The following is a 57,671-nucleotide window of genomic DNA, read 5'->3' as shown; positions in this document are numbered from 1 at the left end:
ACGAGGCGGCTCGGCTGCTGCTGCCCGGTGGCGCCGACGGAGGGGATGACGGAGGGCACGACCGCGCGGGCGCGGGGGCGGGTACAGGCGCGCGCGTGGGCGTGGGTACGGGCGTCGGCGCGGGTGCTGGGGAGGGGCTCCTCGCAGCGGACGCCTCCGCTTCGGGCGCCGCCGTGGACGCTGTCGTCCTGGCCACGGCCACGCCCGACCATCCCTGTCCGGGCACGGCGCCCGCGCTGGCGGCGCGGCTGGGGCTGGGCCCGGTACCGGCGTTCGACATCGGGGCCGTGTGCAGCGGCTTCGTCTACGGTCTCGCGGTCTGCCGGGGGCTGGTGGGCTCGGGGCTGTACGACCGGGTGCTGCTGGTGGGCGCGGACGTGTACTCGACCTTGCTGGACCCCCGCGACCGCGCGTCGGGCGTGGTGTTCGGGGACGGGGCCGGCGCGGCGCTGATCGGAGTGGGCGTCCCCGGCGACCCCGGGGAACTGCTCGCCTTCGACCTCGGCAGCGACGGTGCGGGGTACGACCTGATCACCGTGGCCGGCGGCGGGGCGCGGGACCGGGCCCGGCCCCGGGCGGCGGACGGGGCGGCCGCCCGGGAGGACACGTACTTCCGGATGCGGGGCCGCGCGGTCTACCAGCACGCTGTCGAGCGGATGACGGCTTCCTGCCGCTCCCTGCTGACCACGGTGGGCTGGGACCCGGCCGAGGTGGACCACTTCGTTCCCCACCAGGCCAACGCCCGGATCCTGCGGGCCGTCGCCCAGCGGGTGGGCATCGGGGAGCGGCGCTGTGTGACGCATCTGGACCGGGTGGGCAACACGGGTGCCGCCTCCATCCCCCTGGCCCTGGCGGACGCCGCGGTGCGGGGACGTTTCCGCACGGGCGACCGCGTGCTGCTCACCGCCTTCGGCGGCGGGCTCACCTGGGGCACGGCGGCGCTCCGCTGGCCGGCGGTGGACATGCGCGCGGCGGTAACCCTTGGAGCGGACGGCGTGCCTCCCGGAGCGGACGGCGTGCCGCCCGAGGCCGGTGGCATGCGGCCCGGGGCCGGTGATGTGCCGCCCGAGGTAGGTGGCGGGCCGCCCCCTCAACTCTCCAACCACAGAATCCCCGAGGGAAGGAAAAGAGCATGACGCAGAGAGCCGACCGGGCCGGCGGGAGCGGGCCGTACGGCGGACCGGTCGCGGTGACCGGGCTCGGGGTGGTGACCCCCGCGGGCAGTGATGAACGCGCGTTCTGGGCCGGCCTGTGCGAGGGGCGGTCCGTCGCGCGCCGCCGCCCCGAACTGGCGGGCGCGCCCGTCGACTTCACGTGCGCGGTCGACGACCTGGACGTGGACGCGCTGGTCGGCGGGCGGTCGGTGTGGCGGATGGCGCGCTTCGTGAAACTGGCGCTGATCGCCGCCCGGCAGGCCGTATCGGACGCCGGGCACGACCCGCTGGCCTGGGACGGCGGCCGGGTGGCCGTGGTGCTCGGCGTGGGCGTCGGCGGGGTCTCGGTCCTGGTCGACAACGCGCTGAAGATGCGGGCGGACGGCCCCCAGTCCGTCTCTCCCGCGCTGGTGCCGATGATGATCCCGAACGCGGCGGCGGGCGAGGTCGCCATCGCGCTCAGGGCCAAGGGCCCGAGCCTCGCCCCGGCGACGGCCTGCGCGTCCGGGGCGACCGCCATCGCCGTGGCGCGCGACCTGCTGGTGACCGGGCAGTGCGACGTGGCGGTCGCCGGGGGTGCCGAGTCCGTGCTGACGCCGCTGGTGGTGACGGCTTTCGCGCGGATGGGCGCGCTGTCGACGCGCAAGGGCGACCCGGCGGTGGCCTCCCGGCCGTTCGCCTCTGACCGGGACGGCTTCGTGATCGGCGAGGGCGCCGCGATGGTGGTCCTGGAGCGGGAGGCGGACGCGCGGGCCCGGGGACGAGCGCCGCGGGCGCTGCTGGCCGGCGCCGGTTCCAGCACGGACGCCCACCACCCCACCGCGCCGTCGCCGGACGGCAGGGGCGCGCAGGCCGCGGTGGAGGCGGCGCTGCGGGACGCGGACTGGAGTCCGTACGACGTCGCTCACGTGAACGCGCACGGCACCTCCACCCCGCTCAACGACGCCATGGAGGCCACGCTCATCGGCCGGGTCTTCCCGCACCGCCCGCCGGTCACGGCCCCGAAGGGCGTGGTCGGACACACCCTGGCGGCGGCCGGGGCGATCGACGCGGTGGCGACGGTCCTGACGCTGGAGCATGGCCTGATTCCGCCGATCGCCAACCTTGACGCGCCCGCCGTGGAGTTCGACCTGGACTGCGTGGTGAAGGAGGGGCGGCGGCAGCGGGTGGAGACCGCGATCAGTCACTCTTTCGGGTTCGGTGGGCACAATGTGGCGCTGGCGTTCCGACGCGTGTGAACGAGGTACGGCCCGGGGCCTGGGCAGAGTTTGTACCGCGCGTGAACAAGGCGCGGCACCAGGGAGTTTGTGCACGTGCGCGACCTGCTGCACATCGGAGCGCAAGGGTGCTCACCGAACGAATGTCTTGGTTGGTTGACTGCTGAATAGTCGTTTCTTCGCCATGCCTTGGTCGTTCACTCTCGTGTGACCGCGATGCTCAACAACACCGTCGAGGAACCCCTGTCCGCCCCGTCCGTGCCGTCGGTGCCGTCCGGCTCCCCCGTCCTGCCGTCCCCTCTGGTGGAGAGACTGACGCGCGTCCTGTTCGGCACCCGCGCCGACTTCACCCGCGCCTGCTTCGACCGGGAGCACGGACCGTGGCGTCGGCTCGCGGCGGCGGAGATGTTCCGGAGCAGACCCGGAGCCTCGGCGGAGGAGCGGCTGTCCCTGGCGTACGGGCGGTTGCGGTCCGTCAACGCCTCGCTGAGCGACGGGCCGGCGGGTCTCGTCGCCGACGTGCGCGCGCTCGCCGCGCTGCACGAGTGGCTGGGGCCGGTCGATCCCGCGTTCACGACGGTCGCGGGCATCCACTACAACCTCTTCCTGGGCAGCCTGCTCGACCAGGACCGGGCCGGCGGGCACGGCCCGGACGGGGGCGGCCGGGACCTGTCCGACTTCCTGGCGCTGCGCCGGACCGGCACGTTCCTGTGCACGGAGGTGGCCCACGGCAACGACGCCGCCGCCGTGGAGACGACGGCGACGTACGACCGCGAGCGGGACGGCTTCGTACTGCGGACCCCGCATGCCGGGGCGCAGAAGTTCATGCCGAACACCAGCCCGGCCGGGGGGCCCAAGTCCGGGGTGGTGGCCGCCCGGCTGATCATGGACGACGGTACGGACCAGGGCGTCTTCCTGTTCCTGACCCCGCTGACCGACGCGGCCGGGGCGCTGCCGGGGGTACGGGTGCGACGGCTGCCGAACCGCGTCGGCAGCCCGGTGGACCACTGCCTGACCTCGTTCGACGACGTCTTCGTGGCCCGGGACGCCCTGCTGGGCGGTGCGCAGGGGCGCCTCGGCGAGGACGGCACGTTCATCGGCGGACAGACCGGCCGGCGGCGGCGCTTCCTGGCCTCGATCGGCCGGGTCACTCCGGGGAAGCTCTCGATGAGCGCCTGCGCGGTCGGCTCGGCGCGTTCCGCGCTGGCCCTGGCCGTGCGGTACGGCGGGCACCGGCTGATCTCCGGAGTCAGGTCCGGCCAGACGGTGCCGGTGTTCGCGCACCGCAGCCACCACGGGCCGCTGGTGGAGGCGCTGGCCACGGTGTACGCGATGACGTTCCTGCACCGTACGGCGGTGGACGCGTGGGAGGCGCGCACGGAGCGGACACGGGAGGAGGCCGAGCGGCTGGTCGCGGTCGCCAAGGGCTGGATCAGCTGGCAGGCGCGGACGGTGATCCTCCAGGCGCGGGAGCGCTGCGGGGCGCAGGGGCTGCTGGAGAACAACGGGATGACCGAGCTGATGACGGGGATCGAGGGGGTCATCACGGCGGAGGGCGACAACCTGGCGATCTTCGCGAAGGCGGCGGCGGAGATGCTGGTCCCCGCCAGGCCGGGGCCCGGACCGGGGGCGAGGCCGGGGCCCGCGGCGAGGCCGGAACCTGCCGCGATGCCGGGGCCGGCCCCGGCGTCCGCGCCCGGTCCGGCGTCCGCGCCCGGTCCGGCCACCACGGCCACCACGGCCACCACGGCCACCACGGCCACCGGGGCCACCACGGCCACCACGGCCACCGGGGCCGCCCCGGCCACCGGGGCCGCCCCGGAGCATCAGTCGCTGACCGATCCCCGATTCCTGAACCAACTCCTCTGGTACATCGAGGAGTTGTGGCTCTCCCGGGCCCGGGAGCGGATGCGGCGGGCACCGCACGGCGACCCGCTGGCGCGCTGGAACGCCGCCTCGGGCGCGGCGCTCCGGGCCGTCGAGGCGTACGCGTACCGACGCGCGGCCGAGGCGTTCGGGGCGGCGGTGCGGGCGGTGCGGGCGGTCGACGCGGTGGAGGCGGCGGGTGTGACGGAGGGTGCGTCGAAAGCCCCGCAGGTGCTGTGCGCCCTGCGACGGCTGTTCGCGCTCCGGTGGATCGACCGCAACAGCGGCGACCTGCTGGCCCGGGGCCGGCTGACCGCCCGTCACCTCGACGAACTGCCCGAGGCGGTGGAACGGCTCGTCGCCGAACTCGCCGGTCACGCCCCCGCCCTGGTCGCCGCCTTCGCCCTGCCCGAGGAGTGGCTCGCCGACCGGCCGATCGCCGGGTCCGGCTACGTCGCCGCCTACGACGACGCGGGCGCCGCCTGGCACGCGGCGCGGCCGGCCGTCACCCCGGGGGCGGAGCCCCCCGTATCCGTACTGCCGATGCGGTGAAGCCCGGAGGGGCCGCGCCGTCGTCCTCCGTACGCGAGGCGGCGCCGTCCGGCGTCGTACCGGAGCATGGCGTACCCCCTGGTCCGGTGGCGGCCGTGACGGGAGCGCGGTGCCACCGCCGGGCCGGCTCACCCCACGAACCCATCCATCCGCTCGAAAGGACATGTCATGAGCGAGATCCACCCGAAGATCGCCGAGGTGCTGAGCGAGACGTTCAAGGTACCGGTCGTGGAGATCATCCCCGAGGCCACGATGGACAGTCTGGAGATGGACTCCCTCGCCGTCGCCGAGCTCGCCGTGATCATCAAGGAGACACTGGGCATCGACGCCGACGCGGAGTCGTTCCTCAAGGGAGCCACGCTGACGGAGATCACGGCGTTCCTCGACGAGGCGAAGTTCCTCAGCGACGCGAACGAGGCGTACGAGGCCGAGGCGTACACGCCGGGGACGCGCCAGGGCGAGACGTTCGGGCCGGCGGCGAGCGGCGACAGGACGAGCGGCGTCGACACGCGTACGGCCGCGGTGAGCGGCGCCGACGCGCGTGGCGGGGCCCGTCACACCGAGGCGCGGGACACCGAGGCGCGGGACGCCGGTTCGCGTGGCAGCGGTTCGCTTGGCGCCGGTACGTGGGGGGCCGGTGCGCACCGGGCCGAGGCCATGAGCGTCGGCCGATGACCCGGCAGCAGACCCGGCCCGCCGTCGCCATCACCGGCCTGGGAATGATCACTCCGGCCGGTCATGACACCGAGTCCACCTGGGACGGACTGTGCGCCGGGGCCTCGACCGCCCGGAGGGTCCCCGAACTGCGCGGCTGCGAGGTCGACTTCGCCTGTACGGTCGACGGCATCGACCTGGACGCGGCGATCGGCGGACGCACGGCGTTCCGGATGGGCCGTTACGTCAAGTTCGCGCTGCTCGCCGCGCGCGAGGCGGTCGCCGACGCCGGGCTCGACCCGCGGTCCTGGGACGGCACCCGGGTCGCCGTCGTGGTCGGGACCAGCAGCGGGGGCTCGGCGAGCCTGGCGGAACAGGCCGTCGCGCTCGACCGGCGCGGCCCCGGCGCGACATCGCCCGCGGGCGTCCTGCTCACGATCCCGAACATGCCGGCCGCCGAGATCGCGATCAACATGCGCGCGACGGGCCCCAGCATGGCGCCCTGCACGGCGTGCTCGTCCGGCGTCACGGCACTGGCCGTGGCGCGCGACCTGCTGACCACCGGACAGTGCGACATCGCGGTGGCGGGCGCGACGGAGTCGATCGTCTTCCCCGTCGCGATGACCGGCTTCGCCCGTTCGCGGTCGGCGGCGGTGGCCCGGCCCGGGGACGATCCGGCGCGGTTGTGCCGGCCGTTCGCGGCGGACCGGCTGGGACTGGTCATGGGGGAGGGCGCGGCCGTCATGGTGCTGGAGCGCGAGGCGGACGCGCGGGCGCGCGGCGCGGGGCCGCGCGCGCTGCTGGCGGGCGCCGGGGCGACCACGGACGCGCACCACCCGACGAGCCCGCACCCCTCGGGCGCGGTCGCGCAGCGGGCGGTGGAAGCGGCGCTGCGGGACGCGGGCTGGCAGGCGGGCGATGTCGAGCACGTCAACGCGCACGGGACGTCGACGCCGCTGAACGACGCGACGGAGGCGGCGGTGATCAGCCGGGTCTTTCCGCACCGACCCCCGGTCACGGCGCCGAAGGGCGTGCTGGGGCACTGCATGGGAGCGGCGGGCGCGATCGAGGCGGGGCTGACCGTGCTGAGCCTCCAGCACGGGGTCGTACCACCGGTGGCGAACCTGGACGCCCCGGCAGACGAGTTCGACATCGCGTGCGTGACCAAGACACCGTTGTACCGGCCGATCGAGCGTGCGGTCAGCCACTCGTTCGGTTTCGGCGGGCACAACGCGGTGGTGGCGTTGCGGCGGGCCTGACGACTGCGGGCGGTCGGCCGTTGTACGTCGCTGTCGCTGCTCCCCCTCGCTGCCCGCCCGCGGGAGGTGTCCGTACGACGTCTTCGTATGACGTCTCCGTGCGGCATTTCCGTGCGACGTGCCCGTGCGACACGCCCGACGAGCGCGGGCGCGCTGATCGCGCGCCGTACCCGGCCGTGCCCCGCTTCTCCGTGCGCCGCGACCCGGCCACCTGCGGGCCTGCCGGCTCCGGGATCCGATGCCGTCATCACGGCACCTCCCACTCGCCGTCCGGTGTCGGGTGAGTCCCCCGCCTGCCGTCCCGGCGAATCCGCCGCCTCGGCCGCGCCGTTGCCGCCGGGCCACGCGCCACCCGGCCGTGCGCCACCCGGCCGTGCGGCACCCGGCCACGCGCCCCCTGCCCGGCCACGGCCACCGGCCACGGCCACCAGTCACCCGCCACCTGCCACTGGAAGGGGGCCCGACTCCTGTCCGGCCCGTCGTCGTTTCCCTTGGTGTCCCTTTCCGTACGGTCGTCGCCGCCGTCCCCGCGCAGCGCCGCGCGGGGACGGCGAACCGGCCCCGTCCCCTCACTGTGGAGGTCCGTTCATGAGCAGCCATCTGCCGCTCCGTGGGCGTACCGCCGTTGTCACCGGCGCCGCCCGTGGCATCGGCGCGCAGCTCGCCCGTACCCTCTCCGCGCGCGGCGCCCGACTGGCGCTCGTCGGCTCGGAGGAAGCCGCGCTGGAGCGGGTCGCCGCCTCGTTGCCGGGCGAGGCGGACCACTGGCACGCCGATGTGACGGACGCGGACGCCATGGCCCGTACGGCCCGGCGCGTGGCCGAGCGGTTCGGGCGGGTCGACGCGGTCGTCGCCAACGCCGGGGTCGCGGCCGGCGGGCTGTTCCTGGACTCCGATCCCGGGGCGTGGCGGCGGGTGATCGAGGTCAACCTCGTCGGCAGCGCCGTCACCGCCCGCGCGTTCCTGCCGGCGCTGCTCGTCTCGCGCGGTTACTACCTGCAGATCGCCTCGCTCGCCGCCCTCGCGCCCGCGCCGATGATGTCCGCCTACTGCGCGTCGAAGGCGGGGGTGGAGGCCTTTGCCCACACCCTGCGGACCGAGGTCGCGCACCACGGTGTACGCGTCGGGGTCGCGTACCTGAGCTGGACCGACACGGACATGGCACGGAGCGCGGAACAGGACTCGACGCTGCGCGAGTTGCGCGCCCGGCTGCCCTGGCCGGCCGACCGCACGTACCCGGTGGCCCCGGCCGTGGACCGGCTGGCCTCCGGCATCGAGCGCCGGGCCCACCACATCTACGCCCAGCCCTGGCTGCGCGCGGCCCGCCTCGTACGGGCGGCCCTCCCGACCGCCGGAGCACGCCACGCCCGCCGCCACCTGCCGGCCCTGGAACCCTGGGCGTCCGGCACCCCGACCACCCTGCTCGGTGCGTCGGCGGCGAGCGGCGCGGGCGCGGGCGCGGGCACCGGCGCGGGTGCCGGCTGAGCCGTTCGCCGGTGCGCGGGCAGGCACGCCACTGTCGTGTCGGCCGTTGCGTCATGGGCGTCGGCCGGCTCGACAGGGTCCGCGGTTCGCGGGTGCCCGGGGTTCGCGGTGCCCGGGGTTCGCCGCGGTCGGCGGTGGCACCTGCGTCGGGCGGTCGCCACGGTTGGCGGAGAGAAATATGATGAATCTGCGACTGTCGGACCGTCTCGGATCCTCATCGAGTGCCGCGCGCACGCACATCCCCCGGAGCGGTGCATGACCCGGCGTACCCCCTTTTCGTCGGCCTCTCCGTCGGCGAGCGCCGATGACCTGCTGACCACGCTCGGGCGGCTCACCGCCCAGGCGCGGCAGGGGGCCGAGCTGCACCGGGCCCGGGTGGAGCTGGCGGAGGCGTTGCAGCGCGGGATGCTGCCGGCCGAGCTGCCCGCCGCGCCGGGGCTGCGGACCCTGGCGCTGTACGCCCCCGCCCGGGACGGGCTGGACATCGGTGGCGACTGGTACGACGGGTTCGTGCTGCCCGACGGCACGCTCGGGTTCTGCGTGGGGGACGTGCAGGGACACGACGTCGAGGCCGCCGCCTTCATGGGACAGGTCCGGATCGGCCTGCGGGCGACGGCGGCGGTGGCCAGGGATCCGGGCGAGGCCCTGAGCCGGGCCAACGACCTGCTGCTGTCCGTGGGCTGTGGCCTCTTCGCGACCTGTACGTTCCTCCGCTTCGACCCCGTCACCCGGGAGCTGGAGAGCGCCCGGGCCGGCCACACGCCGGCCGTATGGGCCACCGCCGACGGCGGGGCCGGGGTCGCCGAGGACGCCGGCGGGCTGCCGCTCGGCATCGCGCCGGGCGAGAGGTACCCGGTGACGCGCCGCCGACTGGCGGGCCGGTGGGTTCTCGTCCTGCTCACGGACGGGGTGGTCGAGGGGCCGTCCGTGCCGATCGAGGAGGGGCTGGCCCGCGTGGTACGGCTGGTCCGCGCGCGGGCGGGCGCCGGCTGCGACCTGGCCGAGCTGGCGGAGCGGGTCATGGCGGTGGCCGAGTCGACCGGGCACACGGACGACGCGGCCGTCCTGATCCTGTGCCACGACGGGGCGCCTGCCGTGCCGACCCCTCCGGCGGTATCGGGACGACCGGAGGTGCCGCCGGTGCCGCTCGCGCCGACAGGCCCGTACGGACACCTCCGTCCCGCCCGCCCCGGGTGACGCCCGTGCCCCGCCAGTGCGTGTCTAGGCGTACCCGGGCGGTGACCGATGTCTGATGGCCTGTGTGGTGCGTACCGAGGAGAGCCGACGAGCGGGGCGCCTGTCCGTGGCGCTGCTCCGGATCCTCGGTGTCACCGCCGTCTACTGGGGGGCCGGCCGGCTCGGCCTGCTGAAACAGGTGACCTTCGGCGAGGCGGTCGTCACGCCGCTGTGGCCGCCCACCGGGATCGCCCTGGCCGCGCTGCTCCGGCTGGGGCCCGGCGTCTGGCCGGGTGTCACGCTCGGCGCGCTCGCCTTTGTCCGGACGCTCGGTCCGCTCAACACCGCCGACATCGGGATCGTCGCGGGCAACACCCTCGCCCCGCTCTGTGCGCTGCTGATGCTCCGGAAGGTGGCGTTCCGTACCCAGCTGGACCGGCTGCGCGACGGGGTGGCGCTGGTGTTCCTCGGAGCGCTGGGCGGGATGCTCGTCAGCGCGACGGTGGGTACGGCGTCGTTGCTGCTCGGCGGCAGGATGCCGGCGGACGACTGGTGGCCGACCTGGTCGGCGTGGTGGGCCGGGGACGCGATGGGGGTGCTGGTCGTGACCCCGCTGCTGCTCATCCTGCCCAGGTTCCGGCCGCCCTGGAACACACGGCGATGGCCCGAGGCCGTGGCCTTGGTGGTGGTCGCCGCCGTGGTCACCCCGGTCGCCGTGATGAGCCCGCTGAGCATGCTCTACCTGATCTTCCCGGTCCTCATCTGGGCCGCCCTGCGCTTCGAACTCGCGGGCAGCGCCCCGTACGTGCTCTTCGCGTCCGTCCTCGCGATCTCGGAGGCGACCGACAGCGTCGGCGCGTTCGAGGGCCACACGCTGGTGGAGCGGATGATCAGCCTCCAGGTCCTCAACGGCTCGGCCGCGCTGACCTCGCTGCTGCTGGCGGCGATCGTGACCGAGCAGGCGAACGTACGGCTGAGGATCCAGGAGGCGTGTGACGAACTCGCCGCCGTCGTATGGCGGCTCGCACCGAAGGAACCCGGCACGGGCCCCGTCGCCGGCCGCGCCCCCGGCCCCGCCTCCGGCCGGGCGCCAGGCCGGGCGCCCGAAAAGCCCCGCCCAGGAACGACTTCAGGACGAAGCGGCCCAGAAGGAAGACGAAGCGGCGCAGAAGGAAACGGAGAGGAAGACGGCCCATGCCCCTGACCGGAGCGATGTTCCTCGGTGCCGAGCGGCGCACCGGCACCGGCCCCGCGCTCGCCGCCGCCGACCCGCGCACCGACACCCCCCTGGAACCGGCCTACGGCTCCGCCACCCCCGACGACATCGCCCACGCGTGCGTGCTCGCGCGGCGGGCGGCCCCCACGTACGGCGCCACCTCCCCCGAGCGGCGCGCGACCTTCCTGGAGCGGATCGCCGACCGGGTCGAGGCGCTCGGCGGTGAGCTGATCAACCGCGCGGTCGCCGAGACCGGCCTCGCCACCGGCCGGATGACCGCCGAACGCGACCGGGCGGCGGCCCAGCTGCGGATCTTCGCCGCCGAGGTGCGGGACGGCGGCTGGGCGGAGGTACGGATCGACCGGGCGCTGCGCCACCGTTCCCCCGAGCCCCGGCCCGACCTGCGCGAACGCCATCTGGCCCTCGGCCCCGTCGCCGTGTTCGGCGCGGCCGAGTCCCCGATCGCCCGTTCCGTGGCGGGCGAGGCGACCACCGCCGCGCTCGCCGCCGGCTGTCCGGTCGTGGTCCGGCCGCCGAGTTCGCACCTGGGCACGGCCGAACTCCTCGGCTCCGCCGTCGCCGCCGCCGTGCGCCACAGCGAGCTCCCGGAGGGCGTGTTCTCGCTGGTCTTCGGCTCCGGCGCCGAGACCGGGCGGGCCCTCGTCACCGATCCCCGGATCAGGGCCGTCAGTTTCACCGGCTCGCGCGCCGGTGGAGCGGCGCTGCTGCGCACGGCCGCCGCCCGCCCCGAACCGATCCCGGTGTACGCGGAGATGACCAGCCTCAATCCGGTGTTCCTGCTGCCCGGCGCCCTGCGCGAACGGTCCGCCGAGCTGGCGGAGGCGTTCACCCGGGAACTCACGCGCGACGCGGGACAGTTCCGTACGGCTCCCGGACTGCTGGTGGCCGCCGACGGCTTGGAGCTGGCCGAGTTCCTGGTGGCCGCCCGTACCGCGCTGGCCGCGTACACCGGGGCCACCATGCTGACCCGGGAGGTCCACGCCGCGTACGAGCGCGCCACGGCGGCGCTCGCGGCGGTCGAGGACGTACGGGAAGTGGCGGCCGGCCGGCCGGGCGAGGGTGCCAACACTTGTGTGGCCAGGCTGTTCACCGTCCCTGCCGGGCGTTTCCTGGCCGAACCGGCGCTCCAGGACGGCGTGTTCGGCGCCGCCGCGACCGTGGTGACCTGCCGGGACACGGAGCAGCTGGTCGAGGTCGCGCACGCCCTCCAGGGGCAGTTGACCGCGACCGTGCACCACGGCACCGGCGACCGGGACACCGCGCGCGCCCTGCTGCCGCTGCTGGAGGGCAAGGCGGGCCGGGTCGTGTACGACGGCTGGCCGACCGGGGTCGAGGTCGGTTACGCGACGGTCCACAGCGGCCCGTTCCCGGCCGCCTCCGACGCCCGTACCACCGCGATCGGCACCCTCGCCGTACGCCGTTACCTGCGCCCGGTCTGTTACCAGGACGTCCCGGCCGAGCTGCTCCCGGCCGCGCTGCACGACGACAACCCGTACGGGCTGCGCCGCCGCCTGGACGGCGCCCGCGAGCAGCGCTGACCGGGCTCCCGGTGCGGTGCGCGCGGGCCGGGGCGTGGCGAGGGCCCCCTCGCGCCGCGAAGGGGCCCTCCCGCCGTGCCGCCCTCCGGCGATCCGGTCGCGATCAGTGGAGTCAGTGGTGCACGGCGGTGGGGAACGCCGTCGTGGTGGGGCTGTAGTACGCCTGATAGGGGTCTTCCGGGTGCCGGCGGTGCCGCCCGGGGTGACCCGGGTGACCCGGGTGACCCGGGTGACCCGGGTGGCCAGGGTGACCGGAGTGCCTGCTGTCGGAGAACGAGGAGCCGGCGCTGAGCCGTCCGTCGTCGGCGAGGGCCTGGACGCGCAGGAGCAGTGCGCGGAGGTCCAGGCCCAGTTCGGCGGCCACGGTCTGGAGGTCGAGCCCGGACTTCCAGCTCCACACCAGGACGGAGTCCATGCTGGGAGACCAGGCGACACCGTCCTCTGTGGCCGCCATGGGGGCCATCGACGCCATGGGGGTCATCGACGGCATGTGCGCCATGGGTGTGACGGGGGCCGTCGGGGCCCCGAAGACCCCGGAGGGCGCCGTGCCGCCCGAGGTCTCCGGCGCCGTGCCGGTGCCCGCCGTGGGAGGCATGGACGGCACCGGGGGCGTCACCGGCGCCTGCCCCGGCTGACCCGTGGGTGCGGTGGGGATCGTCAGATGCGCGGTCGGCGGCAGCAGCGCGTCCTGCGCGGGCGGCTCCGGTCCCGGCTGAACCGTTTCGTTGCGCTGGTGCGGCAGTTGGACCTCCATCGTCAGTGCCTCGGCGAAGGGGTCATGAGCCATCTGCGGCATGTGGGGCAACTGCCCGGCTTGAGCCGCCGCCTGCGTCGCCTGCGCCACGTGCGGGGCGCGCAGCAACTCCTCGGCGACGCACCGGGCTTCCTCGCGCCCCACCGTCCGGCGCGCCACGCGCACCTCGCGCTCGCCCAGGCCCAGCAGGTTCGCGACCGTACCGTCGCTGCCGACGGTGACGGCGAACGCGGCGAGCGTCCTGCTCCGTCCCACCTGAGCCTCGTCCAGCACCGCCTGCGCCTCGCGCACACGCTCGTCACTGGCGCAGAAAGCCTCGGCCAACACGGTGTTCCGTTCCCAGAATTCTCGTGGATCCACGACCGTAACAACGTTCAACTGACCAATGGGAACGGACCGTCGGCCGCAATACACCCAAAAAGAGCAAGGGTGTAAAAATGGACAATAGGGTCGGCATTGGAGTGAAGCGTCGGGCATGCGGCCTTCCGTCCACGGCCTTTTCGTGGCCGTGGACGGTGGGGCGGCGGCGGTCAGGCGGTCGGCTCGCTCATCAGCGGGCGCGGCCCCGGGGCGGTGGCGCCCGCCGTCCCCGCCCCCTCCGCCGGCCCCGGTGTCGGGAACGAGGACGGGGACGGAGACGGGGATGGGGACCGGGACGGCTCCGGCGCTGTGCGGGACCAGCGGTTCGCGAGCACGGCGCAGACCATCAACTGCACCTGGTGGTAGAGCATCAGCGGCAGGATCACCGGTCCCGCCGTGGCCCCGAACAGCACGGCTGCCATGGGCAGTCCCGTCGCGAGGCTCTTGTTCGAGCCGCAGAACACGATGGCGATCCGGTCCTCCCGGCCGAAGCCGAGGCGCCGCGCGGCGTACGACGTGATCAGGAGCGCCAGCGTGAGCAGGATCGCGGCCAGCGTCACCAGGGTGAGCAGCCGCAGTGCCGTGAGCTGCCGCCAGACGCCCTCCTCCATGCCACGGCTGAACGCCGTGTAGACGACGAGGAGGATGGAGAACCGGTCCAGCAGGCTCAGCGCCTTCTTGTGCCGCCCCACGAACGTCCCGATCCAGCGCCGCAGCCCCTGCCCGGCCACGAACGGAAGCAGCAACTGGCCGACGATGGCCAGCAGCCCGTCGGTCGAGAAGCTGACCGTGGACCCGATCAGCCAGGCCGCGAGCAGCGGTGTGACGACCATGCCGGCGAGGCTGGAGTACGTCCCGGCGCAGATGGCCGCCGGAACGTTGCCCCGGGCCGTGGAGGTGAGGGCGATGGACGACTGGATGGTCGAGGGGACGACGCAGAGGAAGAGCAGTCCGAGATACAGCTCCTCGGTGAGCAGGAACGGTACGAGCCCGCCCGCCGCCATCCCCAGCAGGGGGAACAGCGCGAACGTACTGGCCCCGATGACGAGATGGAGCCGCCACCGCCGCAGGCCGTCCACCGCCTCGCGGGTGGAGAGCCGGGCCCCGTAGAGGAAGAAGAGCAGCGCGATGGCGAGGTCGGCGGCGCCGCCGACGGCCACGCCCGCGCGGCCGGTGGCGGGCAGCAGCGCGGCGAACAGGACCGTACCGAGAAGGGCGGCGACATACGGGTCGACCGCCCTGAGCACCCGGCCGGGCCAGGACATCGGCCGGAGCGGGGACGCCGGCCGGAGCGGGGACGTCATGTCTCACTCACCCTCTTCCCGTATGTGTCTCGTCTGTCTCGCGGTGTGTCTCGCGGTCTGTCTCGCGTGCGGCCCTGCCGTGTGTGCCGCCCTGTCGTGTGGTCGCTCGCGCGCTATTCGCTGCCTTCGCCCTGCCAGGGCGGATGGCCGAGCTGAGTGATCCAGCCCAGCGGGGAGGACCGGGGTGCCGGGGACGGGGTCGTCGGGTCCGGGCACGGGCACGAACCCCCGGACGCGACGGGTCCGCCGGAGTCACGGACGTCTCCGGCGTGTACGTCGATCGCGCCGCCGCCCCCGTCGTGGTCGCTGCCCGCCGTGCCCCTGCTGCCGATCAGCGTGTTGAGCGTCCGGTCGACCTCGAGCCAGGAGTCGGCCGACGAGTTGTCGATGACGATGAGGCCCCTGTGCTGGTTGCCGGGCGGTGGCGGATCGTCGGGCTCGTCCGGCTCTTCCTCGGGCGCCGACGACACGGGGGCCGACGAGACGGGTGCCGACGGCGCGGACGTGGACGAGACGGGCGCCGACGGCGCGGGCGCGGTCGGCGCCGCCTCCGCCGGTTGCGCCGCGTCCGCCGCACCGCCGCCGTACAGCACACCCGCGGCCGCCGCGACGCACACACGCGTCGCGGACGTCCGCGCGAGACGGGTTCCTTTGCCCGGCAGCCGGTGCCGACCGGCGCCGGGGCGGAAAGGATTCGATGTCACGGAAGGGAAATTCTCACGGTCAGACGGAAACCGGCCGACGGACTTCACGGGCCTCGGGGACTTCGCGAACCTCACGGTTCTCGCGCATCCCACCGGCCTCGGATACTTCGTGGTGCCTGCTGATGTTCTTCTCCAGCAGTTCCGTCGAACCCCGCACCCCGATCGACCCGGTTTCCCGGGTGTCCGGCAGCCGGCCGTCCGCCATTTTCAGGTCGACCAGCGCGCCGTCGATCGCGCCGTGCGCGGCGAACAGGCACGGGGTGCTGTAAATGGCGACGTCGACGCCGAGTTCGGAGAGTTCGGTGAGGGAGAGCCGCGGTGACTTCCCGCCCGCGATCTGGTTGAACAGCAGCGGCTTGTCGCCGACGACCTTGCGGATCTTGCGGATCCAGTCCACGCTGCGGACCCCGTCGACGAGGACGACGTCCGCGTCCGTCTCCGCCAGCGCCGCCGCCCGGCGCACGATCTCGGACTCCTCCGTCGCGTCCGTACGGGCCACCACGAGCATGTCCCGCCGGCTGCTCAGCACCAGTTCGAGCTTCTCCAGGTACTCCTCCAGCGGCAGCACCAGCTTGCCGTCCGCGTGTCCGCACCGGCGCGGCCGCTTCTGGTCCTCCAGGATCACCCCGGACGCCCCGGCGCGCTCCAGCCGCTGCACCACGTGGCAGGCGACCTCCGGGTCCACGTACCCGTCGTCGATGTCCACCAGCATGTGGTGGCCGGGGAAGGCCAGCCGCAGCCGCTCGGCGAAGGCGACCATGTCCGGCCAGGCGATGAAGCCGATGTCGGGAAGCCCGTAGTGCGAGGCGGCGAACCCGAATCCGGACACGAAGAAGCCGTTGTAGTGCTGAGCCGCGATCGAGGCCGAGTACATGTCGTAGATGCCGATGAGAGGGGTCGTACGGGGGGATGCGACCGCTTCTCGCAGGGCGGGGCCGTAGCGCATTGGTCTCTCCTCGTTCCGGAACCCGTGCGGGCGCACGGGTTCGGACAATGTGCTGACGGAGAAAACCTTTACAGAAAACCAAGGCCGCGTAAAACGACACACCGTCACTCGAATTAATCTGGCAAAGTTTCGGCAGTGTTTCTTTATGTTCGCATTACGTGCGAAGAAAGGTTCGAATTACGTGCGAAGGCCCGGACCGCGGCGGCGCGCTGCCTCGTCGAGCAGTCGGCGCATCGACGCGGCGGCGCGGACGGAGGCGTCGGCACAGCAGTTGTTGAACATGACATGGACGACGTCCGCCTCGTCGGCCATGGCCCGCAGGCGCGGCACCCACTCGGCCAGTTCCTCCGGGGCGTAGGTGTGGCGGAACCGTTCCTCCTTGGTCCCCGTACCCCATGCGCCGCTCCGGCCGTGGAAGCGCGTCATCGCCAGCCGGCGCGAGGTGACGGGGGAGACCGGCGGTACGGACGTGGCGAGCGACTGCGCCATGTCCACGGCCACGGCGGTCATGTCCCGGTCAGCGAGGAACGCCGAGGTGGCGGCGAGCCGTTCCGCACGCCACCACCCGGGGTGCCGGAACTCGACGGCGACGGGCCAGCCGGCGGTACGCTCCCGGCACCGGTCGAGGAACGCCTCCGCCCGTGGCCCGGGTGCGAGCCACGGCGGGAACTGGAAGAGGAGCGTGCCGAGCCGGCCCGTTCGGCGCAGCGGCTCCAGCGCGCCGCTGAAACGCCGCCAGATCTCGTCGAGCAGCCCGCCGTCGGTGCCGCTGTCGGCACCACCGCCGGTGCCGGTGCCGGTGCCAGTGCCAGTGCCCGTGCCGGTGCCGGCGCCCGTGGCGGCGTTCGCGTCACGGTCCGCGCCGTCCCGTCGCCCGGGCCCCGGCCGCTGTTGTCGCCGAAACGCCTCGCGCAGATCGGCGGGCAGCGCTTCGGGCCGTGTCGGATGCCCGGTGAGCAGTGAGAACGCCTTGACGTCGAAGCGGAAGCCGGGCGGTGTCCGTTCCGCCCACAGCCTGCTGTTGCGGACACTGGGCAGCGCGTAGTACGTGGCGTCGACCTCCACCACGGGGAACCGCTCGGCGTAATGACGCAGTCTCCCGGCCGCGTCGCGGCGCCCCGGCGGGTACCAGCCGGAGGCGAGCAGCGCGCGGTCCGTCCAGGAACACGTACCGACCAGGATCTCGCCCATGACCGCCCGGCTACCCGCACGGCTCCGGTGAAGTCCTTCCATCCGGACCCGTCCGCCGCCGCGTTCACGCCCATCGGCCCTGTCCGCCGGTCCGTCACGCCCCGGGTCGGTTCGCCGGTCCGGTTGGCCGGTCCGTTCACACGCCGCCGACCAGGGGCGTCTCCTCCACCGCCGCCAGCACGGCGCCCGCGCCGTCCTCGGTTTCCATGTGACGGGCCGCCGCTTCGGCGCGGGCGCGCAGGGAGGCGTCCCGTACGGCACGGCCGACCGCGGCGGCGAGGCGTTCCTCGGCGCCGTTCGCGGCCAGGGCGGCGAAGGGCAGCGGTGCCGTGCCCGCGCCGGCCGCGACCAGCCGGGCGGCCCAGAACGGCTGGTCCGCCGTCACCGGCACCGGCACCGACGGCAACCCGGCGCGCAGGGCGGCGGCCGTCGTCCCCGCGCCGGCGTGGTGGACGACCGCCGCGAGGTGCGGGAGGAGGAGCGCGTGCGGCACGTTCCCGATCGTCAGCATGTCGTCACCGGGCGGTTCGTCGTCGGCGGACAGCCCGGCCCAGCCGGCTTGCAGGACTCCCCTGACCCCGGCCCGGCGCAGGGCCCGTACGGCTGTGCGCCCCAGCCGCTCCCCGTGGCCCGCGCCCATGCTGCCGAAGCCGATGAGGACGGGCGGCGGCCCCGAGGCGAGGAAGTCCGCCAGGCGGTCCGGCAGCCGGGCGCCGGAGGGCACGAACGGCCACCAGTTGCCGACGACCTTCAGCTCAGCGGGCCAGTCGGCGGGGCACGGTACCAGCGCCGTGCTGAATCCGTGCAGGACGGGCATGACCGTGGCCGCCCGCGCGCGCCGGATCGCCGTCGCGGACGTGTGCGGCAGGCCCAGTTCCGTACGCAGCGCCCGGACGGCGTCCGCGTACAGCCGGTCCACCACGCGCTGCGCGGCCCGGCCCGCGAGGTGGTTGCCCCGTTTTCCCAGTGAACGCGCGCCGCTCACGGGCGGCGGGAAGTCCCCGGTGGGGTGGGCGGGCTGGAGGGCCACACCGAGGGCGGGGATGCCGAGTGCCTCGGAGAGCTGCCGGCCGAGCGGGGCCGTGGTGGTGGACAGGAGCAGCATTTCGGGGTCGGCCTCGGCGACCGCGCGGGCGAGGCTGGTCCCCAGCGTCCGGACGAAGCCGGCGGCGGCGCGCATGAGGGCGCGGTTGCCGCTCCCGGAGACGTCCCCGCCGCCCCGGCCCGCGGCGGACCCGCCCGCCGAGGCCCGGCCGACGGCGGCCCCGCCGGCGGACCGCGGATCGGCGGGCAGCGGTATCGGACACAGGTCGGCGGAGCGCAGGAGCGAGTCGTAGGACGGGTCGGCGGCGAGCGCGACCACGTGTCCGGCCGCGCGGAGGCGGGCGGCGAGTCCGGTGTACGGGGCGATGTCCCCGTACGAACCGGCCGCCGCGATGAGGATCTTCATGACTGTCTCCCCGCGGCCGTCGTACCGTGCGCGGTCGTATGGTCCAAGGGTGTCCGCACCGTCACCCCGGCGAGTCCGGACATCTGCTCGACCGAATAACCCACGTCGTCTCCCCGCCCCTGCTTCCGCCGTCCCGTTCCGTCCCCCCATTGAGCCACCCGGCCCCGGGCCCCGGACTCTCGCCCCCCGGCTGTCGGCCCTGCGGTGCATTCTCACGGCGCGTGAAAGGCAACCTCTGGAGCGGCGGTCGGGGCGTACTCGGGCGGCGGCTCGCGGCGGGCACGCGCCCCGCGCGGGACGGAGTGCGCGCCGCGAGCCTCGTCGCCCCGGGTACGGTCGGCCCGGTCTACCCGGTCGGTCCGGTCGGCCCGGGTACGGCGGCCCTACGCGGGCCGCAGCCGGTAGCCGTACGTGTAGCTGCGGCCGGCGTGCAGCAGGTACGCCTCCAACGGGGCGGCGCCCCAGGAGTTGATGCCGCCCACGCCCATCTGCCGGTGGTTGACACCGAGGACGGTCTCGGCACGCCGCGTCAGGTCGTGCGGGTGGCGGGGGCCTTCCAGGTCGAACGGCGAGTGGTGCAGGGCACTGAACTCCAGCGGCGACGCGTCGGCCGCCGCCGAGGCATCGCCGCCGCCGGCATCAGCGGCGTCGTCGGCGGCGGGACCGGGATCCGCGGTCACGGTCAGGCCCTCCCCCGACCGGTTGACGACGGACAGCCACCGCACGTCCGTCATGTTGCCCGTCTGCTGGGGCCGGACGTACGGCGCCATCTGGTCGTCGACCGTGGAGCGGTAACGCCCCACGAAGGCCGCGCTCTTGCGGTCCGCGTAGTTCTCGTGCGGACCGCGCCCGTACCACTCCAGCCGCTCGAACCCCGCCGGTACGGTCAGCAGCGCGCCCACCATGGGCAGGTCGGGCAGGCCCGCGGCCGCGTCGAGCGTGTGCCGTACCCGTATCTCGCCGGTGCCCAGCACCCGGAAGACGGTGTGCCAGGCGGAGGCCGCGGGCGCGGTGGGGAGCGTGGCGGCGACCTCGATCAGCACCTCGCCGGGGGAGGGCTGCGAGACCTCGACGGAGGTCACGGTCCGGCCGGCGCCCGCGTCCCGCCAGGTGCGGGCCGTGGTGTGGAACTTCCGGCCGATGTCGTTGTCGGTGGGTCCGCGCCAGAAGTTGGGCACGGGCCCGCCCGCGAGCAGGAGCCGGCCGCGGTGGCGGTACGAGGCGAGGGTGCCGGTCGTCTTGTCGAGGACCACGTCGAGGCCGCGCCCGGTGACCCGTACCCGGGTGTCCGACTCGCTGACGGTGAGGCCGGGGGCGGCGGGTGTCGCGGAGGGCGTGGGCTTGGGCGCGGTCCCGGCCGCGGTGGAGCGCCGCCCGAGGGCGAGCTGTTCGGCGGCGACCGTGTGCCCGGCGTCGGCCCAGCGGGTCTTCCGGCGCAGGACGAAGGCGATGTCGAGCCAGTATTCGCCGCCTTCCCCGGCCGTGTCCTTGCCGGTGCCGGTGCCGGCGCCGGCGCCAGTGCCGGCTGCCGCGTCGGGGCGCCCCACGGGCACGCGTACGGTGGCAGTGCCGCCCGGCGCGACCTTCGGCGCGGGCAGCGTGCCCTGCCGTACGCGCTCGCCGTCCCGGGTCAGGGTCCACCGCAACTCGTAGGCGTCCAGGCCGCTGAAGAGGTGCTTGTTGCGGATCGCCACCGCGACCTGGGAGTCCCCGGCGGACGGTTCGGCGGCGGCCGAGATCCCCACCGGCTGGTACATCTTCTTTATCTCCAGCAGGCCGGGGTGGACCCGCCGGTCCGCGTCGACCAGGCCGTTGCAGCTGAAGTTCCCGTCCGTCGGGTAGCCGGGTTTCCAGTCACCGCCGTAACTCAGGTACGTCCGCTTGGGATCGCCCGGCACCGGGAGCCGGATCGCCTGGTCGACCCAGTCCCAGACGAAGGCGCCGTGCAGGTTCGGGTAGCGCTCGAAGACGTCCCAGTACTCCTGGAGATTGCCGCCGCTGTTGCCCATGGAGTGGTTGTACTCGCACAGCATGTACGGCTTCGGATCGCCGGACCGGCCGTACGCCTCCACGCCGGCGGGGCTGGTGTACATCTCGCTGTGGACGTCGGCGACGGCGTTCATGCCCTCGTAGTGCACCGGCCGTGAGGCGTCGCGCGCGCGTGTCCAGTCGGCCATGGCCCGGAAGTTCTCGCCCTGGCCCGCCTCGTTGCCGAGCGACCAGGCGACGACGCACGGGTGGTTCTTGTCGCGCTCGACGAGCGAGCGCATCCGGTCCACGCAGGCGTCCGTCCACTCGGGCAGCGACGCCGGCACGCGGTCGCGGACCCCGTGCGTCTCCAGGTTCGCCTCGTCGATGACGTACAGGCCGTACTCGTCGCAGAGTTCCGCCCAGCGGGGGTGGTTCGGGTAGTGGGAGGTCCGCACGGCGTTGATGTTGTGCCGCTTCATCAGCAGGATGTCCTCGACCATCCGCTCCTCGCGGACCGCCTGGCCGTGGTCGGGGTCGGACTCGTGGCGGTTGGTGCCGTGGAACATCAGCGGCTTGCCGTTGATGGTGTACCTGCCGGGTCCGTACTCGATCCGGCGGAAGCCCACACGGGTCCGCTGGACGTCCACCGGCCTGCCGGAGCGGTCGGTGAGGGTGACCACGAGGGTGTAGAGGTTCGGGTCCTCGGCGGACCAGAGGGCGGGCGCGGGGACGTCGGCGGTCAGGGTGACGACGGCGTCGCCCCCCGCCTCGCCGGCGGCCGGGAACGCGACCCGCCCGGTGAGGGGACGCCCCAGGACCGGCTTCCCCCCGGCGTCGTACAGCACCGCCTCGACCTGGTGCCCGTCCGGGCGCGCGCCGCCGCGGTCGCGTACGGTCGTCGTGACGGTCAGCACCGCGTCCCGGTAGGCGGAGTCCAGGTCGGTGCGGACGAACAGGTCCCGCACGTGCGTCGGCGGGATCGCGTAGAGGTACACGTCACGGAAGATCCCGGACAGGTCGATCATGTCCTGGTCCTCCAGCCAGCTGCCGTCGGACCAGCGGAAGACCTCGACGGCCAGCGTGTTGCGGCCGGGCCGGACGTACGCGGTGATGTCGAACTCGGCGGGCGTGTAGCTGTCCTCGCTGTAGCCGACGCGCGTCCCGTTCACCCACACGAAGAACGCGGACTTCACGCCCTGGAAGGAGAGCAGCGTGCGGCGCCCGCTCCAGTCGGCGGGCAGGGCGAAGGTACGGCGGTAGGAGCCGACGGGGTTGAACTCGCGGGGAATGTCGGGCGGTTCGGGCGTCTCGTACCCGACCCACGGGTACTTGATGTTGAGGTAGATCGGCTCGGGGTACCCCTCGATCTCCCAGTTGGAGGGGACGGGGATCCGGTCCCAGCCGCTGTCGTCGTAGTCCGGGGCGTGGAAGCCGACGGGCCGCAGGTCCGGGTTCTTCGACCAGCGGAACCGCCAATCCCCGTTGAGGGAGCGGTAGTAGGGCGACTCCTCGACCCGCCGCCCGCGCACCGCGTCGGCCACACTCCCGTACGGCACGAGCCGGGTCCGCGCCTCCTCCCGGTTGATCTGGAAGACCCGCGGCCGGGCGTCCCACTCGTCCCCGGGGGCCGCGCTGCCGCCGCCGGCTCTGCCCGCGCCGACGCCGTCGGCGGCGAAGGCGCTCTTCTGCGCGGCGAAGGCCGCCCAGCCGGCGAGGGCGGTCGCGGAGACGAGGAGGGACCGCCGACGCGGTCGTGGGGCGGCGGTGTGCTGGTCGTTGCTCGGGCTCTCGGCACTCATGGGGGCTGACTCCGAACGGAAGGCAACAAGAAACCACAGCATCAGACGTGTTCGCGCGTCCCACAAGGCTCCGGTACGGGACACGTCTGGCCGGCGGAAGTTCTTTTGCCGGCACGGAGCGGCCCGCTGGCGGTCCAGCGCACAGTTCGGCAGTGGCCCGGTGGACTGGTATCGGTGCCGGTCAGCGCTGCGGCGCGTCGGCGGCATCGTCATGCGCCCTGTTGTGCGCCTGGCGCAGCGACTCACCATGTGCCGTATCGGCCGCACAGCGCTCTCGTCTTCTGAGCCGGAGGAAGTGCTCGGGTCAGGCACGGCTGAGAGTCGCATCGGAACTAGATGGGGGCTTTCTTGCCAACAGAGTCCGAATCCCAGAGACAGCACGAGTGGCCCGCCCGAAGCTTTCTCGGCGGGCTGTCGGACGCCGTACGCACCGAACTGCTGCGGCTTGGAACACGCTGTCGGTACCTGCCGGGCGAGACCCTGATCCGTGAAGGCGACCATTCGAACCATGTGGTGCTGTTGCGCTCCGGGTTCGTCAAGGTGACCGCCCGTTTGGACAACGGTCACGAGGCGCTGCTGGCCATCCGGGTCGGCGGGGACATCGTCGGCGAGATGGCTGCCATGGACGACGGAGCGCGACGATCGGCCACGGTCACCGCCTGTGGGGAGATCGCCGCCAGCATCGTCCGCGAGACCGATCTGCGGCTCTTCCTCGACTCCCGGCCCGAGGCGGCTCGAGCTGTCAACCGGATTGTCGTCCGTCGACTGCGCTGGGCGAACCAGAGACGGATCGAGTTCGGAGGCTATCCGGTCAAGGTGCGGCTGGCCCGCGTGCTCACGGCATTGGCCGTCTCGTACGGGCATCACGTGCCCCGCGGCATCGTCATCGGGGTCGACCTCACGCAGCCGGAGCTGGCCGCGCTCACCGGCTCGGCGGAGGTCACGATCCACAAGGCGCTCGCCGAACTGCGCAGGGACGGTCTCATCACGACGGGATACCGCCGCACCACCGTCCTCGACCTGAAGCGCTTACGGGAAAACGCCAGGCTGGAGCCGCCCCTCCCGTAACACGGGTATCGCGCGCGTCTCCTGTGGAAAACCGTATTTCTACGACCTGCTCGGTGTTCTCCGTATCCGGCCGCAACAGTGGACGCCCGACACCACCAACGGCAGGCAGGAGAACCGTGCCCATGACTTCCCCATCCAAATCGCAGGAGATCATCACGCGCCATCTGTGCATGGCCGCCGACGTGGAGCAGTACAGCCACCTCGACACCCCGAGCCAGGAGGCATTCCAGGCGGACCTGGTCCGGGTGCTGGAGGAGGCGGCGGTGCTCTCCGGCCTGGACAGGACGACCTGGCAGCGCCAGCCGCAGGGTGACCAGGAGTTCGCCGTGCTGCCGCTCGAGACACCGGAGCCGCTGGTCCTCGGCTGCTTCGTGCGGAACCTGGCGATCCGTCTCGGCGAGCGCAACGCCAACCGGGCCGAGCAAGAACGGATGCGGCTCAAGCTGGCCATCGACTTCGGCGTGGCCCGGACGGCCGCCCTCGGCCACAGCGGGCCCGCCCCGGTGTCAGTGGCCCGCTACCTCAGCGCGAACCAGCTCAAGCAGGTGCTCAAGGCCATCAGCTCGACCGATCTCGTGGTCATCATCTCCGATCAGCTCTACCAGGACGTCGTCAGGCTCCGAGGTGAGGGAGAGGGCCTGGACCCCGCCCGGTACGTCAGGGTGCACGTCGAGCGGAAGGAATTCAGCGGCTACGGCTGGGTCCACGTGCCTGAGCACGGTCCCGAAGAGCTGAAGCCGCTCGTCTCCCACCCGGACCCGCAGCCGGTGCCCGAACCGAAGCCGGAGGGGGACGCCGCTCCCCCGCCCACCAATGTGGTGAAGCGGAACAAGGGCGGTGTTTTCCACTTCGGCAGTGGCGACGCGGCGAAGACCATGCACAAGAAGTACACGCGGTGACGGGACCACAGGGATGGACGACATGGCCGGCGGCCTTATGAACGAGTCGCTTGAGGGGCCGTCGTCGGAACCTACCGCCGACGAGGAGACCGCATTCGCGCCTGTCGGCGTGGACGCGGCGGAAGAACAGGCCGACCACATCCGTTGGCTGCGTCAGCGGGGCCTGCCCCGGGCCCTTGTCGAAGGGGGGATCAAGGGGGGAGCCGTTGGCTTCGGCACCGGGGACACGGCCAGGACGATGTACAAGACCATACTCAATGCACCGGTGGTGGATCCGATCGACGGCCGCTTCCCGGAAGACGAGTTGGACGGGCTGCGCGAACGGTACGTACGGCCCGCCGCCTACGGCGTCCTGGTGAAGCACCTGGAGAGACACGGGGTCGCAGTGCTGCGCGGAGCTCCTGGTTCCGGGCGTTTCACCATGGCACTGCTCGCCGCGCGGCAGGTGATGGACACCGGCGTCGTCGTCCTCGATTCGGAAACAGGCGTGCGTCGGCTGGTCAAAGAGGACGGCGGACTCCAGCCGAGCCGTGGCCATGTCATCGAGGGTGACGGGAGGCGGTGGGCGAGTGAACTGCGCGCACAACTTCTCAACCGGTTACGGGAGGTGACCTATCGCCGCCAACCGCTGGTGATCATCGTTGATGACCGTGTGCCGGTCGCCGGCCTTGACGGACATGTCGTCGAGCACGAGGTCGCGGACGAACTGCGGTTCCGGGTACTGGCCCGGCACGTGACGGTGCACCTCGCCGACCTGCCGGAAGGCGGTCGCAAGCTGCTGGAGCACGAGCGTCTCCGGGAGGATCTGAATGGGCGCAGATCCATGGCGGAGATCGCCGTACTGGCTGGTGAACTGGCACGGCGCGTGCGCGAGGGTGACGACGCCGACCAGATCGTGCAGGGGCTCGGGGCCGAGCTGCGGGCGAAGGCGGCCAGGCTTCTCGGGCCGCCGAAGGCCGGGGCAGGTGACGCCAGGCAGCCGGATGTCTCCTTGTGGTCCCGAGCGTTCCTGCTGGCCTGCGTGGTGCTTGACGGAACGACGCTGTCCCGGGTCAGCCGAGAGTCCCACCGGCTCGCCGAACTGTTGCACGGGGTTCGCTCGCCGTCGTCCGTCCCCGAGATGCCGCTGTTCGTGGAGAGCGTGCAGGACTGGCTGGGGGCCGCCGATGTCGAATTCATCGATCGCAACGGGAACCGAGTCGAGGCCAGGCATCCGGAATGCCTGGTGAGGGTCCGCCAGCCTGGGCTTGGCCAGGCAGTCATGGAGGTGCTGTGGCACGACCATAGCGGGGCGCGAGTCCCGCTGCTGGAGTGGCTGGACAGCCTTGTCATCCGGGGTGAGGAGGACATCCGAGTCTCGGCTGCCCAGACGGTCGGTCTGCTGGCGACCTTCGACTGGGAGTACGTGCACGAAGAACTGCTTGTGACCTGGGCATCCGAAAAAGGTGAGCACAGCGATCGGAAGCATTTCGCTGCGGCATGGGCGCTGGAGCGTGCGGTGGCCGATCCTCTGCTCGCTCTACGAGTGCAGCGCCTGCTCTGGCGCTGGTCCCAGCGGCGGGAGTTCCAAAGCTGTGCCCGGGCCGCGTACGGAACCTCGATCGGCGCGATGTTCCCAGCCCATGCTCTGGGCGGTCTGGAGAAGATTGCCCAGTCGGGAATGAAGAGTGTGTGGGCCGCAGTACGGGAAATCTACGCGGCCGGCTCGCGGGAGCAAGTCCTGGAAAGGCTTGCCGACTGGTCGTCGTCATCACGGCATTGGCTTCGTGACGATGCGGCGAACTGCCTCCAGCGTCTCAGCCGATTTCGCGGCCGACGAGCGGTCACGGGCTTCCTGAAGGAACCCGGCCCGCGTGAACACCTGCTGCGGCTGACCCGGCAGGTTCTGCTCAGCTCCACCCGATCCCATCGCCGGTATGGCTGGAACGCCATGCGGCTCTGGGTGGAGCGGGCGGGCGAAGAGCCGGGCATCGAAGAGCTCGTGGCCGAATTCGTCGCCGAGCTGCCCGAACCAGGGGCAGGGGGCGACGGATTGCGCGAACAGTTTCTGTTCTACCTGCGGCTATGGGCACATCAATTACCGGATCCCAATGGGGCCACAGGGGTCCATTCCATTGTGACGGAAAGGTGGTCTATATGACTGGCATGCCGCCCCGTGGCGCATGGGGCTGGTTGCGCGCTCTGTTCGGCGGCAGGCGGCAGTCCGTCCTGTCCTTCGAATCGATGACCATGGACGTGCCGGAGACAGCGGTGGTGCACCGTGACTCCGTCGTCTCGTTCGAAACTCCGGCCCGGGGAGACGGATTCGACTTCCAGGTCGAGATCCGCTGCGAGTGGTGCGCCGAAGGAAGGCTGGACCAGGAGGTGCTGGGCCGTGCCATCGATGGCTACCAGGCGGACATGCCGCAGCGGCTCACCGAGCGGGTACGTGACATCACCCGCCTCTACGAGCCGTTCCGTGCGGAGGAGGCGGAGCTCGCCGTCAACGATGCCTTGCGGGAGGGCGAATGCTTCGAGAACGGGCTCGTCCGCTGCCGTACCGTCGCCTTCCTACGGCCCGCGCCGGAGGTGCTTGAGCAGCAGCGCAAAGCGGCCTTGGAACTCCAGGACATCGAGCACCGGTACGCGAAGTCCGCTCTCCAGGTGGAATTGCTGACCCAGGTCTCTGAGCGGTGGCGGACGTTCCTCGCCGAAGGGCTCGTCGGCACGCGCCAGAACGATGACAGCCTGTCCTGGCTGACGCCGTGGGCCGTTCTCCTGGCTGAGCAGCCGGACAGAGCGGCCACCGAGGTCGGGGACATGTTCCAGCAGAGGCGAGGGCAACTCGAAGATTTCCTCAAGTTCCTCGAGCAGCAGGTGAAGGCACATCAGGCGCACGACGTGTTCGATTTCGTTGTCACCAATGAGCATCAACTCGGACGGGCCATGAGAATGTTCGGTCTTCCCTTGCCGGGCGACCTGGCGTCCGGCAGCGGCGAAGCGGAGCCGCTGCCACAGCCCAGCAGGAACTGACATACCCCGGCGTGGCCCTCAGGGCAGAAGCGGCCCGGTGAGCAGGGAGAGTCCGGCAGCCACCGCCATCAGCCCCGTCCAGGCCACGCCCCGGGTGATGTACCGGTGCTTGGTCACCGCCACCTTGGCCAGTACGGGAATCAGCTGCCATATCTCCTGCCGTTCGAGGTCCTGGCCGGGCGGTGGAGGAGTGCCGTCGGCGATGGCCAGCAGCGGCAGGCTGAAGCGGTTGGGGGCGGGTGGCGGCCCCAACCGGGGGCGCAGCGCTTGCACCACGCAGTAGACCGCAGGAAGGAAGGCAGTCACGCGCAGGACCAGCACACAGACGGCGACCCAGGCGCCGGGCCCGCCGCGCTCCCATGCCTCGCGTACGGCTTCGCCTTGGGGCAGGGCGGTGGCCATCAGCCCGGCCTGTACGGCACCGAGGACGGCCACCTTTGTGTCCGCGAACTGGGTCGCGGCCTGGAGCGAGGTGTAGATGGCCAGTCCCGACTCCAGGCCGGGGGTCTCCCGTGCATCGGTGGCTGTTGATCCGGCGGAGTTTCCGGTGGGGCGTGAGGAGCTGGACACGGGAGACCTCCTGTTGCCGAGTGGCCGAGAGATCCAGTAACCCCCGAAGCGTCGTCCCATAAAAGTCAAAAATATGCATTTAACTCAGCTTGGAGAGTTCAGTGACCCGATTGATTCGAACGCCCTCTCAGCGGTTTCTCGCCGTCGCCTGCGCGTTGACCGCTCTGGTGGCGGGCAGCGGATGCGGCGCCTTCGAGACGCCCGTCGTACGGCCGTGCGCTTGGCTTGATCGTGTGGGCGGGAGCGAGCCGGGCCACGACAACTCCTCTCAGACCACTCGTGGAAGGTCGCAGGACACGAAGGAACTCGCCCGGTCGCGTACCGCCGTGCTCCTCGACCGCAGTTCCTCGACCCGGGCGGACCCGACCGCCGAGCCGGGAACACGCCGACCGGACTGGGCAGCCACGCTGGTGGCCGCCGAGCAGCTCGCGCCAACGGTTTTGGAGAGCGGGGCGCTTTCGGTCGCCGGCTTCGACGGATCCCGGTCCACGGTCGACTGGGACGTGGACCGTGCGACCGTTCCGGCGGAGCAAGGCAATGAAACCCGGCGGAAGGACCGTCGGCGGGTACAAAGCGGCTGTCTGGAGAAGCGGCTGCGGCAGTTGTCCGACGAGACGCCGGGTACTGACCGCACGGACGTGCTGGGCGCACTCGCCGCGGCTGCCGATCAGCTCGGCCCGGCCGGACCGGTCGGTGGGAGCGGCTCCGACGGTGCCCGAAGGATCGTGGTGGCGACCGACGGGCTGACCAATACGGGTTGCGCGGACCTACGCTCCGCCGGATTCGACGGCGGCGAGGAGATCAGGATGACGGTGGACCGCTGCAGAGATGCGGGCGAACTGCCGGACCTGACGGGCACCGAGGTAGGCATCTTCGGCATCGGCCGGTCAGCTCGGGGCGAGGCACCGTCGTCCCCGCAGACCGCCTGGCTGACGACGCTGTGGGAGCACTTGTGTCAGGCGACTGGCGCGTCCTCCTGCCAGGTGGCGGCCACCGCACGTTCCCGCGAGGCCGGGGTGGGAATGCAGACCGTTGTCGGTAGGGCCGAACCGCAGGTGACCTTCCCCGCCCTCGCCGAGCGTCCGATGGGCCGGGTCACCACGATCGTCCTTCCCGGGTCCGTACTGTTCGCCACCGACCGCTCGGAACTGTCGCCGACGGCGCGAAGCACCCTGGACGACGCCGCAAGCCGGATCATGGAGCTCGATCCTCTGTCGGTCGCCGTTTCCGGGCATACCGACTCTCGTGGCAGCGAACGGCGTGGCAGGCAACTCTCCCTCGCGAGGGCGCGGTCCGTCCGGTCCGCGCTCGCCGAGCGCGGGATCGCTGTCGACTCCGTCCGTGGTCACTCCGACGACCGGCCGGCCTGCACCCCCGAGTACCGCGACGGAGTGCCGGACCACGCGGCCATGGCCTGCAACCGTCGGGTGGAGATCGCTGTCACGGTGCGCCGCTGATCTCATCCCGTACGCCGTGTACCAGTGCCTCATTTTCCTCATGGGGTCCCTTACTGGTGAAAACCGTTGAGATCACACCATGCACATCTCGCAGAGAAGGACGTGTAGATGCCCGCGAAACATCGAGGCAGCCCCTGCCACCACGGCTGTGGCTGCGACCTCCGGCACTTGGTGAAGAGTGCGGAGGAGGGACCGGAGCGTGAGCCGGAGCACCTGGACAACGGTGAGATGCGGGTGCTGCTGCGGGCGACTCGCGAGGTCGCCGAACTCGTCAGCCACAACCGTGAGCAGCTCGCCACGGCCCGGGCCCGTACGATCGGCGCGCACGCTCGGACAGAGGTAGCCGTTCAGGCTCTGGCACGGTTCGAGGCGGTGGCCTCGCTCCGTACGGCCCGGGCGGCCCAAGAGGCGGTCGAAGCTCGCCACGCGGACGACGGTGCCCGCGACCGACGCCGCCGGGAGCCGTGGATACGGATGCTGCGCTGGCCGGTGATCGCTGCCATGGCCGTGTTTGACGCGTGGTACTTCATGCGGGTCTTCCAGTACCTCACTTCGAGCGAGGAAGCCGTCTCGCCGGTCGAGCAAACGGTTTCCTTCCTGCCAGGAGTCGTTCTCGCACTCGCGCTTATGCTGTCCGGCCACACGATCGCGGCGCCGTTGCACCGCTTGCGGGAGTGGCTGCACACCTTCCGAGAGAGTCGGCCCGTGCTTGTGACGCTCGGTTCCCTTGCGCCGCCTGTCCTCTACCTCGCCGCCGTGCTGACCACCGTCACCGTGTGGGCTCTGCTTCGGGCGCGAGACACAGGGGCGGGAGCCGAGGACATCGAGGGGGCGAGGTACGCGCCCGGCTGGGTCGCCCTGCTGATGCTGGTCCTCGCGATCACGGCGGTGGCAATGAAGATCGTGGCGTACAACCCCTACGCGGACAGCGCCGCCGAGGCCCGCCGTGGCCTTCTGCGGGCCCGGATTGCGTACGCTTTGTTGGTACGAAGGGCGGGCGCCGCCCTACAGGCGCACGAGAAGGTATGGAGTGACCTGTGCGCGCTACGCGATGAACTGGCGTCCCACGTACGACTGGAAAGCATGCGTGTCTGGGAGGCCGCGATCCTTACCGCCCGCATGATGCACGGCCAAGCGGGCCACCTGCCGCCGGCTCCTGCCGCTTTGTCCGGCGCGGTGTTCGGCACGGCGCCCGGCCAAACGGCAGAGCGGGCAACCGCGGAGGCGGAGGCGCAGGCGCCGACGGTCGCCTGGATGGAGCCGCTGTTCTCCGGGGTGGTTGAGCCACCGCCAGAACTCGGGCCTCTGGTCGAGGCCCATCGGATTGCCCTGGACTATGCCCCCGTGGTGCTACGTGACCGGCGTATGGAACTGATCAGCCGCATCGATCGTCAACTCGGCCCGATTGCGTCGGCCTGACGGCTGAGTGCTGATGAAGAGGTGTCCCCACTGTCGGAGACGGAACGGGTTCAGGTACTGGCGATGACACATTGGACCCAGGTCGAGAGCGTCGTCGTCGGCGCACTACGCAGGACGTTGTTCCGCTGGTCGCGAGCTGGGTGCCGTAGCGGCCTCGGAGGGAGCCGCGTCACTCAGGTCGCCGACCAGAGGCGGCGGTAGAAGTCCATACGGTGCGGGTCGGGGGCGATTCCGTAGGCGTCCAGGAGGGCGTCCTCCCAGCCGGGGCCGTAGTTGACCCCGGTGTTCCAGGTGGCCACGGCGAGGTCGGCCCAGCGGTCCGCGACACCGAGGGCACCCATGTCCACGTGAGCGGACCACGTACCGTCCTCGTGCAGCAGCGTGTTCGGCGCGCAGGGGTCGCCGTGGCACACGACGAGGCGGTCGGCCGGCGGGGCGGCGGACAACAGGTCCGCGCTCACCTGGATGCCCGCGGCCCTGGCGCGGTCCAGCCGGTCGCCGACGGACCAGCTGAAGGGGCAGTCGGCCACGGGCAGTTGTTCGTGCAGGGCCCGTAGCCCCGCTCCCAGCGCGCGCACGGCCGTGGCGGGATCGGCCTTCCACCGGGGGGCGACGGCACTCTCGCCGGGGAGCCCATGGGTGACGAGCCAGGCGCCGGCGTCGTCGGCCCCGTACTCCCGTACGCGGGGTACGGGAGTGAAACGGCCGGCCCATTCGAGGCGTACCGCCTCGGCGGCCAGATCGAGCCCGGAGCCCGCCGGTGCCCACTTGGCGAACAACAGGCTCTCGCCCTCGCCGTCTCTGCCACCGCTGTCTCCGCTGTCGCCGATCCGGAAGGTCAGGCCGCCCAGTTCGTTCTGCCAGACGGGGTGCGGGTCGCGCCCCTCGGCGAGGGCCGCGATGCGAGCGGGAACGTGTACGGGGGAGGCGGGCGGTCCGGAGTACGGCATGCGCGCGGGTTCTCCTTCGGATCCGGAGCGGGGCATGAGCGCATGCTGGCGTCGGCGGGCGCCGGACGCGAACCATTTTCCTCGGCGGCCTGAGCCTGAGCCCGCGGGGTCCGCTCGGCGGTGTCCGTGTGGGCCGCCTGACTGGTCGCCTGGCCGGGCCGCTTGCGGTAGAGCCGCCCGTACTCGCGGGTGAACCAGCCCCGGCTGACGGAGTTCAGCGCGAGGAGCAGCCCGGTGTCCTCGGATGCCGGCAGGGCCATCCAGCCGCCAAGGGCGAGCAGCAGGTCGCGGCGCATGAACAGGGTCGCCGGGTGGACCTGGGCGATGAAGCCGTGGGCCCGCCAGTGCTCCAGCACCGCGCCGAGCTCGGGGCGACCGCGTCGCCGGTCCCGTCCTCCTGGACGACCCAGTGCCACTCCCACCCCTCGGGCAGCTCCTGATCACGCAGGGACGCGTACGCGTCCGGAAGGAACGGCGCCGCGGGTTCGTGAACAGCCGTGATGGCGATGATGCGCCGACGCATCGAGGCCATCGCCTTCCTGATCGCAGGACTCGACCCGCCTCGCCCCACCTCGTCTGACCCCGTCCCGCCTCGTGCCGCCTCGTCCCGTCTCGTCTCGTCACGCCGACGGCTGCCGAGGCTGCCGACGGCTCTCGGCGTACGAGCCGGCCGCGCGGTGACGACGCGGGGGAGCAGGCGGCTGCTGAGCGTGTCGGAAACGGGTCACCGTGATCACTTTTGCTACTGTCCGCCTCGCGCAAATCGCCCATAAAGGAATAATTTGATCCGGTTGGTGGCCGGAAGGAGCAGGGACATGAACGACTTTTCTCGTCGCGGACTACTCAAGGCAACGGCGGTCGCCGGTGCCGGCGCGGTCGTCGTCCCGGGCGTCGCGACCGCCCAGGCCCCGGTCGCGAGCGCTGTGGCCGCCGGGGCCGAGGGCGTCGTCAGGGCAGAGGGTGCCGGGCCTGGGGGTGCGAAGTGCCCGCCGGCGAAGTTGACCGGCCGTATCGTGCGTCCCAATGATCCCGACTACGCGGAGGCGAGCCTGGGCTGGGACGAGCTGTTCGTCCACTATCCGCTGGTCATCGTCTACGTCCAGAACACCCAGGACGTGGTCAACGCCCTGACATGGGCGCGGCAGCACAACGTCGCGCTGCGGGTGCGCAGCGGTGGCCACAGCCTCGAGGGCTGGTCGAACGTGGACAACGGCATCGTGATCGATGTCAGCGAGCTGAAGTCGGCGCATATCGACGCCAGGGCCCGCACGGCGACGGTCGGTGCCGGCCTCAACCAGCTGGAAGCGGTGACCACGCTCGCCGAGAAGAACTTCGCGGTGACGACGGGAACGGAAGGCAGCGTAGGCCTGGCCGGTGCCACCCTGGGCGGCGGCCTCGGGTTCTTCACCCGGTATCTGGGCATGGCCTGCGACAGCCTGATCGGCGCCGAGGTCGTCGTGGCGGAAGGCGCCGAGTGCGCCAAGGTGATCAAGGCGGACCTGAAGAACCACTCCGACCTGCTGTGGGCTCTGCGCGGCGCGGGCAACGGCAACTTCGGGATCGTCACGTCCCTCACCTACAAGGTGGCTCCGCTCAAGAGCGTCACGTACCTGCGGGCGACGTGGGACGGCCTCGGGGACCTGCACGGAGTCTTCGACAACTGGCAGCGTACGGCTCCGGTCACCGACAACCGCCTGGGCACCCAGATCGAGGTGCACCCGAAGCAGATCCTGCTGTTCGCGGTCCTGGCGGAGGGAACGCCGGCGGAGGCGAAGAAACTGCTGGCCCCCATCCTTTCGGTCGGCCGTCCCGAGGTCACGACGCAGGTCGGCAACTGGGGCGATGTGTACGCGGGGTTCCAGGTCCCGACCGAGGACGAACCCGCGAACTGGAAGTTCTTCTCCCAGTTCACCAAGAAGCCGTTCCCGGACAAGGCGATCAGCATCATCGCCTCGTTCATGCGGGACGCGCCGACGGACGACAGCAACTTCTTCACCCAGGCCTTCGGCGGAGCGGTCAGGAAGAGCCCCCGCGGCGGTACGTCGTTCCCGCACCGCGACGCGCTCTTCTACTCCGAGCCGGGCGTCGGCTGGGGCACCCGCGGTGTACCGGGCAGCGGCGACGAACTGACCGCGCGGGCCCAGGCATGGATCGCGGAGTTCAGCCAGGCGCTGCGGCCCTACGTGCAAGGCGCCTACGTCAACGTCCCGAACATCGGCATGCAGGAGTGGGAAACCGCCTACTGGGACGGCAACTTCGACCGGCTGCGCCGGATCAAGGAGAAGTACGATCCTCACAACGTCTTCCAGTACGAGCAGAGCGTCCCACCCGCCTCCTGCTGACCGAACGACAACCTGGCCCCCTCCCGATCCGCTTCCGGCGAGGGGGCTCAACCCCGTCCGCTCTCCCTGAACGGACCGCTGGGCGGATGCCCGGCCCGGGGCTGCCGGCCCGCCTGTGAACCGCCGGCACGAACAGGAAGAACGCCAGTGGGGCGGACCGCTTTCGCGGTCCGCCCCACTGACTGGTTCAGGTCCGACCGACGGCCTCGTTCAGCCGACGCAGAGGACGAGCAGGCAGAGCTGCTCCCGTGGTGGCTTGGCCGGGTCGGCGGGGTCGGCCGGGTCGGCGGGCGTGCTCGCCTCGGGGTTCGCGGGCGCGGTGGTGTCCGCGCCGGAGTCGTCGGCGGGCGGGGCCGAGGGCGGCGGTTCGGGTGTTGTGGTCCGCGGGGCCGACGGTTCGGCGGCGGGCGGGACCACGTCGGCCGTCACCGGCGTGGTGCGCTGCTCCGGGCTCGCGGGCGCTGTGGAACGGGTGACAACGGCGGTGGTCTGCCGCCGGCTCTTCTCGGCGCCGCCCGCCACCGCCGTGTCGGCCTTCCGCGACGAGCCGCTGATCGCCGCGTCGTCGACCGTGGACGGGGAGGCGTCGGCGCCCGGCTCCCGTGCGTCACGGGCGCGTGGCCGCACGGATGACGAGTCGGTCTCGGTCCCGTCCACAGAGGTGGGGGCCGAGGCCGCCGGCTCCGGTGCCGAGGCCGCCTGCGCGGGGCCGGCGGACGGCCGGGACGGCAGGACGGCGAGGGTCAGGCCGCCGCCGACGAGCGCGACGGTCGAGGCCACCACGGCGCGGCGTCGCTGCTTCTTCCACCGGGCCAGCTGACGACGCCGGGCCGCGCGGCCGGGCGTCGCGGGCTCGGTACACCCGGACCTTTCGGACAGCTCGGGGCTTTCGGGCTGTCCGGTGCCGGATGCGCCCGAGATTTCGTCCGTGGTCCCGGCCGCGGTCGCGGCCGCCGCCTCCCGCGCCGAGGCGTCCGTCATCGCGTCCTCGGCGGCGCCGAGGGGATACGACGCGGCGGTGAGGCGAAACGGCGCGGTGGCGGGGCGAGGAGCGTCGCCACCGTCGTCACCGGCCCCTGAAGCCGGGAACTCCTGTGTGGGCCACGACTGAGGCGGTGTCGCGGTCGTGGCCGACGCGTGGTGGGAGTCATGGCCGGGAGGGGCGATGTCGGGGGCGTACGCACCGCACCCGGGGCATACGAGGGCACCGTTGAGCGTCCGATGGCAGGAGGAGCAGTAGTCCATCCGCGATTCTTTCTACGCTGACTGCGCTGGCTGCGCCGCCAGGGGCGCCGGCGACCTGTTCACGTTCGCATATTCGGAGTTCGCACTCGGGATCGAGCGCAAATCAACCTAACCGGGCATGCGGGAGGCCGTGCGAACTCTGTGTGCTGCTCTTGCGAAGATTGCGTCCTGCTCGTGGCCGGCGACTGCCCTACACGATGCCGCGTCTGTCACGCACGGCGCACGTGAACGGGCACAGGACAGGTCCATGTGCCAGGAGTCGACGAGTCCGCCCTGCCCAAGGCCACGTCCATGCGACGCTGCTGGTCGACCTCTGCGGCCTGCGGCCCCGGCGATGTCCTGCCGTGCGAGGGGGCACGTGCGCGGGACGAGGGCCGACCGGACGACATGCGCTCCACCGGGCTTGTCGGTCCGGAATCCGCGGCCTGCCCTCGACCAGCTTCGGCCCCGGCTTGGGCAACAACGGCTCGATCAGAGAACATAGTTCGTCCGAGACCATCCACGGCCTTGACTCCCTCTTCCCCACGACAAGACCAACGAGTTACCAGGCCGACAGTCACATGACCGACAGCTTCTGTTAGGACCTCTTAGCCCTGCCAACGCCTCCCAGGTCCGCCTCGCACGAGGTGCCGCGTCGTTCGGGTTGGCTGTACCGCCGGTCGGCCTGCTGCCGGTCAGATGACGTCGGCCTGCCCCTGATGCGGCTGTTCCAACTGTTGTTCCCGCTTGCGCTGCTCCATCCGAAGCGTCTCCACGTTCTCCGCGAACCGCTCCAGGTTCACCGCAGCGTCCGCATCCGCGTACGGCGCAATCCCCAGATCAAAGGCCGTGGCGTGCTGCTCTACCTGGTCCGCGGTCTGCTGAAGGTTGTACGCCCGCTCACGGAATTTGAAATAGCCCGTCACCGCGGTAGCGAATGCCAGGAACGACCCCAGCATGATCAGGATCGTTTTACCCGGCTGCGGGGTCTCCCAGAAAGCCGTAGTCGCCGTGGTCCCCACCGACGCGAAGAACACTCCCCACTGAAACCAGTTGTGAATGCGCCGGTAGAACTGTGTATTCCGCCGTAGACGATCTATGACCCGTGGTATGTGCTCCCGGTAGCCGTCCCGCCGTTCCGTCGTCGGGCGTGTCTTTGAGGCGTTGAGGGTCCACCAGTCATGAATGATCTCCAGATCTCTGCGGAGCAGGAACACCGACCTGACACCGTGTTTCTCGTCCTTTACCCGCAGGAAGTAGCCGACCAGGAACACCACCACCAGGACCAGAATCACCACGATGGTCACGATGTTGAACGTGCGCAGGTCCGGCACGTCTTCCGGCCACAGGTTTCCCCATCCGACCACTGCCAGAACCAGCGGCATCACCACAAGCGGCACCAGCCGGAGCCACCGCGACAGAAGAGCCCTGCGGATACGGCGTTCCGCCGTCGCGACGTCCCGCCGGTAGGTGATAAAGCTGTTCGCGTATTCGTGCTGTTGAGCGGGCTCTAGGCTCCATCCGTACTCTTGTTTTGGGTCTTTGAGGGTTTCAATGACCTCTTCAACGAGGTTGCCCCAGGTGGAATCCGATTCCGCGGTGAACACATGCTCAAGTCGTACGTACCGTTTGTACCGGTCAGGTGTCCCATACTTCCGGTGGAAGATGTATGCGCCATCACCGGCATATCTGACCTGTCAGGCTATTTCGACAAATAGGGTCCACTTGAGTTCTTTCTTATCGGTCTTCCAGGCGGCGGAGAGGATCGCGGCTACGCCCTCCCAGGTCAACACGAATTCCTCGGGGAGGGGAGTGTGTATGTCGGCCTCGGACAGCCGCTGATCTTCGTATGCGAGGTGATGCAGGACATCGCCCACCCACGGTTCGTAACTGTCGGCGGTCTCGGGTTCAGGTTCGCGCGGCACGTCGGTAAGGCCGGACATCGCGGAGTGGCTCCCGGTGGGAGCGCGCTGCTTCCCGGATTGCAGGCTGATGGGTCGCCGATCTTCAAGCTGAGGTCGGCGTAAGGGCTTTGGGCGGGAGCTGCTTCAGGCCCGCGCACGGCGCGGGCGCGCGCCGCCTCTGCGGCGCGGACGGCCTCACGTGGCGAGAGGACTGTCAGGATGCGGGTGTGGACAGTCCGGGCTTGCTTGAGGTGCTGGTTGGTTCCTTGTCGCGGCAGAGCCGCGTGTTTGCACGATCGGGTCTGTCGTCGGGGTGTGATCTTGGGGCTCAGATCTACGCGTTGGCGCAGACAGCGGAGAAGGAGTTGGCTCGTGACATCGTCAGGGGCGCCGTGGGCCCGGGTTCTGCGACAGAGGTGGCTGCCGCGCTTCACAAAGTCGGTGGGGACGACGCTGTCGAGTTGATGAGCAATCTGTCCGCTGACGACTTGGTGTTCCCTGGGCATGCACATCGGGATCGTGGTCATGCTCGGCGGACTGCGGAGCGGGCTGCGGGGCTCCTTGGATACGACGTCACGTGGTGGACCAACATTGAGGGGCCCTGGCTGGGCGGTCGCGGTTGGAATCCTGTTTCCCGGTTCACCTTCGACGGTGTGGTTGCGGGGGTCGGAGAGGAGTACTTCGTGATCCTGCTCCAGGTCGGTGAAGACTAGGTTCCGGCGAGCTTTGTCGTCGGCGTAGGTGGGTGTCCTGCCACGTGATGCTTCAGCCGCGACCGAGTTCCGGCGGGATGTGCCAGAGCGGGGCTGCGTACTGCTCGGGGTGGTTGGTGATGAGAAGTGCCCTGAGGTCTTCGCGTTGAGCGCCGGGTAGGCCGAGGACTTCTGTGATGCGGCGGAACGTGGTGTGGCTGACTCCGCGGTGGCGGGCCTCGGTCTCGAACTGGGCGACCTGGTCCAGGGTGGTCTTCGGGTCGAGTTCGTGTGGGGGCTGGGTGCTGAGCCAGGCGGCCTTGTTGCGCTCGTGGTCGATCTCCCGAGTAGCCGCAGATCTCTTGGCTGAGCTGCTCGGCCTCTTCGAGCGTGGTGGTCGATATGGCGGCGCGGGCCAGTTGGTTGCGGCTCAGGGCGTCGTCCATGTCGACTTCGTGGAAGGTGGGGCCCTCGTCGGTGAGTGGGACGGGGAGGCCGGCGTCCCGGACTTCACAGAGGCCGCGGACTCCACGGGCGGTGGCTGCCAGCATTCCGGTTGCCTCGGAGGGATGCCATTCCAGGACGTCGCGGATCGGCCCGCTGATCAAGCTCCTTCGCCAGCACCAGGAAGAGCAGGAGCAGGAGCAGGAACGGATCGCGGCCGGTACCGAGTGGGAGGGCAAGGGGTACGTCTTCGCCTCGCCGACCGGCGCTCCCCTGAGCCCGAACACCGACTTCCACATCTGGAAGCGGCTCCTTCGGGACGCGGGGGTGCGGGACGGCCGCCTTCATGACGCTCGCCACACCGCCGCGACCGTGCTCCTGATCCTCGGCGTCCCCGACGTCGTGGTCGACGCGATCATGGGATGGGAGCCCGGGGGAGCGGCCCGCATGGGGGCCCGGTACATGCACGTGACCGGGACGCTGCTGCGGAAGGTGGCGCAGCAAGTCGGAGACGCGCTCTGGGAGCCGCCGGGAACGGGTCGAGCACCCAACTGAGACGGAAACTGAGACGGACGAACGCCAGAGGGCCGGGCCACTTTCGTGGCCCGGCCCTCTGAGCTGGCGGAGGATACGAGATTCGAACTCGTGAGGGGTTGCCCCCAACACGCTTTCCAACTGTCCGCGCGGGCGTCCGGGGCCGTTCGTAGGGGTTCACGGGCCAGGTCAGAGGGGCTGCGCGTACGGCGGTGAACGGTGGCGGCCGTTGGTGCACTGGACAAAGACCAGGACAACGAACGGCGTCGAACGGAACAGGAGTGGCGCGACCATCGGTCCGTCACGGGGTACGTGGAAAACTTGACACCGGGAGGCGTTCACCGGGACGCCGACGAGGCAGAGGAAGGGGAGGCCACGTGCCGCAGGCCAGTCCGCGAGGTACGTACTTGCAGATCTCGGAATCTCTGCGACAGAAGATCGAGAAAGGCAAGATCAGTGAGGCTCTGCCATCCGAGGCAGAGCTGATGCGTACGTACGGAGTCGGACGAAGCACGATCGGCCGAGCACTCAAGGCGCTCAGGGCTGACGGGGTAATCGAATCCGTCCAGGGCGCCGGCTGGTACGTCACGGGCACTGGTGACCGGCGACCTCTTGTGGAGCGCGTGACCGAGTCGCTTCGTGCTGAGGGCACGGCGGTCGGTGACGCCTTCCCGTCGGAGAACGAGCTGTGCGAGCGGTTCGGGGTGTCCCGTACGGCGGTGCGCACCGCCATCGCGCAGATGGAAGGGCAAGGGCTCATCGAGATGGGACCGAACCGTCGACGGCGGGTGCGGGCCCTCCCTCCAAGACAGGAGACTTCGTAACGTGGCCACGGCGGATCTCACAGGGCAGGCTTACCACCTTGCCGAATCGTTGTTGTCCGAACCACTACCGCGCCGCTGGCGCCACTCGCTAGGTGTCGCCGAGCGAGCCCGGTCCCTCCGACCGATCCTCAACGAAGACGCCTCCCTGCTGGAAGCTGCGGCCGTGCTGCACGACATCGGCTACTCGCCCCGCATCGCTTCCACAGGCTTCCATCCGCTTGACGGCGCGCGGTTCCTACGCGATCAGGAAGGTATGGATGAGCGGGTCTGCCGATTGGTGGCGCACCACTCATGTGCCCTTCTGGAGGCTGAGGAGCGAGGGCTCCATGAGGAACTGGCTACCGAATTCGAGTTGGAGTCCCCGGCTCTCGTGGACGCCATGATCTTCTGCGACATGACGACCACCCCCGATGGAGGTCAGACCACCTCGGAGGATCGAATTTCCGAGATTGTTGGCCGATACGGGACCGACACGATCGTCGGCCGCTTCATTCAGCGGGCCGCCCCCGACATTCACGGCGCGGTGCACCGTGTCGCGCGTCAACTCGATGAGGTGCGGGCGGCCGGTTAGCCGATGTAGGGCGCTGTGCGCGATGCGTCGAGTCCGTGAGTGATCCGAAGTCGCATGGAAGGATGAATCTCTAGCTTTTCGAGGTCCGCTGGGGACACCCAGCGGACCTCTTTAGATTCTGAACTGGTCCTCAGAGCGCCCCCCGTCGGCCGAGCGCGGAAGCAAATGGAGAATTGCTGACGTACCTCGCCGTCGTCGTACTTCATGACATGCTCCGGGTCGGTATAGAGCCCCACGATCTCCTCTACGGCGACCGTCATTCCGGTCTCTTCCTCCACTTCCCGCACGACCGTTTGCGCGATGCTCTCCCCGGCATCGTGGCCGCCGCCGGGTAGAGCCCACAGGTTGTTGTCGGTCTTGTGGATGAGCAGGAGCCTCCCCCGGCTGTCTTGGACGACTGCGGTGACGGACGGAACGACCGAGTTGGCCTTAGGGGCTTCCGGGTCTCGGAAGTAGTCGATTCGGCTCACGATGTAGCGCCTTCATAGTCGGTGGGTGATGTGATCCGTCGGGAGCTCTCCCAGACGCGCTCTACGCTCTCGGCGTAGGTATCGAACAGTTCGCCACCAGGGACGCGCTGAAGATGCAGTACGGGCGCCATATAGGCGCCTACGCCGTAGACATGGCCATTCGCTAACAGCTCGTTGTCGGAACGGTAGATCGAGTTGTAGAGCGTCGTGGCATGGAGCCTGAACTCCACGCCCGGCAGAGGGAAGAGCGGCGCGTAATTCATCAGCGCGTTCCGGATCTTTCCTGCCATGGCTGACCCGATTCCTTCGTCGTCACCGCGAACGGCGACGGCCGCACTGCCGGGGTCGCCAAGCATGAATCGGACCGGCACCCCGGCGGATGACTTCTCTCGCACCAACCGATGAAATCTCGGATCCTCTGTCAGCCAAAAGCCCGAGTAGACCAGCACGTCGAAGTGCGACGTCGCGTCCGCGTACAGCTTCGTCCACATGTCTTGCGGGACTACGGAACGGTGCGGATAGAGCTTCAGCACTTCTGAGTCGCTGGACGCGGTGACTTGCTCGGAGGTCCGTTCGTCCGGCCAGAGGAACGAGACCTCACGCCGGAGCATGGAGGCGACGGCGTACTGAAACCGCCTGTAGGGCTTGCGGTTTGGCTCAGAGACCCACCGTTCGACGGTCTTGGGTGAGACTCCGAGACGTTCCGCCACCTGCTCCAGCTTGAGGCCGCTCTCCACGATCGCCCCGCGAAGCCTCTCGTTCGCCATGTGACCCTCCCGTCCGGGACGCGCTGGGACGACTTCGACTCTAGCGAGCCGAGCGTGAGTCGTACACGCACGGAGTGCAACGTCCCGCACTTCGTTGCCAAGCTGGTCATGTCGCTGATCGAGGGCGGCGGTTCCGACAGCGAAATCCCGAAGGTTGACAGCCCGGAACCGCCCTGCCATGGTGAGAGGCATGTAATACATGCATCGCTTTGAGTGATGTGCGTAGCTGCGCCCAGAGGCCCCCGTGCGAACGGGAGCGAGGCCGATGAGAGCGCCGGTTGCTTGAGAACTGCACAGTGAACCGAGATGGGGTGAGAGCCCCTGTCTCCGCGACGGCCCGGGTGATGGCCGTCCCCGAGGGCGACCGGGTGACGTCGTCGGCGGCATCTTCACGTGCTGGCTCTGGAGAACACCCCTCGGGTGCCATCCAGCCCGCGCCGCCCTGCTACCGCCAGAGCAGCGACGATGGCGCGCCCGATGAACGGGCTCGGGACCGGCCGACCGCGGCAACGGCGGACCGGTGAAGCCCTCCCTGTGCGCGAGCGCACACGATCCCCGGCCTGCTCACAGAGAGGCCGGGTGGTCGTGGCCGCTCGACACCGAGAGGCCAAAACCAGAGCAGGCCCCGGGGTGCGACCCGGGACCTGCGTACAGGCGCCTTGCTAGGAGGAAACCTGTGGTCACCAGTCTGACAGAGACGGAACGGGCCGAGTTGGCCCGTAAGGCCGCTGAGGCCACCAAGCGCAGTGAAGCCGCCGCGAAGGCGAAGGGCACGCGCTGACCAACTGCCCCGATGGTGGCCCGGCTACCGGGTCGGCGGATTCGACTTCCGTCCGGGGCGCTCGCCCTAGCCGCGCTCTGCGGCAGGGCTTACCCCCACGAACGGCGCGCGGCCCCGGAGAGGCAACTCCGGGGCCGCTGATCTGAGCCGTTCCACCTGCTAGGGAGAGACCGACTCAATGAATCACATCGGAGCACGTCAGGCGCTCGTTACGGCCGCCGGGTACGCCGGCGGGCCGACGGCCATCGAGCTGGACGCGATCGAGCGGGAGATGCCGCTCATCATGGCGGAAGTCGACCTGCTGGACGCGCAGATCACGGCCATGGACCGGTCGGCGAACGAGGTGGACGCCCGACGGATCCGCCGGGCCCGCCGGCGGGTGCTGGTCGAGCGCCGGGAGTTCTCGAACCGCGCCGCCACGGTGACCCTGCCGGGCGGTGCCGCGTGAGCATCCTCGACAAGGCATTGACGGCCGCACACGCGGAAGTGAAGGCCGAGATTGCCCGAACCGACACCAAAACCGGGCTGTTGCTCGCGTTCGTCGGTGCGCTGCTGGCCGGTATCTGGTCGGTCGCCTCTGATGTTCGTCTGCCGGTCGCCGCGTACGTGGTCGGCGGGCTCGGCGTGCTGCTGTTGCTCGCTGCGGCGGCTCTCCTACTGCGGGCGGTCCGCCCGAACCTGGGCGGCCGGCGCCCGCACGGGTTCCCGCTGTGGGCCACGCAGACCGCTCAGGAGATCACCACCGGACTGTCCGAGGACACCCGCGCACAGGACATCGCCAGCCTGTCGCGTCTCGCTGTCACCAAGTACGTGGCGCTGCGTCGGGCAGTCGACCTGACCCGCGTCGCCGGTGCCCTGCTGGTCATCGCGGCTGTGATCGGGATCGGGGGTGCGCTGTGACGGGCACGCTGAATGATCTCTCGGCTCCACTGCTGGCGCTGCGGCTGCTCGCTGTGGAGTTCGCGCATCTGCCGGCACCGTCGGTGTCGGTGTCGACCGTGTATCCGGACCTGTTGCACCTGTCGTTTCATGACGGCGGGTTCGCCTCGTTCGAGGCGTGGCGTGAGGCGCTGGAGATCGACCCGGCAGAGGTTGTTCACCACGTTCAGGGGGACGGGCGGACCGGGGTGCTGGATGTTCACGGCGTGTTCGCCGGGGCCCGTCTGCGCCTGACCGGCTACACCCGGATCGCGTCCGGAACCGGCGTTCCGGCGGATGCGGGGGCGGTCTCGTGAACGCTGTTCAGGTCCGTTCAGCGGAGCGCGCGCTGTCGGTCGGGACGTGGCTGATCGTGGCCGGCGCGATGCTCTACTCCGTCCTCACCGTGACCCCGCTCATGGCCCGGCACACGGCCGAAGAGTGGGCATGGACCGCGCCGATCCTGCCCCTCGTGGTCGACGCGGCCGTCGTCATCGTGGTCCGCCTTGACTCCGTGCTCGCCCGTCTCGGCGGGCACGGCGGCCGGTGGCCGGTGGTGCTGCGGTGGATGACCGGCGCCATGACGCTCGCTCTCAACGTCGCGGACAGCGCGCTGAAGAAAGACCTGGTGGGAGTGGCCGTGCACGCGGTCGCGCCGCTGCTGCTCATCGTCACCGCAGAAACCGGACTCGCCTACCGCCGGGCCATCGCTGCGGCCGTCGCACGATTGGACGCCGAACAGCGTGCCGAACGCGAAGCGCGCGAGGAAGCGGCCCGGGAGCGACAGGAGCGGGCCGAGCGGCGGGAGCGGGAGGAGCGCGAGCACGCGGCGCAGTTGCTGCGTGAACAGCGTGAACATGAGGCCCGTCTGGCCCGTGAGCAGACCGAACGCGAGGACGCGGCCCGCCGTGCCGAACGGCAGGAGCAGCAAGCTCGGGAGCGGGCGGAGCGGGAGGGCCGTGAACGCCGTGAACGCGAGCGTGAACAGCAACAGCGCGATCGTGAACGCCTCGAACGCGAGGCGCGGGAACGGGTCGAGCGTGAGCGGCAGGAGCGGGCCGAGCGTGAACGCCGTGAACGCGCAGCGTTGCTGTCCGGCGGGCCGGTGAACGAGAAGCTGCCCGAGGACCGGGCGCGCCGGATCGTGCGCGCGGCGTTCGGTGAGGGGCTGGCGGTGCGGGCCGCCGCAGACCTGTGTGGCTGGTCGGTCGGCTGGGTCTCCGCCCGCTACCAGGACCACCGCGATGCCGGGCACGTCCTCGAAGGCGCGGTGTCGTGAGCGTCCTGCCGGTCTACCGGTGGCGGCTCGCCCCGGACGGCTACGCCACCCGTCGACAGCTCCGCGCCGCCGGGCTCCGCCCCGGCGGGCAGGACGTCGCGGCGGAACTCCAGCGGCCCCGCCGCCGACGCGGCCCGCTGGTCGCCTACCTCTACCGCATCGACCACGCGAAACCGGTCCGGCCGATGACACCCGGCCGATGGCAGGCGCTCGCCAAGGCCAACGTCGCACGCCGCACGTGCCCGGAGTGCGGGTGCGATGTCGGCTACGTCATTCCCACTTCGCTCGGCATGTGCGTGCCGTGCGCCGATGCCGCGCAGTCCGCTGCGTGAGCAGGAGGTTTCCTGTGCAGTCCACTCGCCCGGTTCAGGGCTCGCATCTGTACGTACTCACCGTCCAGGGCAAGAACGGCCAGTCCACCAGCTTCGGGACGTTCACGCCGCGTGAGGGGTGGTCCCGCTACGACGCGCTGTGCGCGCTCATGACGGAGATGGAGCAGAACGCTCCCGGGCTCGGCCTGACTCAGCCCATCGTCTTGTACTTCTCGATGGAGCCCAACGCTCTCTGACCTGCATGTTCACAGGGCCCAGCCATCCACCTTCCACAGCGCTGGCTGGGCCCCCTTCTCTCCCCTAGGGAGGTCTCAAGCATGACGGACATCAGCACGGAACCGGTAGTGGACATCCCACCGCCGGCTCCCGCGACCTCACCACCCCCCGCACCGGCCCCGGAACCTGCTGCGATGAAGAACGCCCCCGCAGTTGCGCATACGGCGGGTGGGTGGCCGGTGGTTCCGCTGGCCACGACCGGCGCCAACAGCGCCGTGAGCGGGATCGCCGCCGCTGCTCTGGCTGGCGGTCCGGCCGGTGTCGCCGGCGCGGTCGCGGGTGCGGCACTCATCGGCGGTGCGGCCCTGGCCCGCCGCGCGGCGCGTAATCGCACCACAAAGACCATCACCAGGACCGCGAAGAAGATCCCCGCCCCGCGCATGCCCAAGCAGTCCACGGGCGGAAGCCGCGCGGGACGCACGAGCGGTCCGAGGACCGGCACCGGCACCCGCGCCGCGTCGCGCTCCGGGTCCGGGGCGTCCGGCAGGGGCTCGCTGTCCAAGACCCGTTCCGGCGCCCGGCCCGGCGGAAGTTCGTCGTCGCGGTCGGTGCGACCGTCGGGACGTGCCGGGCAGGTCAAGGCACTGCGGGAGTCGGCGCGGACGTCGGCCCCGACCCGCGCCGAGCGCCGGACCCAGAACACCCGGGCCCGTCGACAGGTCGCCGACACCCGCCGCAACACCTCCGGCCGCCGTTCGGCCACGGGCTCGGGCTCGAGTTCCGGCGGTGCCGGGCGGGGTCGGGGTGGTGCGTGGCTGGGTGGGAAGGTCCGGGCAGGGCGTGACGCTGCGGTGCAGCGCGCCCGTACCGCGCGGGACCGCAGCGCGGCCAGGGCGGTGGACGGGGCGCGGGAGAAGGTCCGGGCCGCTGTCACCGCGCGGCAGGCGCGGGCCATGAAGCGTGCCGTGCGTAGGGACGCGCGGCGGCAGTTGTGGCGCTCGGCCGCCCGGAAGCAGGGGCGCCGGCTGCTGGCTGCTCTGCTCGCCGCGCCGGTTGGTGTCCTCGGGCTGCTGACCACCCCGCTGGGCCGGAAGCTCGGTATCACCGCGTTGCAGTACCCGGGCGGCCGCCTGTACCGGCATCTGATGCGCACGGCCGAGGAGCGGCAGGCCGCGCGTGACGCCGCGATCCGTGAGCGTCTGGCCGCCGCCGAAGCAGCCATCGACGCCGAACTCTCCGACGAAGACCGGCCGATCGGAGACAAAGCCGAACGGCCCAAGCACCTGGTCCCCGCACCCTCATCGTCTCCTGTGGAGGTCGTGAACGTGTCCGGTTTCCGATTCGAAGAGGCCGCCGCCGAGATGGAGAACGCGGCCCGCACCTACGAGCCCGACACGGCCATGGAGATCCTGACCATGGTCGAGAACCTGCCCGAAGCGCTGACCTCGGTCGCCAACACCTTCCGCATCCTGGCCGAGCGCTCCGACAGTGAGTTCCCGCTGGAGAAGGACGTCGCGGGCGCGTTCGACGAGATCTACGGCGCGCTCATGCGCGCGGTCGACTCCTCCGCCGACCTGGGGCCGCTGTTCCGGCAGGTTCACGAGCACGACATCGCCCGGCACGAAGACCCCCGCAACGGCCCGGAGGCCGAGAAGGGCTGGAACGTCTGATCATGGCCACCACCGACACCCCCACCACAGGGCCGGTGTGGGACTGGGCCGCCGGTCACGGACCCGTGACCGGCGCCCTGTCCGCCACCACCGGCGCGTTCGCGCTCGCCACCACCGGCGCCGCCACCGGCATGCCCCCCGCATGGGCCCTGGCCGCCGGCGCGGCTGGCGCCATCGGACACACCATCTCCACCCTGCGCGAACGCCTCTCCGCCCGCACCGTCGCCCTGCGGGCATCGTCCTGGCTGCTCGGTGCCGGGTGGACCACGTGGGCCATCACCACCGGCCCGCTTTCCTGGTCCGCGATCGGCTCGCTCGCCGTCCTCGGTGTCGGCATCGGCACCACCGCCCGCTCCACCAGCCTGTATGAGGACGCGCGGGAGCTGGAACTCATCGCGCTGGCGGACCGGCAGGTGGCCGCGGAACTCTCCGCCGAGCGGCGCACGCTGGCCGTCGAGTGGGTGGACCGGATCGCGCGGGTCTGCGGGATCACGGTCACCGTTCTCGCGATCGAGAAGTGGCCCACCGGCTCCGGCTTCACCATCGACGCCGAACTGCCCGGCGCCGCCACCTACGACCAGATCGCCAAGCACGCGGCCGGCCTGTCCGCCGACGCACGTCTGCCGCACGGCTGCACCGCCGCCGCCGGCCCTGGCATCCACCAGGGCCGCGTCCTGATCGACGTCTCCACCGTCAACGTCCTGGCCGACGAGATCGGGTACCCCGCCGACTACGCGCCCCTGTCCATCATGGGCGGGATCCCCTGGGGCGTCCGTGCGGACGGCCGCGACGCGACCGTGTTCCTGCGGGAACAGTGCGGGCTGGTCATCGGCCCCACCGGGTCCGGCAAGACGAACTTCGTCCACACGGTTCTCGCCGGATTCGCCCGCAGCATCGACGTGCTCACGTGGGTGATCGACCTCAACGCCGGATCGGCCGGCCTGCCCTGGGTCCGCCCCGCACTCGATCCGTCCGGCAACCCGCAGTCGGAGACGCGGCCCGGGGTCGACTGGGTCGCCGCCTCCTACACCGAAGCGATGCTCATGCTGGAAACCGCTTTGCGGATCGGCAAGCACCGCAAGGTGGCCTACCAGGACCTCATGACCAGCGCGAACACCGATCTGCTGCCCGTCTCCGCGCAGATCCCACAGATCATGATTGTGATCGATGAGGGTGCCGAGATCCTGGCCAGCAACGACCGTGCCATGCGCAAGCTCGCCGAGAAGATCCTGGAAGTCACCCGGCTGCTGCGGGCCATGGGCATCCGCACCGTCCTGACCGCCCTCGGTGCCACCGGATCGGTCCTGGGCAACCTGATGATCCGCCGGGAGGGCAAAGCCCGCGTCTGCCTGACCGGCGGAGAAGTCGAAGGCATGGACCTGTCCAAGGTGTTCCCCGGAGCACGCGGACTCCGGATCGACCAAGCCCCCTACAAGGGGGCAGGCTTCATCGGCACCCCGGAAGCGTCACCGGGCCTGTTCAAGTCCTGGCGGATCAAGCCCCACCAGATCGCGGACATCGTCACCGCCACCAGCCCGCTCCATCCCCGCCTCGATGCCTCGTCCGCGAAGGCGGCCGGCGCGGACTACGCACGACGCTGGGACACCACCCGCACCGCATGGATGCGCGACAACGACACCGCAACCAACGAGCGGCCCACCACCGGGACGGCCGCGCGGCCGGGAGGACTCAACCTCTCCGCACTCCGCGACAGCGCGGACGCGGCCAACGCCGACGCGCTGGCCCGCAAGTTCCGTGAGCAGATCGACGCGCAGTTCGAAACCGCGCCCGAACCGGCCGCACCCGCTGGCGAGCCGTCGGTGGAGCGCCGGGAGCACGGTCTGAACCTCTCCGCGCTGCGGGACGGCAACGAGGACAACGCCGCCCGGCAAGCCGCGCTCGCCCTGCTCCTCGCCGCCGGGCCCGAGGGAACCGGCGCATCCGCGATCGCCCGCGCTCTCGCCGACGAACACGGCACCAACCGTCAGACCGTCGTCGGATGGCTCAAGGCATGGGCCGAGGACGGCACCGCCGTGCGTATCGGAACGGGCACCAAGACCCGCTACGTCTACCACCGCCACACCCCCGACAACCCGCCCGAGGACTGACCTCCTGTCGCTTGTCGCCCCGGGCCCGAGAAAGGCCACAGACGGCCTCCTGAGAGCCGAAAACGGCTTGTGACCTGCAAGGCGACAAGCGACAAGACAAGACAAGCGACAAGCCGCACGACAAGCCAGACGACAAGCGACACGACAAGCCGGCGCCGGGCAGCACCCCACATCCAGGGGGCTGCCCGGCGCCGTTGACGGGAGCCCCTTGTGCACTCCGAGACCCCGTACGAGATCACCACCATCCCCACCACGCCGACCGGGCCCCGGGCCGAGATGCTGCCGCACGAGATCCCGCCGGGCGTCCAACTCGTCACCCTGCCCGGCGGCGCACGCACTCTCGCCTACACCCACCCCACCGCCACGGCAGCACCCGCGCCCGCCCCGGCCGCTCAGCCGATCCCCACATGGGCCAAGACCACGGCGCTGCTCGTGCCCACCACCGGCGCCGGCATCGCCACCGCCGGCATCGGACTCTCCTACGCCGCACCGGGACTGATCGCCATGAGCCAAGCCCTGTGGTCCGCCGTCGCGCTCATCGCCACCAGCGCCGGCGCCGTCGCCGTCCTCCTCTGGGCCGCCCGCACCCGCACCACCAGCACCCCGCCCACGCAGATCACCCAGAACATCACCGCCACCGGCCTCTTCGGCCGCGCCAACGGCACCATCAACCACTGAGGAGCGCTGTGGCCCTGACCGTCTCCCTCGTCGCCCTGTTCGGACTCGTCCTGTTCTTCCTGGTCCGCTCCCGAAGCCTCACCGTCGGCTCAGCGTTCGTCGCCGCCGGATTCGGGTTCTTCCTCGCCTCCACCGGCGCCGCCGACCCCCTCAACAACTTCGCCGCCGCCGTCATCGACGCCATCCACAACCTGTAGAGGAGAGGACCGCCACGATGCGACTACGTCTCCGCCTCATCGACTGGCCCGCCACCGGCCGCCGCCGACGCACCCTCGTCCTCACCGACACCCCCCGCCCGAACTGCCCCGTCTGCCACGGGGCCGGCGGTGTCGAGCACGAGTACGGCCACCCCGAGACCGGCGAGTACGAGGGCAGCGACTGGGAGCCCTGCCTGTGCTGGACCGGCTACCGCCCCAGGATCCTCCTGCCCCTGCCCCTGCCGCGCCGGCGCCGCACCCCGCCCGGCGGCTACAGCGACGAACCGCCCTTCTAGACACGGTCAGGGCGGCCCGCATCTCGCCAAAGTTCCGGGCCGCCCTGATCTCCATGCTCACTTCACAGAACTGGAGACATCCAGCATGACCCAACCGACCCTCATCCGGCGAGTGCCCGACGGCCGGCCGCGTTTACTGGACCTGTACTCGTGCTCCGGTGGCGCCGGAAAGGGATACGAGGCGGCCGGTTTCGCGGTCTACGGCTGCGACACCGCCGACCGGCCCCGCTACCCCTTCCCCTACCACCAGGGCGACGCCCTGGCCTACCTCGCGGACCTGATCGCGTCCGGCCGGATCCGCCGGTACTCGTTCGTCCACGCGTCCCCGCCGTGCCAACACGGATGCGCGCTGACCGTGGGCACCAACGCCTCCCAGGGCTGGGGCCGCACACACGTCGACCTCGTCGCGCCCACCCGCGAACTGCTCGACAAGACCGGCCTGCCGTACGTCATCGAGCAGCCCAACGGCCGCGCGGAGATCCGCAAGGACCTGACCCTGTGCGGAGAGATGTTCTCGCTGGGAGTGATCCGTCACCGGAACTTCGAGTTGAGCGGATGGGCCATCGAGCAGCCGGCGCACGTTCCGCACCGGGGCCGCGTACGCGGCTACCGGCACGGCCGGTTCTACGACGGCCCCTACGTCGCCGCGTACGGCAATGGCGGCGGCAAGCCCACCGTTCCGGAACTCCAGGAAGCCATGGGCATCACATGGACCGACGTGCGCGAGGAACTGACCGAAGCCATCCCGCCCGCCTACACCGAGTTCATCGGCCGTGCGTTCCTCACGTCCCGGCTGGGGGTGGCCGCGTGACCGGCGTCGACAGTCCGTTCCTGGCTACCGCTCTGGCGCTGGCGTCCGCTGGGGTACCGGTCCTGCCACTGCGGGCGGGGAAGCTGCCCGTCGGCAACTGCCGGTCGTGCGCGGCCGTCGCCTGCGGGGGACGGCCGAACATGCTCGACGCGGGTCCCTGCCGGTGCCCGGCCCCCTGCCACGCATGGGCCGCCGCCACCACCGATCCGGCCGTACTCACCTCCCGGCCCTGGGTGCGTGCGTGGAGGCAGGCCGGGTCCGTCGCCTACCACCCCGGTGGCGCCGGCCTGACCGTGGTCGACCTGGACAACGCGGCGGCCGTCGCATGGGCCCGCACCGCCCTGCCCGCCACCCGCACCGTGACCACGACGCGCGGAGAGCACTGGATCTACCGGGGCGCCATGCCATCGGCCAACGACGTCCGGCCCGGTGTCGACATCAAATCCCGCATGCAGTACGCCCGGTGGCTCGGACCCGGCACCGGCCGCATGGTCGACCTGCCGGCGGCCGTCCGTGCGCTGATCGGGAGGGAAGAGGCCACCCCCCGCCGGGAACGGGGCGGGTTGGTCTCTTCCCTCCCACAACGCGTCACCTGGGACCGGTCGGGCGCCACCGGGTGCCGCCACACCGAACGGTACGTCCGCACCGGCCTGGAGCGCGGCATCACCCTCGTACGCGCCCGCACCGAATCCGGGGCGGGATCGCAGGCGTTCGGCGTCGCCCGGTTCCTGGCCGGCCAGCACACGCAGTGCCCCGGCCCGTGCGGACTCGACACCATCGGCGAACAGATCATCACCGCCGCTGTCTCCGTCGGAGTCCCCGAACCCTACGCACGCCGCGCCGTCACCAACGGCCTCCATACGGGCGGGGAGCGCGCGGCATGAACAAACCATCCCGAAATCCCGCGAACGGCCCGCAGAACGCCGTACAGGGCCCGCCCCGGGCGGCCGTAGGCGAACGAAGGAACGTCGGCCGTAAGGCCGTCCTTTCATCTGTTCGCCCTGACCCGCACACGGTCACCGTGACCGGCATCCGCCCCGGCCTCCACATCCAGGGACTGGACCGGGGACAGATCCCCGTCGCCGACTGGCTCTGTGCGTGCGGCCACCACGAACGCGCACGCGGCAAGACCGCCGTACGGCAGCTCTCCGCACGCGCCCGCACCGGGCACTGCCCGCACCACGCCACCACCGAAGGGAGGGCGGCCTCATGACTCCACAGCCTGTGGGCAGTCCCGACCTGTGGGCCGGACTGCCCACCCTGGAAGAACCGCACGGTGAAGGCGACACGGCCCCGGACGTGTGGGAGGACCCTATTCCTCTCACCGGCCGTCGTGAGCGTCCGTCGTTCCCCGCGCACGTCTTCCCCGCGTGGCTGGGGGACTTCGTGGCGGCCGTCGCGGAAGAGACGCAGACCCCCGTGGACCTTGCCGGATCCATCGCCTTGTCCGTGCTCGCCACGGCGGCCGGCGGCCGGTCCGTGGTCCACGTGCGCGGGAACTGGCGCGAGCCCACCAACCTCTACACCGTGGTCGCGCTCCCGCCCGCCAACCGCAAGTCCGCCGTCTTCGCACTGCTCACCAACCCCCTCTACGAGGCGGAGAAGCAACTCCAGGCGGTCATGAAGCCCGTGATCGTGGAAGCGGAGCTGACGGCGCGGCTGGCCAAGGAAGCGGCGGACAAGGCCGCCGCCAGGGCCGCGTCCGCCGACGGGGACAAGCGGGATGAGATGGTGGCGACCGCCGTTGGTCTCGCGCAGACCGCCGACACGCTCACCGTGCCCGTCGAACCGGTGCTGCTGGCCGATGACTCCACCCCTGAGACGGTCACCTCGCTCATGGCCGAGCAGGGCGGCCGGCTGTCGGTGATGAGCGCTGAGGGCGGCATCTTCGACATCATCGCCGGCCGCTACTCCGGTGCCCCCAACATGGAGGTCTTCCTCAAGGGGCATGCGGGGGACCGGCTGAGGGTCAACCGGCAGACACGCCGCGAATACATCGAGGCCCCTGCCCTCAGCATCGGTCTGGCCGTACAGCCGGACGTACTGAGGGACATCGGGAAGGTGAAGGGGTTCGAGGGGCGCGGACTGCTGGCCCGCTTCCTGTACTCCCTGCCGGTGTCCACGGTCGGTGAACGCGAGATCATCACCGACCCCGTCCCCGAGCAGACGGCCGCCACCTACACCGCGCGGGTCATCGACCTGACCCTGTCCCTCGCTGAGTGGACGGACCCGGCCGTCATCCAGCTCAGCCCGGATGCCGACAAGGCTCTGATCAGGTATCAGGAACAAGTCGAACCGCAGCTCAAATCGCGTGGCGGGAAGCTGGGGCACATCTCGAACTGGGCCGGGAAGCTCGCCGGTGCGACCGCCCGCATGGCCGCGCTGCTCCACCTCGCCGAGCATGGCGGCAACGGCTACGCCCACCCGGTCACCGGCGCCACCATGGAAGCGGCCATCGAGCTGGGCGAGTACTACACCGCCCACGCTGTTGCCGTGTTCGACGTCATGGGCGCGGACCCGGTCCTCTCCCGGGCCCGCAGCGTCCTGGAAGCGTTCCGGGACAACGGGTGGGAGGACGTCAGCCGGCGGGACGTGTTCACTGTCCTGTCCCGCAGCGAGGTGCCCACCGTCGCGGACCTGGAACCGGCCCTCGCGCTGCTGGAAGACCACGGATACCTGCGGTCCTACCAGCCCGAGCGCACCGGCAAGCGCGGACGGCCCCCCGCGCCCCGGCTACAGGCTCACCCCGCCCTACGGCACGGCGGCCGGTAACCCGCCCGAGCCCTCAACCTCTCCCGCATAAACCGCAAAATCCGCAGAAAAGCCTGAACACCCCGCTGACCAGCGGCGGAGCCCAGCCCCATCCCGGGCGGGTGGTGCTCCGCACAATCCCGCGATATTCCGCAAAAAAGCGAGCGCGCCGCCCGCCACGGCGGGCTACCGGGCGCCCCTGATTTTTGCGGAATATCGCGGGTTTCTGCGGAGCACCACCCGCCGCACCACCGCGCCACATCACCGCAGGTCAGCAACCCCGCCCGGGTTTTCTGCGGATATTGCGGTTTGTGCGGCGGCACCTGCCCATGAACTCAGCCTCACAGGAGCGAGCCGTGGACGAACACACCACCACCCCCGCCGCCACTGCCGAAGACCCGACCCTGGTTCTCCTCACGGTTGAAGAAGCCGCCCGCCGACTCCGAATCGGCCGGACCACATGCTTCGCGCTCATCCGCACCGGAGAACTGGAGTCCATCGACGTGGGCCGTCTCCGACGCGTCCCCGCAGACGCGCCCGCCGAATACGTCGCACGCCGGCGCGCGGCCAAACGAGCCGCTTGACGACGCCCGGGGTGGCGCGACTACCGGACCGGACAGCGCGCCGCCCCGGCCCCCGCCTCGAACACCAAGGAGCAGGAGCCTGCCTGTGGCAGAGAAAAAGAAGAAGGGCACCCGCCGCGCCAACGGCGAATCGGCCGTCTACTTCGGGGCTGACGGCCGTTGGCACGCCCGTGTACCGATGGGCTACAAGGACAACGGGGAGCCGTACCGCCGGCACGTGACGCGCCCGACACGCGATGAACTCGTTGACGAAGTTCGGCGCCTTGAGAAGCAGCGGGACGCGGGTTCGGCGAGTCAGCCCGGCAAGCCGTGGACGGTTGAGAAGTGGCTTCAGCACTGGGTTGAGAACATCGCCAAGCCGACTGTCAGCGAGAACACGTACGACGGGTACGAGGTCGCCGTTCGCGTGCACCTCGTGCCCGGTGTCGGCAAGCACCGCCTTGACCGCTTGCAGCCCGAGCACCTGGAGAGCCTGTATCGCCGTATGCAGGCGAACGGGGAGCGCAAGGCGGGCACGGCTCACCAGGCCCACCGCACCGCTCGAACCGCGCTGGGTGAGGCGGTGCGACGCGGCTACGCGGCGAAGAACGCCGCTGCACTGGCGAAGCCGCCGCGGATCGAAGAGGACGAATCAGAGGTAGAGCCCTACTCCGTAGAAGAGGTTCAACGCTTGTTGCTCGAAGCCAACAAGCGCCGGAACAGTGCTCGTTGGATGCTGGCCCTGGCGCTCGGGCTGCGACAGGGCGAGACGCTCGGACTGCGCTGGTCTGATGTCGACCTTGCCAACGAGTACCTGAAGCTGCGCCGGAACCGTCTGCGCCCCAGGTACGAGCACGGATGCCCGGAAGCCTCACCCTGTGGCCGGAAGGCGGGGTACTGCCCGGACAAGGTGCAGGTTCGGCGCGAGACCAAGAACACCAAGTCCCGGGCGGGCCGGCGGGCCGTGCCCTTGCCCGGACCGCTGGTCTCGATGCTCCGGGCCCATGCCGAGACACAGAAGCGGGAGCGCAAGACGGCCGGCGACCTGTGGGTGGAGTCGGACTACGTGTTCACCAAGCCGCTGGGCGGCCCTCTGAGCCCGAACACCGACTATCACGACTGGAAGCGGCTGCTGGACGACGCGGGGGTTCGGAACGCCCGGTTGCACGATGCCCGGCACACGGCCGCCACCGTGCTCATGCTGCTCGGCGTCCCGGCGCGCGTCATTGATCAGATCATGGGGTGGGAGCCGGGCACGTCCGACAGCATGCGAGCGAGGTACCTGCATGTGCCGGACGCCATGCTCAAGGACGTCGCCCGGAAGATCGCCGAAGCCATCTGGGGCCCCTCGGAAACGTCCCCTGTGGACAAAAACCAGGACAACGGCGGCTGAGTGGACAACGAAGCGGCCTCGCTGCGATCAGCGAGGCCGCTTCGTTTCGCCTGTTCAGGCGGCTGCGGAGGATACGAGATTCGAACTCGTGAGGGGTTGCCCCCAACACGCTTTCCAAGCGTGCGCCCTAGGCCTCTAGGCGAATCCTCCGCCGCAAACAATACAAGACGTTGAGGAGTGCTAGCGAACTCGTTCCCAGGTGCCGGCATCGGGTACTGTGGGCGCAGCCCCTCACGTGGCGCTATCTGACTGAACTCCCCCAGGGCCGGAAGGCAGCAAGGGTAGGTCGGCTCTGGCGGGTGCGTGGGGGGCGCTTGCGTGTGCGGGCGGGGAGCGGGGGACGGAGGGGCGGCGTGTTGTCGTAGGGGGCCGATATCGTCGTAGGTGTGTCGTCCCTTGCGCTGTACCGCCGCTACCGCCCCGAGTCCTTCGCCGAGGTCATTGGCCAGGAGCATGTCACCGACCCGCTCCAGCAGGCCCTGCGGAACAACCGGGTCAATCACGCCTACCTGTTCAGCGGGCCGCGGGGCTGTGGGAAGACGACCAGTGCGCGCATCCTCGCGCGGTGTCTGAACTGTGAGCAGGGGCCCACGCCCACGCCGTGCGGGGAGTGTCAGTCCTGTCGGGACCTCGCGCGGAACGGGCCGGGGTCGATCGACGTCATCGAGATCGACGCCGCGTCGCACGGAGGCGTGGACGACGCCCGTGATCTCCGGGAGAAGGCGTTCTTCGGGCCCGCGAGCAGCCGGTACAAGATCTACATCATCGACGAGGCGCACATGGTCACCTCGGCGGGGTTCAACGCCCTGCTGAAGGTCGTGGAGGAGCCGCCCGAGCATCTCAAGTTCATCTTCGCGACGACCGAGCCGGAGAAGGTCATCGGCACGATCCGGTCGCGTACGCACCACTACCCCTTCCGGCTCGTGCCGCCCGGGACGCTGCGGGACTATCTCGGCGAGGTGTGCGGCAAGGAGCGGATCCCCGTCGAGGACGGAGTCCTGCCGCTGGTCGTACGGGCCGGGGGCGGCTCGGTGCGGGACTCGATGTCCGTCATGGACCAGCTGCTCGCGGGCGCGGCCGAGGACGGTGTGACGTATGCCATGGCCACGGCCCTGCTCGGTTATACGGACGGCTCCCTGCTCGATTCCGTCGTCGACGCGTTCGCGGCGGGCGACGGGGCCGCGGCGTTCGAGGTGGTGGACCGGGTCATCGAGGGGGGCAACGATCCCCGGCGCTTTGTCGCCGACCTGCTGGAGCGCCTCCGTGACCTGGTCATTCTCGCCGCCGTGCCGGATGCCGGGGAGAAGGGGCTGATCGACGCCCCGGCCGATGTCGTCGAGCGCATGCAGGCGCAGGCATCGGTCTTCGGGGCCGCGGAGCTCAGTCGGGCGGCCGATCTGGTCAATACCGGGTTGACGGAGATGCGGGGTGCCACCTCGCCCCGGCTCCAGCTGGAGCTGATCTGCGCGCGCGTCCTGTTGCCCGCCGCGTTCGACGACGAGCGTTCGGTCCGGGCGAGGCTCGACCGGCTGGAGCGCGGGGCGGCCGCGGCCGCGTCGGTCGCGGGCGCCGCGTTCACGGCCGGACCTGGGCAGGGCCCCCCGGCGGGGTACGTACCGGAGCCCGGCGGGCACGCTCCCGTACCGCCGGCCACGCCGGCTCCCGCTCCGGCGGTTCCCGGTCCCGCGGCTTCCGGCCCCCCTCCGGCCCCGGTGCCCCCGGCTCCGGCGCAGGCTCCTTCCACGCCGGCCACGCAGCCGACGCAGTCCCCACCGCAGTCCGCACCGGAGCCCGCGGCCGAGCGGCAGCGGCCCGGGGCGTGGCCAGGCGCCGCCGGAGCGGAGGGCGGCCGTCGGCCCGGCGGCTGGCCCACCGCCTCGCCACCCGGGCAGGGCGCGGCCCCCGCCCGGCCGG

Annotated in this window: 50 protein-coding genes, 1 tRNA gene, 1 other RNA gene and 3 pseudogenes (2 of these 55 cut by a window edge); 38 read left to right on the top strand and 17 right to left on the bottom strand. The window is 71.0% G+C overall.

Annotation, left to right across the window (positions count from 1 at the left end; all coding sequences use genetic code 11):
- From IG02_RS39765 to IG02_RS0123885, 9 genes and pseudogenes are all read left to right on the top strand, one after another.
- A protein-coding gene (locus IG02_RS39765; protein ID WP_078854770.1) for a beta-ketoacyl-ACP synthase 3 crosses the window boundary here: on the top strand, positions 1–1,136 show its 3' portion. It extends 157 nt beyond the left edge of the window; 1,136 of the gene's 1,293 nt are visible here — the last part of the coding sequence; the start codon falls outside the window, past its left edge; the stop codon is at positions 1,134–1,136.
- A complete protein-coding gene (locus IG02_RS0123920) occupies positions 1,133–2,392 on the top strand; it encodes a beta-ketoacyl-[acyl-carrier-protein] synthase family protein (RefSeq protein ID WP_030751765.1) in 1,260 nt (419 codons plus the stop codon). Before IG02_RS39765 ends, IG02_RS0123920 begins: the two co-directional genes overlap by 4 nt.
- A 195-nt stretch (positions 2,393–2,587) precedes the next feature.
- Entirely contained in the window at positions 2,588–4,789 is a 2,202-nt protein-coding gene (locus IG02_RS43080) for an acyl-CoA dehydrogenase (protein ID WP_051765609.1), read from the top strand.
- A 168-nt stretch (positions 4,790–4,957) separates the two neighbouring features.
- A pseudogene (locus IG02_RS43075) lies at positions 4,958–5,182 on the top strand (acyl carrier protein); the annotation flags it as partial.
- Positions 5,183–5,460: 278 nt separating this feature from the next.
- Complete coding sequence (locus tag IG02_RS0123905; protein WP_030751756.1) at positions 5,461–6,702, top strand: beta-ketoacyl-[acyl-carrier-protein] synthase family protein; 1,242 nt, start codon at positions 5,461–5,463, stop codon at positions 6,700–6,702.
- A 588-nt stretch (positions 6,703–7,290) separates the two neighbouring features.
- Positions 7,291–8,187 carry an SDR family oxidoreductase gene (locus tag IG02_RS0123900; RefSeq protein WP_030751753.1) on the top strand — a complete coding sequence of 299 codons (897 nt, stop codon included), beginning with the start codon at positions 7,291–7,293 and terminating at the stop codon, positions 8,185–8,187.
- Positions 8,188–8,442: 255 nt separating this feature from the next.
- Positions 8,443–9,384 (top strand): PP2C family protein-serine/threonine phosphatase, encoded by a 942-nt coding sequence (locus IG02_RS0123895; RefSeq protein WP_078854752.1) that lies wholly within the window; start codon positions 8,443–8,445, stop codon positions 9,382–9,384.
- A gap of 64 nt (positions 9,385–9,448) precedes the next feature.
- The gene (locus tag IG02_RS0123890; RefSeq protein ID WP_051765648.1) at positions 9,449–10,567 is read left to right on the top strand and encodes an MASE1 domain-containing protein; all 1,119 of its coding nucleotides are present in this window, start codon (positions 9,449–9,451) and stop codon (positions 10,565–10,567) included.
- On the top strand, positions 10,558–12,138 hold the full coding sequence (locus IG02_RS0123885; protein ID WP_030751747.1) for an aldehyde dehydrogenase (NADP(+)): 1,581 nt from the start codon (positions 10,558–10,560) through the stop codon (positions 12,136–12,138). Before IG02_RS0123890 ends, IG02_RS0123885 begins: the two co-directional genes overlap by 10 nt.
- A gap of 112 nt (positions 12,139–12,250) precedes the next feature.
- On the opposite strand, the gene IG02_RS40915 is transcribed toward IG02_RS0123885, so the two are convergent.
- From IG02_RS40915 to IG02_RS0123850, 7 genes are all read right to left on the bottom strand, one after another.
- Positions 12,251–13,252 carry a hypothetical protein gene (locus IG02_RS40915; RefSeq protein WP_158712377.1) on the bottom strand — a complete coding sequence of 334 codons (1,002 nt, stop codon included), beginning with the start codon at positions 13,250–13,252 and terminating at the stop codon, positions 12,251–12,253.
- Positions 13,253–13,422: 170 nt separating this feature from the next.
- Positions 13,423–14,517 (bottom strand): bile acid:sodium symporter family protein, encoded by a 1,095-nt coding sequence (locus IG02_RS0123875; protein ID WP_107055685.1) that lies wholly within the window; start codon positions 14,515–14,517, stop codon positions 13,423–13,425.
- Positions 14,518–14,669: 152 nt separating this feature from the next.
- Positions 14,670–15,260, bottom strand: coding sequence for a hypothetical protein (locus IG02_RS41750; RefSeq protein ID WP_234314880.1), 591 nt, complete (start codon positions 15,258–15,260; stop codon positions 14,670–14,672).
- A 19-nt stretch (positions 15,261–15,279) separates the two neighbouring features.
- Complete coding sequence (locus IG02_RS0123865; RefSeq protein ID WP_234314879.1) at positions 15,280–16,206, bottom strand: isocitrate lyase/PEP mutase family protein; 927 nt, start codon at positions 16,204–16,206, stop codon at positions 15,280–15,282.
- 177 nt (positions 16,207–16,383) lie between these two features.
- Complete coding sequence (locus tag IG02_RS0123860; protein WP_051765603.1) at positions 16,384–17,397, bottom strand: DUF72 domain-containing protein; 1,014 nt, start codon at positions 17,395–17,397, stop codon at positions 16,384–16,386.
- Between the two features lie 136 nt (positions 17,398–17,533).
- A complete protein-coding gene (locus IG02_RS0123855; protein ID WP_030751731.1) occupies positions 17,534–18,847 on the bottom strand; it encodes a glycosyltransferase in 1,314 nt (437 codons plus the stop codon).
- A gap of 383 nt (positions 18,848–19,230) precedes the next feature.
- Entirely contained in the window at positions 19,231–22,617 is a 3,387-nt protein-coding gene (locus IG02_RS0123850) for a glycoside hydrolase family 2 TIM barrel-domain containing protein (protein ID WP_051765601.1), read from the bottom strand.
- 348 nt (positions 22,618–22,965) lie between these two features.
- Between IG02_RS0123850 and IG02_RS0123845 the strand changes: the two genes are divergently transcribed.
- The 4 genes from IG02_RS0123845 (at position 22,966) to IG02_RS0123830 (ending at position 27,596) form a co-directional block, all read left to right on the top strand.
- On the top strand, positions 22,966–23,685 hold the full coding sequence (locus tag IG02_RS0123845; RefSeq protein ID WP_037804062.1) for a Crp/Fnr family transcriptional regulator: 720 nt from the start codon (positions 22,966–22,968) through the stop codon (positions 23,683–23,685).
- 122 nt (positions 23,686–23,807) lie between these two features.
- On the top strand, positions 23,808–24,584 hold the full coding sequence (locus IG02_RS0123840) for a hypothetical protein (protein WP_051765597.1): 777 nt from the start codon (positions 23,808–23,810) through the stop codon (positions 24,582–24,584).
- Positions 24,585–24,597: 13 nt separating this feature from the next.
- Positions 24,598–26,724, top strand: coding sequence for a hypothetical protein (locus IG02_RS0123835; RefSeq protein WP_030751720.1), 2,127 nt, complete (start codon positions 24,598–24,600; stop codon positions 26,722–26,724).
- The gene (locus IG02_RS0123830) at positions 26,721–27,596 is read left to right on the top strand and encodes a hypothetical protein (protein ID WP_030751717.1); all 876 of its coding nucleotides are present in this window, start codon (positions 26,721–26,723) and stop codon (positions 27,594–27,596) included. Before IG02_RS0123835 ends, IG02_RS0123830 begins: the two co-directional genes overlap by 4 nt.
- A gap of 18 nt (positions 27,597–27,614) precedes the next feature.
- On the opposite strand, the gene IG02_RS0123825 is transcribed toward IG02_RS0123830, so the two are convergent.
- Entirely contained in the window at positions 27,615–28,166 is a 552-nt protein-coding gene (locus tag IG02_RS0123825) for a hypothetical protein (RefSeq protein ID WP_030751714.1), read from the bottom strand.
- Positions 28,167–28,399: 233 nt separating this feature from the next.
- Here IG02_RS0123825 and IG02_RS37985 point away from each other — a divergent pair, with 233 nt between their 5' ends.
- Together IG02_RS37985 and IG02_RS0123815 are read left to right on the top strand one after the other, a co-directional pair.
- Positions 28,400–29,623 carry an OmpA family protein gene (locus tag IG02_RS37985; protein WP_158712376.1) on the top strand — a complete coding sequence of 408 codons (1,224 nt, stop codon included), beginning with the start codon at positions 28,400–28,402 and terminating at the stop codon, positions 29,621–29,623.
- Positions 29,624–29,851: 228 nt separating this feature from the next.
- Entirely contained in the window at positions 29,852–31,042 is a 1,191-nt protein-coding gene (locus tag IG02_RS0123815; RefSeq protein ID WP_158712375.1) for a hypothetical protein, read from the top strand.
- A gap of 173 nt (positions 31,043–31,215) precedes the next feature.
- Here the strand turns inward: IG02_RS0123815 and IG02_RS0123810 are convergent, their stop codons facing one another.
- Both IG02_RS0123810 and IG02_RS39735 read right to left on the bottom strand, forming a co-directional pair.
- Positions 31,216–31,992 (bottom strand): aminoglycoside 3'-phosphotransferase, encoded by a 777-nt coding sequence (locus tag IG02_RS0123810; RefSeq protein WP_030751707.1) that lies wholly within the window; start codon positions 31,990–31,992, stop codon positions 31,216–31,218.
- A 101-nt stretch (positions 31,993–32,093) separates the two neighbouring features.
- Positions 32,094–32,515 (bottom strand): annotated as a pseudogene (locus IG02_RS39735) (hypothetical protein); the annotation flags it as partial.
- Positions 32,516–32,807: 292 nt separating this feature from the next.
- On the opposite strand from IG02_RS39735, the gene IG02_RS0123800 reads away from it, so the two are divergent.
- On the top strand, positions 32,808–34,334 hold the full coding sequence (locus tag IG02_RS0123800; RefSeq protein WP_030751704.1) for an FAD-binding oxidoreductase: 1,527 nt from the start codon (positions 32,808–32,810) through the stop codon (positions 34,332–34,334).
- 210 nt (positions 34,335–34,544) lie between these two features.
- On the opposite strand, the gene IG02_RS37975 is transcribed toward IG02_RS0123800, so the two are convergent.
- The 4 genes and pseudogenes from IG02_RS37975 to IG02_RS40900 form a co-directional block, all read right to left on the bottom strand.
- Positions 34,545–35,579, bottom strand: a complete 1,035-nt coding sequence (locus tag IG02_RS37975) for an SCO2400 family protein (protein WP_420707786.1) — start codon at positions 35,577–35,579, stop codon at positions 34,545–34,547.
- Positions 35,580–36,253: 674 nt separating this feature from the next.
- The gene (locus IG02_RS40905) at positions 36,254–37,165 is read right to left on the bottom strand and encodes an SLATT domain-containing protein (RefSeq protein WP_051765591.1); all 912 of its coding nucleotides are present in this window, start codon (positions 37,163–37,165) and stop codon (positions 36,254–36,256) included.
- Between the two features lie 90 nt (positions 37,166–37,255).
- Positions 37,256–37,501 carry a hypothetical protein gene (locus IG02_RS0123785; RefSeq protein ID WP_030751695.1) on the bottom strand — a complete coding sequence of 82 codons (246 nt, stop codon included), beginning with the start codon at positions 37,499–37,501 and terminating at the stop codon, positions 37,256–37,258.
- A 726-nt stretch (positions 37,502–38,227) separates the two neighbouring features.
- Positions 38,228–38,747 (bottom strand): annotated as a pseudogene (locus IG02_RS40900) (DUF1152 domain-containing protein); the annotation flags it as partial.
- On the opposite strand from IG02_RS40900, the gene IG02_RS43070 reads away from it, so the two are divergent.
- The 3 genes from IG02_RS43070 to IG02_RS0123765 all read left to right on the top strand — a co-directional run bounded on the left by IG02_RS43070 (position 38,632) and on the right by IG02_RS0123765 (position 40,527).
- Positions 38,632–39,153: a tyrosine-type recombinase/integrase gene (locus tag IG02_RS43070; RefSeq protein WP_420707785.1), complete on the top strand. Its 522-nt coding sequence runs from the start codon at positions 38,632–38,634 to the stop codon at positions 39,151–39,153. The pseudogene IG02_RS40900 and the gene IG02_RS43070 overlap by 116 nt on opposite strands.
- Before the next feature lie 356 nt (positions 39,154–39,509).
- Positions 39,510–39,956 (top strand): GntR family transcriptional regulator, encoded by a 447-nt coding sequence (locus tag IG02_RS0123770; RefSeq protein WP_030751689.1) that lies wholly within the window; start codon positions 39,510–39,512, stop codon positions 39,954–39,956.
- A gap of 1 nt (position 39,957) precedes the next feature.
- Positions 39,958–40,527, top strand: coding sequence for an HD domain-containing protein (locus IG02_RS0123765; RefSeq protein ID WP_030751686.1), 570 nt, complete (start codon positions 39,958–39,960; stop codon positions 40,525–40,527).
- On the opposite strand, the gene IG02_RS0123760 is transcribed toward IG02_RS0123765, so the two are convergent.
- Entirely contained in the window at positions 40,524–40,997 is a 474-nt protein-coding gene (locus IG02_RS0123760) for an NUDIX hydrolase (RefSeq protein WP_030751683.1), read from the bottom strand. The two genes, IG02_RS0123765 and IG02_RS0123760, sit on opposite strands and share 4 nt — an antisense overlap.
- Positions 40,994–41,764 carry a helix-turn-helix domain-containing protein gene (locus IG02_RS0123755; protein ID WP_030751680.1) on the bottom strand — a complete coding sequence of 257 codons (771 nt, stop codon included), beginning with the start codon at positions 41,762–41,764 and terminating at the stop codon, positions 40,994–40,996. Before IG02_RS0123755 ends, IG02_RS0123760 begins: the two co-directional genes overlap by 4 nt.
- Positions 41,765–42,723: 959 nt before the next feature.
- Here IG02_RS0123755 and IG02_RS0123750 point away from each other — a divergent pair.
- The 17 genes from IG02_RS0123750 to IG02_RS0123670 all read left to right on the top strand — a co-directional run bounded on the left by IG02_RS0123750 (position 42,724) and on the right by IG02_RS0123670 (position 55,757).
- The gene (locus IG02_RS0123750; protein WP_030751677.1) at positions 42,724–42,993 is read left to right on the top strand and encodes a DUF6284 family protein; all 270 of its coding nucleotides are present in this window, start codon (positions 42,724–42,726) and stop codon (positions 42,991–42,993) included.
- Positions 42,990–43,445: a Pycsar system effector family protein gene (locus tag IG02_RS0123745; protein WP_030751674.1), complete on the top strand. Its 456-nt coding sequence runs from the start codon at positions 42,990–42,992 to the stop codon at positions 43,443–43,445. The genes IG02_RS0123750 and IG02_RS0123745 overlap by 4 nt, the downstream gene beginning before the upstream one ends.
- Positions 43,442–43,780, top strand: a complete 339-nt coding sequence (locus IG02_RS0123740) for a hypothetical protein (protein ID WP_030751672.1) — start codon at positions 43,442–43,444, stop codon at positions 43,778–43,780. Before IG02_RS0123745 ends, IG02_RS0123740 begins: the two co-directional genes overlap by 4 nt.
- A complete protein-coding gene (locus IG02_RS0123735) occupies positions 43,777–44,742 on the top strand; it encodes a hypothetical protein (RefSeq protein WP_030751670.1) in 966 nt (321 codons plus the stop codon). Before IG02_RS0123740 ends, IG02_RS0123735 begins: the two co-directional genes overlap by 4 nt.
- On the top strand, positions 44,739–45,074 hold the full coding sequence (locus IG02_RS0123730) for an RRQRL motif-containing zinc-binding protein (protein ID WP_030751668.1): 336 nt from the start codon (positions 44,739–44,741) through the stop codon (positions 45,072–45,074). Before IG02_RS0123735 ends, IG02_RS0123730 begins: the two co-directional genes overlap by 4 nt.
- Before the next feature lie 14 nt (positions 45,075–45,088).
- Entirely contained in the window at positions 45,089–45,310 is a 222-nt protein-coding gene (locus IG02_RS0123725; RefSeq protein WP_030751665.1) for a hypothetical protein, read from the top strand.
- A 174-nt stretch (positions 45,311–45,484) separates the two neighbouring features.
- Positions 45,485–46,960, top strand: coding sequence for a hypothetical protein (locus IG02_RS42230; protein WP_234314878.1), 1,476 nt, complete (start codon positions 45,485–45,487; stop codon positions 46,958–46,960).
- A 2-nt stretch (positions 46,961–46,962) separates the two neighbouring features.
- Positions 46,963–49,068, top strand: a complete 2,106-nt coding sequence (locus tag IG02_RS0123715; RefSeq protein ID WP_030751658.1) for a hypothetical protein — start codon at positions 46,963–46,965, stop codon at positions 49,066–49,068.
- A gap of 210 nt (positions 49,069–49,278) precedes the next feature.
- On the top strand, positions 49,279–49,746 hold the full coding sequence (locus IG02_RS0123710) for a hypothetical protein (RefSeq protein ID WP_030751655.1): 468 nt from the start codon (positions 49,279–49,281) through the stop codon (positions 49,744–49,746).
- An 8-nt stretch (positions 49,747–49,754) separates the two neighbouring features.
- Positions 49,755–49,943 (top strand): hypothetical protein, encoded by a 189-nt coding sequence (locus IG02_RS0123705; protein ID WP_030751652.1) that lies wholly within the window; start codon positions 49,755–49,757, stop codon positions 49,941–49,943.
- A 17-nt stretch (positions 49,944–49,960) separates the two neighbouring features.
- The gene (locus IG02_RS0123700) at positions 49,961–50,239 is read left to right on the top strand and encodes a hypothetical protein (protein ID WP_030751649.1); all 279 of its coding nucleotides are present in this window, start codon (positions 49,961–49,963) and stop codon (positions 50,237–50,239) included.
- A gap of 85 nt (positions 50,240–50,324) precedes the next feature.
- Positions 50,325–51,050 carry a DNA cytosine methyltransferase gene (locus IG02_RS0123695; RefSeq protein ID WP_030751646.1) on the top strand — a complete coding sequence of 242 codons (726 nt, stop codon included), beginning with the start codon at positions 50,325–50,327 and terminating at the stop codon, positions 51,048–51,050.
- Positions 51,047–51,934: a bifunctional DNA primase/polymerase gene (locus IG02_RS0123690; protein WP_030751642.1), complete on the top strand. Its 888-nt coding sequence runs from the start codon at positions 51,047–51,049 to the stop codon at positions 51,932–51,934. The genes IG02_RS0123695 and IG02_RS0123690 overlap by 4 nt, the downstream gene beginning before the upstream one ends.
- A 137-nt stretch (positions 51,935–52,071) precedes the next feature.
- On the top strand, positions 52,072–52,263 hold the full coding sequence (locus IG02_RS0123685; RefSeq protein WP_051765589.1) for a hypothetical protein: 192 nt from the start codon (positions 52,072–52,074) through the stop codon (positions 52,261–52,263).
- A gap of 11 nt (positions 52,264–52,274) precedes the next feature.
- Positions 52,275–53,822: a YfjI family protein gene (locus tag IG02_RS0123680; protein ID WP_030751636.1), complete on the top strand. Its 1,548-nt coding sequence runs from the start codon at positions 52,275–52,277 to the stop codon at positions 53,820–53,822.
- Positions 53,823–54,157: 335 nt separating this feature from the next.
- Positions 54,158–54,385 (top strand): excisionase family DNA-binding protein, encoded by a 228-nt coding sequence (locus IG02_RS0123675; RefSeq protein WP_030751633.1) that lies wholly within the window; start codon positions 54,158–54,160, stop codon positions 54,383–54,385.
- An 85-nt stretch (positions 54,386–54,470) separates the two neighbouring features.
- Entirely contained in the window at positions 54,471–55,757 is a 1,287-nt protein-coding gene (locus tag IG02_RS0123670) for a tyrosine-type recombinase/integrase (RefSeq protein ID WP_030751631.1), read from the top strand.
- A 65-nt stretch (positions 55,758–55,822) separates the two neighbouring features.
- Here the strand turns inward: IG02_RS0123670 and IG02_RS0123665 are convergent.
- Positions 55,823–55,907: transfer RNA gene (locus tag IG02_RS0123665), tRNA-Ser, on the bottom strand.
- A 72-nt stretch (positions 55,908–55,979) separates the two neighbouring features.
- On the opposite strand from IG02_RS0123665, the gene ffs reads away from it, so the two are divergent.
- Together ffs and IG02_RS0123660 are read left to right on the top strand one after the other, a co-directional pair.
- Positions 55,980–56,078, top strand: an RNA gene (ffs, locus tag IG02_RS38430) — signal recognition particle sRNA small type.
- Positions 56,079–56,143: 65 nt separating this feature from the next.
- A protein-coding gene (locus tag IG02_RS0123660; RefSeq protein WP_030751629.1) for a DNA polymerase III subunit gamma and tau crosses the window boundary here: on the top strand, positions 56,144–57,671 show its 5' portion. Its footprint extends 857 nt past the window's final position; the window shows 1,528 of its 2,385 coding nt (coding positions 1–1,528); the start codon lies at positions 56,144–56,146; its stop codon lies beyond the right edge, outside the window.

The organism is Streptomyces sp. NRRL F-5135, assembly GCF_000719775.1.
Taxonomy (GTDB): domain Bacteria; phylum Actinomycetota; class Actinomycetes; order Streptomycetales; family Streptomycetaceae; genus Streptomyces; species Streptomyces hebeiensis.
This window is presented reverse-complemented; position numbering and strand designations above follow the sequence as displayed.

Excerpts from the sequence above, each read along its gene's own strand:
- IG02_RS0123815 (WP_158712375.1), top strand. The coding sequence starts at position 29,852 with ATGCGGGTGCTGCTGCGGGCGACTCGCGAGGTCGCCGAACTCGTCAGC.
- IG02_RS0123755 (WP_030751680.1), bottom strand. The coding sequence starts at position 41,764 with ATGGCGAACGAGAGGCTTCGCGGGGCGATCGTGGAGAGCGGCCTCAAG.
- IG02_RS0123750 (WP_030751677.1), top strand. The coding sequence starts at position 42,724 with ATGAATCACATCGGAGCACGTCAGGCGCTCGTTACGGCCGCCGGGTAC.
- IG02_RS0123875 (WP_107055685.1), bottom strand. The coding sequence starts at position 14,517 with ATGTCCTGGCCCGGCCGGGTGCTCAGGGCGGTCGACCCGTATGTCGCC.
- IG02_RS0123860 (WP_051765603.1), bottom strand. The coding sequence starts at position 17,397 with ATGGGCGAGATCCTGGTCGGTACGTGTTCCTGGACGGACCGCGCGCTG.
- IG02_RS0123885 (WP_030751747.1), top strand. The coding sequence starts at position 10,558 with ATGCCCCTGACCGGAGCGATGTTCCTCGGTGCCGAGCGGCGCACCGGC.
- IG02_RS0123850 (WP_051765601.1), bottom strand. The coding sequence starts at position 22,617 with ATGAGTGCCGAGAGCCCGAGCAACGACCAGCACACCGCCGCCCCACGA.
- IG02_RS0123905 (WP_030751756.1), top strand. The coding sequence starts at position 5,461 with ATGACCCGGCAGCAGACCCGGCCCGCCGTCGCCATCACCGGCCTGGGA.
- IG02_RS0123865 (WP_234314879.1), bottom strand. The coding sequence starts at position 16,206 with ATGCGCTACGGCCCCGCCCTGCGAGAAGCGGTCGCATCCCCCCGTACG.
- IG02_RS0123785 (WP_030751695.1), bottom strand. The coding sequence starts at position 37,501 with ATGTCCGGCCTTACCGACGTGCCGCGCGAACCTGAACCCGAGACCGCC.
- IG02_RS0123695 (WP_030751646.1), top strand. The coding sequence starts at position 50,325 with ATGACCCAACCGACCCTCATCCGGCGAGTGCCCGACGGCCGGCCGCGT.
- IG02_RS0123900 (WP_030751753.1), top strand. The coding sequence starts at position 7,291 with ATGAGCAGCCATCTGCCGCTCCGTGGGCGTACCGCCGTTGTCACCGGC.
- IG02_RS42230 (WP_234314878.1), top strand. The coding sequence starts at position 45,485 with ATGAAGAACGCCCCCGCAGTTGCGCATACGGCGGGTGGGTGGCCGGTG.
- IG02_RS0123895 (WP_078854752.1), top strand. The coding sequence starts at position 8,443 with ATGACCCGGCGTACCCCCTTTTCGTCGGCCTCTCCGTCGGCGAGCGCC.
- IG02_RS0123830 (WP_030751717.1), top strand. The coding sequence starts at position 26,721 with ATGACTGGCATGCCGCCCCGTGGCGCATGGGGCTGGTTGCGCGCTCTG.
- IG02_RS0123810 (WP_030751707.1), bottom strand. The coding sequence starts at position 31,992 with ATGCCGTACTCCGGACCGCCCGCCTCCCCCGTACACGTTCCCGCTCGC.
- IG02_RS0123800 (WP_030751704.1), top strand. The coding sequence starts at position 32,808 with ATGAACGACTTTTCTCGTCGCGGACTACTCAAGGCAACGGCGGTCGCC.
- IG02_RS0123715 (WP_030751658.1), top strand. The coding sequence starts at position 46,963 with ATGGCCACCACCGACACCCCCACCACAGGGCCGGTGTGGGACTGGGCC.
- IG02_RS0123840 (WP_051765597.1), top strand. The coding sequence starts at position 23,808 with ATGACTTCCCCATCCAAATCGCAGGAGATCATCACGCGCCATCTGTGC.
- IG02_RS0123835 (WP_030751720.1), top strand. The coding sequence starts at position 24,598 with ATGGACGACATGGCCGGCGGCCTTATGAACGAGTCGCTTGAGGGGCCG.
- IG02_RS0123700 (WP_030751649.1), top strand. The coding sequence starts at position 49,961 with ATGCGACTACGTCTCCGCCTCATCGACTGGCCCGCCACCGGCCGCCGC.
- IG02_RS0123920 (WP_030751765.1), top strand. The coding sequence starts at position 1,133 with ATGACGCAGAGAGCCGACCGGGCCGGCGGGAGCGGGCCGTACGGCGGA.
- IG02_RS37975 (WP_420707786.1), bottom strand. The coding sequence starts at position 35,579 with ATGGACTACTGCTCCTCCTGCCATCGGACGCTCAACGGTGCCCTCGTA.
- IG02_RS0123855 (WP_030751731.1), bottom strand. The coding sequence starts at position 18,847 with ATGAAGATCCTCATCGCGGCGGCCGGTTCGTACGGGGACATCGCCCCG.
- IG02_RS43080 (WP_051765609.1), top strand. The coding sequence starts at position 2,588 with ATGCTCAACAACACCGTCGAGGAACCCCTGTCCGCCCCGTCCGTGCCG.